Annotated in this window: 44 protein-coding genes, 1 pseudogene and 1 riboswitch (1 of these 46 cut by a window edge); of the genes and pseudogenes, 21 read left to right on the forward strand and 24 right to left on the reverse strand. The window is 64.5% G+C overall.

Translation table 11 applies throughout. The features are described from left to right. Positions 1 to 20: 20 nt before the first annotated feature. Positions 21 to 917 carry a LysR family transcriptional regulator gene (locus AC1VV3_RS16770; RefSeq protein ID WP_431567483.1) on the reverse strand — a complete coding sequence of 299 codons (897 nt, stop codon included), beginning with the start codon at positions 915 to 917 and terminating at the stop codon, positions 21 to 23. Positions 918 to 1,019: 102 nt separating this feature from the next. On the opposite strand from AC1VV3_RS16770, the gene AC1VV3_RS16775 reads away from it, so the two are divergent. Next, positions 1,020 to 1,880 (forward strand): aldo/keto reductase family oxidoreductase, encoded by an 861-nt coding sequence (locus AC1VV3_RS16775; RefSeq protein ID WP_482962965.1) that lies wholly within the window; start codon positions 1,020 to 1,022, stop codon positions 1,878 to 1,880. 77 nt (positions 1,881 to 1,957) lie between these two features. Here AC1VV3_RS16775 and AC1VV3_RS16780 read toward each other — a convergent pair whose 3' ends face one another. Further along, positions 1,958 to 3,529: a phospholipase D-like domain-containing protein gene (locus AC1VV3_RS16780; RefSeq protein WP_482962966.1), complete on the reverse strand. Its 1,572-nt coding sequence runs from the start codon at positions 3,527 to 3,529 to the stop codon at positions 1,958 to 1,960. 401 nt (positions 3,530 to 3,930) lie between these two features. Here AC1VV3_RS16780 and AC1VV3_RS16785 point away from each other — a divergent pair, with 401 nt between their 5' ends. The 3 genes and pseudogenes from AC1VV3_RS16785 (at position 3,931) to AC1VV3_RS16795 (ending at position 5,421) form a co-directional block, all read left to right on the forward strand. Beyond that, positions 3,931 to 4,344: a hypothetical protein gene (locus tag AC1VV3_RS16785; protein WP_482962967.1), complete on the forward strand. Its 414-nt coding sequence runs from the start codon at positions 3,931 to 3,933 to the stop codon at positions 4,342 to 4,344. Positions 4,345 to 4,528: 184 nt separating this feature from the next. Further along, positions 4,529 to 4,723 (forward strand): annotated as a pseudogene (locus tag AC1VV3_RS16790) (NAD(P)-binding protein); the annotation flags it as partial. Between the two features lie 62 nt (positions 4,724 to 4,785). Further along, positions 4,786 to 5,421 (forward strand): flavin monoamine oxidase family protein, encoded by a 636-nt coding sequence (locus AC1VV3_RS16795; protein WP_482962968.1) that lies wholly within the window; start codon positions 4,786 to 4,788, stop codon positions 5,419 to 5,421. Positions 5,422 to 5,675: 254 nt separating this feature from the next. Here the strand turns inward: AC1VV3_RS16795 and AC1VV3_RS16800 are convergent, their stop codons facing one another. Then, positions 5,676 to 8,564 carry a TonB-dependent receptor plug domain-containing protein gene (locus tag AC1VV3_RS16800; RefSeq protein WP_482962969.1) on the reverse strand — a complete coding sequence of 963 codons (2,889 nt, stop codon included), beginning with the start codon at positions 8,562 to 8,564 and terminating at the stop codon, positions 5,676 to 5,678. A 209-nt stretch (positions 8,565 to 8,773) separates the two neighbouring features. Here AC1VV3_RS16800 and AC1VV3_RS16805 point away from each other — a divergent pair, with 209 nt between their 5' ends. Continuing rightward, the gene (locus AC1VV3_RS16805) at positions 8,774 to 11,581 is read left to right on the forward strand and encodes a DUF5695 domain-containing protein (protein ID WP_482962970.1); all 2,808 of its coding nucleotides are present in this window, start codon (positions 8,774 to 8,776) and stop codon (positions 11,579 to 11,581) included. 156 nt (positions 11,582 to 11,737) lie between these two features. On the opposite strand, the gene AC1VV3_RS16810 is transcribed toward AC1VV3_RS16805, so the two are convergent. The 4 genes from AC1VV3_RS16810 to AC1VV3_RS16825 all read right to left on the reverse strand — a co-directional run bounded on the left by AC1VV3_RS16810 (position 11,738) and on the right by AC1VV3_RS16825 (position 16,207). Next, positions 11,738 to 12,484 (reverse strand): SDR family oxidoreductase, encoded by a 747-nt coding sequence (locus AC1VV3_RS16810; RefSeq protein ID WP_482962971.1) that lies wholly within the window; start codon positions 12,482 to 12,484, stop codon positions 11,738 to 11,740. 53 nt (positions 12,485 to 12,537) lie between these two features. Next, entirely contained in the window at positions 12,538 to 12,972 is a 435-nt protein-coding gene (locus tag AC1VV3_RS16815) for a MarR family winged helix-turn-helix transcriptional regulator (protein ID WP_482962972.1), read from the reverse strand. A 416-nt stretch (positions 12,973 to 13,388) separates the two neighbouring features. Beyond that, the gene (locus AC1VV3_RS16820; RefSeq protein ID WP_482962973.1) at positions 13,389 to 14,123 is read right to left on the reverse strand and encodes a DUF4198 domain-containing protein; all 735 of its coding nucleotides are present in this window, start codon (positions 14,121 to 14,123) and stop codon (positions 13,389 to 13,391) included. Between the two features lie 50 nt (positions 14,124 to 14,173). Next, the gene (locus tag AC1VV3_RS16825) at positions 14,174 to 16,207 is read right to left on the reverse strand and encodes a TonB-dependent siderophore receptor (protein ID WP_482962974.1); all 2,034 of its coding nucleotides are present in this window, start codon (positions 16,205 to 16,207) and stop codon (positions 14,174 to 14,176) included. Positions 16,208 to 16,450: 243 nt separating this feature from the next. Next, a riboswitch (cobalamin riboswitch) is annotated at positions 16,451 to 16,695 on the reverse strand. 413 nt (positions 16,696 to 17,108) lie between these two features. On the opposite strand from AC1VV3_RS16825, the gene AC1VV3_RS16830 reads away from it, so the two are divergent. The 4 genes from AC1VV3_RS16830 to AC1VV3_RS16845 all read left to right on the forward strand — a co-directional run bounded on the left by AC1VV3_RS16830 (position 17,109) and on the right by AC1VV3_RS16845 (position 19,474). Continuing rightward, the gene (locus AC1VV3_RS16830; RefSeq protein ID WP_482962975.1) at positions 17,109 to 17,492 is read left to right on the forward strand and encodes an alpha/beta hydrolase; all 384 of its coding nucleotides are present in this window, start codon (positions 17,109 to 17,111) and stop codon (positions 17,490 to 17,492) included. A gap of 160 nt (positions 17,493 to 17,652) precedes the next feature. Beyond that, positions 17,653 to 18,795, forward strand: coding sequence for an MFS transporter (locus tag AC1VV3_RS16835; protein WP_482962976.1), 1,143 nt, complete (start codon positions 17,653 to 17,655; stop codon positions 18,793 to 18,795). Positions 18,796 to 18,936: 141 nt separating this feature from the next. Next, positions 18,937 to 19,104 (forward strand): DUF1328 domain-containing protein, encoded by a 168-nt coding sequence (locus tag AC1VV3_RS16840; protein ID WP_132265397.1) that lies wholly within the window; start codon positions 18,937 to 18,939, stop codon positions 19,102 to 19,104. A 169-nt stretch (positions 19,105 to 19,273) separates the two neighbouring features. Beyond that, a complete protein-coding gene (locus AC1VV3_RS16845; RefSeq protein ID WP_482962977.1) occupies positions 19,274 to 19,474 on the forward strand; it encodes a hypothetical protein in 201 nt (66 codons plus the stop codon). Between the two features lie 26 nt (positions 19,475 to 19,500). Here the strand turns inward: AC1VV3_RS16845 and AC1VV3_RS16850 are convergent, their stop codons facing one another. Then, positions 19,501 to 20,397 (reverse strand): AraC family transcriptional regulator, encoded by an 897-nt coding sequence (locus tag AC1VV3_RS16850; RefSeq protein WP_482962978.1) that lies wholly within the window; start codon positions 20,395 to 20,397, stop codon positions 19,501 to 19,503. Between the two features lie 189 nt (positions 20,398 to 20,586). Here AC1VV3_RS16850 and AC1VV3_RS16855 point away from each other — a divergent pair, with 189 nt between their 5' ends. Next, the gene (locus tag AC1VV3_RS16855) at positions 20,587 to 21,318 is read left to right on the forward strand and encodes an SDR family oxidoreductase (protein WP_132265401.1); all 732 of its coding nucleotides are present in this window, start codon (positions 20,587 to 20,589) and stop codon (positions 21,316 to 21,318) included. 118 nt (positions 21,319 to 21,436) lie between these two features. Here AC1VV3_RS16855 and AC1VV3_RS16860 read toward each other — a convergent pair whose 3' ends face one another. Beyond that, positions 21,437 to 21,781: a DUF1905 domain-containing protein gene (locus AC1VV3_RS16860; RefSeq protein ID WP_482962979.1), complete on the reverse strand. Its 345-nt coding sequence runs from the start codon at positions 21,779 to 21,781 to the stop codon at positions 21,437 to 21,439. 155 nt (positions 21,782 to 21,936) lie between these two features. Here AC1VV3_RS16860 and AC1VV3_RS16865 point away from each other — a divergent pair, with 155 nt between their 5' ends. Both AC1VV3_RS16865 and AC1VV3_RS16870 read left to right on the forward strand, forming a co-directional pair. Beyond that, positions 21,937 to 22,647: a TetR/AcrR family transcriptional regulator gene (locus AC1VV3_RS16865; protein ID WP_482962980.1), complete on the forward strand. Its 711-nt coding sequence runs from the start codon at positions 21,937 to 21,939 to the stop codon at positions 22,645 to 22,647. Positions 22,648 to 22,819: 172 nt separating this feature from the next. Then, entirely contained in the window at positions 22,820 to 23,137 is a 318-nt protein-coding gene (locus AC1VV3_RS16870; RefSeq protein ID WP_482962981.1) for a hypothetical protein, read from the forward strand. A gap of 484 nt (positions 23,138 to 23,621) precedes the next feature. On the opposite strand, the gene AC1VV3_RS16875 is transcribed toward AC1VV3_RS16870, so the two are convergent. Continuing rightward, entirely contained in the window at positions 23,622 to 26,024 is a 2,403-nt protein-coding gene (locus AC1VV3_RS16875) for a glycoside hydrolase family 3 N-terminal domain-containing protein (protein ID WP_482962982.1), read from the reverse strand. Between the two features lie 31 nt (positions 26,025 to 26,055). Continuing rightward, complete coding sequence (locus AC1VV3_RS16880; RefSeq protein WP_132265412.1) at positions 26,056 to 28,485, reverse strand: TonB-dependent receptor; 2,430 nt, start codon at positions 28,483 to 28,485, stop codon at positions 26,056 to 26,058. Between the two features lie 417 nt (positions 28,486 to 28,902). Here AC1VV3_RS16880 and AC1VV3_RS16885 point away from each other — a divergent pair, with 417 nt between their 5' ends. The 4 genes from AC1VV3_RS16885 (at position 28,903) to AC1VV3_RS16900 (ending at position 34,137) form a co-directional block, all read left to right on the forward strand. Continuing rightward, entirely contained in the window at positions 28,903 to 29,190 is a 288-nt protein-coding gene (locus AC1VV3_RS16885) for a hypothetical protein (RefSeq protein WP_132265414.1), read from the forward strand. 251 nt (positions 29,191 to 29,441) lie between these two features. After that, entirely contained in the window at positions 29,442 to 31,679 is a 2,238-nt protein-coding gene (locus AC1VV3_RS16890) for a glycoside hydrolase family 2 TIM barrel-domain containing protein (RefSeq protein WP_482962983.1), read from the forward strand. 53 nt (positions 31,680 to 31,732) lie between these two features. Continuing rightward, a complete protein-coding gene (locus AC1VV3_RS16895) occupies positions 31,733 to 32,488 on the forward strand; it encodes a FadR/GntR family transcriptional regulator (RefSeq protein WP_482962984.1) in 756 nt (251 codons plus the stop codon). After that, the gene (locus AC1VV3_RS16900; protein ID WP_482962985.1) at positions 32,485 to 34,137 is read left to right on the forward strand and encodes a glycoside hydrolase family 43 protein; all 1,653 of its coding nucleotides are present in this window, start codon (positions 32,485 to 32,487) and stop codon (positions 34,135 to 34,137) included. The genes AC1VV3_RS16895 and AC1VV3_RS16900 overlap by 4 nt, the downstream gene beginning before the upstream one ends. A 110-nt stretch (positions 34,138 to 34,247) precedes the next feature. Here AC1VV3_RS16900 and AC1VV3_RS16905 read toward each other — a convergent pair whose 3' ends face one another. The 3 genes from AC1VV3_RS16905 to AC1VV3_RS16915 are packed head-to-tail and all read right to left on the reverse strand — an operon-like array spanning position 34,248 to position 37,624. Beyond that, positions 34,248 to 35,897, reverse strand: a complete 1,650-nt coding sequence (locus AC1VV3_RS16905) for an electron transfer flavoprotein-ubiquinone oxidoreductase (RefSeq protein ID WP_482962986.1) — start codon at positions 35,895 to 35,897, stop codon at positions 34,248 to 34,250. Between the two features lie 37 nt (positions 35,898 to 35,934). Next, positions 35,935 to 36,864 (reverse strand): electron transfer flavoprotein subunit alpha/FixB family protein, encoded by a 930-nt coding sequence (locus AC1VV3_RS16910; protein ID WP_482962987.1) that lies wholly within the window; start codon positions 36,862 to 36,864, stop codon positions 35,935 to 35,937. Position 36,865: 1 nt separating this feature from the next. Next, the gene (locus tag AC1VV3_RS16915; RefSeq protein WP_482962988.1) at positions 36,866 to 37,624 is read right to left on the reverse strand and encodes an electron transfer flavoprotein subunit beta/FixA family protein; all 759 of its coding nucleotides are present in this window, start codon (positions 37,622 to 37,624) and stop codon (positions 36,866 to 36,868) included. A gap of 127 nt (positions 37,625 to 37,751) precedes the next feature. Here AC1VV3_RS16915 and AC1VV3_RS16920 point away from each other — a divergent pair, with 127 nt between their 5' ends. Both AC1VV3_RS16920 and AC1VV3_RS16925 read left to right on the forward strand, forming a co-directional pair. After that, positions 37,752 to 38,504, forward strand: a complete 753-nt coding sequence (locus tag AC1VV3_RS16920) for a FadR/GntR family transcriptional regulator (RefSeq protein WP_482962989.1) — start codon at positions 37,752 to 37,754, stop codon at positions 38,502 to 38,504. Between the two features lie 81 nt (positions 38,505 to 38,585). Then, complete coding sequence (locus AC1VV3_RS16925; protein ID WP_482962990.1) at positions 38,586 to 39,776, forward strand: CaiB/BaiF CoA transferase family protein; 1,191 nt, start codon at positions 38,586 to 38,588, stop codon at positions 39,774 to 39,776. 55 nt (positions 39,777 to 39,831) lie between these two features. On the opposite strand, the gene AC1VV3_RS16930 is transcribed toward AC1VV3_RS16925, so the two are convergent. The 4 genes from AC1VV3_RS16930 to ptsP are packed head-to-tail and all read right to left on the reverse strand — an operon-like array spanning position 39,832 to position 46,439. Further along, positions 39,832 to 41,193 (reverse strand): carbohydrate porin, encoded by a 1,362-nt coding sequence (locus tag AC1VV3_RS16930; RefSeq protein ID WP_482962991.1) that lies wholly within the window; start codon positions 41,191 to 41,193, stop codon positions 39,832 to 39,834. Between the two features lie 52 nt (positions 41,194 to 41,245). Next, positions 41,246 to 42,937, reverse strand: coding sequence for a fructose-specific PTS transporter subunit EIIC (locus AC1VV3_RS16935; RefSeq protein ID WP_482962992.1), 1,692 nt, complete (start codon positions 42,935 to 42,937; stop codon positions 41,246 to 41,248). After that, positions 42,937 to 43,917, reverse strand: a complete 981-nt coding sequence (pfkB, locus tag AC1VV3_RS16940; protein ID WP_482962993.1) for a 1-phosphofructokinase — start codon at positions 43,915 to 43,917, stop codon at positions 42,937 to 42,939. Before pfkB ends, AC1VV3_RS16935 begins: the two co-directional genes overlap by 1 nt. Then, positions 43,917 to 46,439, reverse strand: coding sequence for a phosphoenolpyruvate--protein phosphotransferase (ptsP, locus tag AC1VV3_RS16945; RefSeq protein WP_482962994.1), 2,523 nt, complete (start codon positions 46,437 to 46,439; stop codon positions 43,917 to 43,919). Before ptsP ends, pfkB begins: the two co-directional genes overlap by 1 nt. A gap of 177 nt (positions 46,440 to 46,616) precedes the next feature. Here ptsP and AC1VV3_RS16950 point away from each other — a divergent pair, with 177 nt between their 5' ends. Together AC1VV3_RS16950 and AC1VV3_RS16955 are read left to right on the forward strand one after the other, a co-directional pair. Continuing rightward, positions 46,617 to 47,624, forward strand: a complete 1,008-nt coding sequence (locus AC1VV3_RS16950) for a LacI family DNA-binding transcriptional regulator (protein WP_482962995.1) — start codon at positions 46,617 to 46,619, stop codon at positions 47,622 to 47,624. 5 nt (positions 47,625 to 47,629) lie between these two features. Then, the gene (locus tag AC1VV3_RS16955) at positions 47,630 to 48,493 is read left to right on the forward strand and encodes a shikimate 5-dehydrogenase (protein ID WP_482962996.1); all 864 of its coding nucleotides are present in this window, start codon (positions 47,630 to 47,632) and stop codon (positions 48,491 to 48,493) included. 42 nt (positions 48,494 to 48,535) lie between these two features. Here AC1VV3_RS16955 and AC1VV3_RS16960 read toward each other — a convergent pair whose 3' ends face one another. Next, on the reverse strand, positions 48,536 to 49,675 hold the full coding sequence (locus AC1VV3_RS16960; RefSeq protein WP_482962997.1) for an acyl-CoA dehydrogenase family protein: 1,140 nt from the start codon (positions 49,673 to 49,675) through the stop codon (positions 48,536 to 48,538). Positions 49,676 to 49,820: 145 nt separating this feature from the next. On the opposite strand from AC1VV3_RS16960, the gene AC1VV3_RS16965 reads away from it, so the two are divergent. Beyond that, the gene (locus tag AC1VV3_RS16965) at positions 49,821 to 51,053 is read left to right on the forward strand and encodes a LysR family transcriptional regulator (RefSeq protein WP_132265442.1); all 1,233 of its coding nucleotides are present in this window, start codon (positions 49,821 to 49,823) and stop codon (positions 51,051 to 51,053) included. 6 nt (positions 51,054 to 51,059) lie between these two features. Here AC1VV3_RS16965 and AC1VV3_RS16970 read toward each other — a convergent pair whose 3' ends face one another. From AC1VV3_RS16970 to AC1VV3_RS16990, 5 genes are all read right to left on the reverse strand, one after another. Then, positions 51,060 to 52,544: an aldehyde dehydrogenase family protein gene (locus tag AC1VV3_RS16970; RefSeq protein WP_482962998.1), complete on the reverse strand. Its 1,485-nt coding sequence runs from the start codon at positions 52,542 to 52,544 to the stop codon at positions 51,060 to 51,062. A 27-nt stretch (positions 52,545 to 52,571) separates the two neighbouring features. Next, the gene (locus AC1VV3_RS16975) at positions 52,572 to 54,200 is read right to left on the reverse strand and encodes a GMC family oxidoreductase (protein ID WP_482962999.1); all 1,629 of its coding nucleotides are present in this window, start codon (positions 54,198 to 54,200) and stop codon (positions 52,572 to 52,574) included. After that, the gene (locus tag AC1VV3_RS16980; protein ID WP_482963000.1) at positions 54,197 to 55,552 is read right to left on the reverse strand and encodes an MFS transporter; all 1,356 of its coding nucleotides are present in this window, start codon (positions 55,550 to 55,552) and stop codon (positions 54,197 to 54,199) included. The genes AC1VV3_RS16975 and AC1VV3_RS16980 overlap by 4 nt, the downstream gene beginning before the upstream one ends. 110 nt (positions 55,553 to 55,662) lie before the next feature. Beyond that, positions 55,663 to 56,595, reverse strand: coding sequence for a PDR/VanB family oxidoreductase (locus AC1VV3_RS16985; protein ID WP_482963001.1), 933 nt, complete (start codon positions 56,593 to 56,595; stop codon positions 55,663 to 55,665). Between the two features lie 149 nt (positions 56,596 to 56,744). Then, positions 56,745 to 57,671: the 3' portion of a Rieske 2Fe-2S domain-containing protein gene (locus AC1VV3_RS16990; RefSeq protein WP_243654191.1), read on the reverse strand. It continues 387 nt past the right edge of the window; the window shows 927 of its 1,314 coding nt (coding positions 388-1,314); its start codon lies off the right edge, out of view; it ends in the stop codon at positions 56,745 to 56,747.

The raw sequence follows: 57,671 nt of genomic DNA on the forward strand, positions 1-57,671 counted from the left end.
CTGGGCGCCGTCAGAAAGGATCAGCCCGAGATGGACCTCGTAAAGTCGATGAACGCCCGCAAGGGCGGCGGGATTTGGCGGCGACCGGAATAATAGAGCATCGGTCCGGAAAAGGGAGGTGTCCAGTCCTCGAGCACGGTTTCGAGTGCGCCGCTCCGCAAGTGAGGCGCCAGCCAATCCTCGAACAGGCACACGATACCGAGCCCCGAAACGGCCGCTTCAACCAACAGGTCGCATGCCGATCCCGGCTGGATCAGCAGCGATCCCGGGGGATCGAAACGAAGCACTTCGCCGTCCTTCTCGAACTCCCAGGTCGCTATGGCGCCGCTGGCAAAGCGCAGGCGCATGCAATTGTGATGAACGAGGTCGCGCGGATGGGCAGGGCGCCCTCGCGCTGCGAAATAGGACGGCGCGGCGGCGGTGAGAAGGCGCTGTTCACGCGGCCCGATAGGGACCGCAATCATGTCCTGCTCCAGGCGCTCCTCATAGCGGATACCGGCGTCCGCTCCGGAGGCGAGGATGTCCACGAAACTGTCCTCCACGGTGACTTCCACCCGGATATGCGGATGAGCGCCAAGGAAGCCGGGGAGAATTCCCGGCAGCACCGTGCGTGCCACGTTGGCGGGCACGTTCAGTTTCAGCGCGCCTGCCGGCTCATCGGTAAGAGCCTGAACGCTGTCCAGTGCGGCGCCGATCTCGGCGAGAGACGGTCCGATCCTTTCGTAGAGCCGGGCGCCGGCTTCGGTCAGGGATATGCTGCGGGTGCTGCGATGAAGCAATCGGGTGTTCAACCGGGTTTCGAGGCGCCTCAGCGCTTCGCTGAGCCCGGATGCCGACACGCCGGAGATGCGGGCTGCCTCCCGAAAGCCCTTGGCGCTGGCCACGGCGACAAAGGCGGAAAGATCATCAAGTTCCATCGGCATTGTGCGATTTTCCGTACAACCTGTTCTCAATAGACCGTCTTATCGATCAGCGAGTTGGAGTCCATATTCGGGCAGCATTATGCCAGGAGACATGCAATGATCGATCTTGCCAAGGCGGGAACCTTCCAACTGGGCGACCGCCCCGTGAACCGCATGGGCTACGGCGCCATGCAACTGGCGGGACCGGGCGTCTTCGGTCCCCCGCGGGACCGCGCCGGAGCCGTGGCGGTGCTGCGCGCGGCTGTGGAGGCGGGCGTCAACCATATCGACACCAGTGATTTCTACGGCCCGCATGTGACGAACGAGATCATTCGCGAAGCCCTGCACCCCTACGGTGAGGATCTGGTCATCGTGACAAAGGTCGGCGCGGTGCGGGGAGCCGACGCATCCTGGCTGCCGGCCCAGAGCGCGGACGAACTGACCCGCGCCGTCCACGACAACTTGCGCAACCTTGGTCTGGAGCGGATCGAAGTGGTGAACCTGCGGCTGATGGGGGATGTCCATGCGCCGAGCGAAGGCTCTCTGGAGGAACAGTTCTCGGCTCTCGCGCGGCTGCGTCAGCAGGGTCTGATCCGGCACCTCGGCCTCAGCAACGTCACTATGGCACAAGTGGCCGAGGCCCAGGCCATCGCGCCGGTCGCGTGCGTGCAGAACCAGTACAATCTTGTCCATCGGGGCGACGATCTGCTCGTGGACGCTCTGGCAGCGCAGGGCATCGCTTATGTGCCGTTCTTCCCGCTGGGCGGGTTCAGCCCCATCCAGTCGGACGCCTTGGCCGGGCTTGCCGCCGAGATCGGGGCAACGCCCATGCAGACGGCCTTGGCCTGGCTGCTTGCGCGCTCGCCGAACCTTCTGCTGATCCCCGGGACGTCGAGCCTGGAACATCTGGCGGAAAATCTGGCTGCCGCGGCGCTGGAACTGCCCGCTGATGTCAAGGTACGGCTCGACGCCATTTAATGGTCCAGGTGCTGGTGATGGCGGATGGGTGCCCTCTTGCCGGCGGACGCGAACGGGGCGTGATTTGGGGGTCGGCGCTATTTATCCGAGCGCTTTGAAATGGCCGTAGCGAGCAGGCCTATCCCGGCTGCTGCCCCCGCGGCAAGGATACCGGCGCCGACCAGCGACAGACCGCCATCCTGGCGCTTGAAATGAGGGCGGTGCTTCAGACGCGCGAGCAGCGGCGTGCGTTTGGAGATCGCCTCGAACATCTCGCCCGGCCCTTCGGGATCTAGCACTTTGTGATCGGCGAGCCATTCGCGAACGGAATCGAGGTCCGGCACTTCGTAGGGCCGCAGCGAGCGGCCGTCGCCGCGCAGTTTTTCGATTGTCGAAATGATCGAGCCGGTCTGTTCCAGCAGGTCTTCGATCGTCTGACAGTCCGTATCGAGATGCTCGGCCAGAAGGGCGTTGCGGATGCCGGCAATCGTCCCGCGCTGGCCGGCATTGGCTTCCCGGCCGGCGTCGATGACGACGTCGCATTCGGTGTCCAGGCGGAGCGAACGATTGTTGAAATTCGAAGACCCTACGCGCAGCACTTCATCGTCGACGACCGTCACTTTGGCATGCACATAGATGGGGTGGCCCTTCGCGGTATAGGGGTGATAGAGCCGCAGGCGACCATGGACGTCCCGCTGCTGCAGCGCCTCTACCAACCTGGCGCGTGCGGAATCCATCGCGATCGGCTCAAGCCAGCCTTGCGCGGATGTGGGATGGACGATCACGAATTCGGGGCCGTCAGGCTCTGCCAGCCGCTGCGCGATGGCTTCTGCAACCTTTCTTGAGGCGAAATACTGGCTTTCGGCATAGAACCAGCGCTTCGCCCGCATGATGAGGTCGACATAGAGAGCCTCGATCTCGTGGCGAGGCTCCTGTTCGGCCATTTCCGGAACGGTGAGCGCGATGCCCACTTCCACATCGGTGAAGTCGCTTTCGACGTCCTCTGGCCAGCAATCCGCATCGCACGAAGCCAGAGCGAGCGCGCTTCCGCCCGAAACTTCCCAGCGTTTCCGGCACATGTCGCCCAGCGTGCGTGCGACCGGCCCCTGGAGCATCGTGGTGGCATCGTGCCAGGGACCGTAAGGCGTGCCATCGGGCTCCAGACGGCGGGGTTCGTCATCATCGTGTTGGCGCGTGTCCCAGCGATCGACAGTCATGTCGATCCCGCCGCAGAAGGCGACGTCGTCATCGATGACGACGACTTTCTGGTGATGCGATCCGGTAGGGGGATGATGACCGTCGAGACGCATGTGAATTTGCGGATCTTTGATCCACTGCGCTATTCTCAGTAACGTCTGACCGTGAAACAGCGTCTTGATGGCACCCGTATCCCAGCGCAGGATGTGGACCTGCAGGCCCGGAGTCCGCCGGACGAGCCAACTGAGAAACGCACCGACCTGGTCCGGCCCGCCGTCGTCCTTATCGCCGCCGAACCGGATGCGGGCATCGAAGTCCCAACCGACCAGCAGGATCTGCTTTTTCGCGCGTAGCATCGCGGCGCGTGCAGCTTTGAAATAATCATCTGCGTCAACGATGACGGCGGCACGGGTCGCGCGCTCGATCCGCCAGCAATTGCGTCCGGGTTCGAGCAGGGTATCAGGTGTGTCCATGACTTCGCCATCGCAGGCCTGGCGTGATCTGCCAAGGGCGCGGTGTCTCGCGGCGGGCTCTGGCGAGACTTGTGCAGCCTGAAAAGCGCGATCTTCAAAGCATGGTCGGGAACGCTGAAGGCGCGAGGAACAAGCGGGGGTGGCAGGTCGTGCCCGCGCAACGAACGCAAAATCCGCCGTAATTGGGTGTGAAGACAAGAGGCTTGAGGGTTTCGCCGGTCCTTAACGGCCAGTCCCTCATCCAGCATTCATGTCCTGTCGACCTACAAGGCGGGATACCGGCATGCCTGGTTGCCAAGCGATTGGAATGCTGAACAACTTCCCCAACCTTGCCGTTGGCACACATATTCCGGTTCTGTCCTCACGCCTCGATGGAGCAGCGTATGAAACCGTCCCCTGGAATGCCGCGCAAGACCGCGACGCTGTGGTTCGCAATCGCCTCTTGCCTGGCGTTTGCAGTGCCTTCTCTGGCAGCCGGAGAGGCGGACGGGGATGCCGGGCTTGTACGGCACGATGTACCCGTTTCCGCCGCCGATCCTGCGGCGACGCAGGCGCCGAACCCGGTGACAAGACTGCAGGACAGACATCTCGTGCTGCTTCCGTCCGCCGGCACGGCGCGCAAAGCAAAGCTGTTTCTGTTCGTCGACGGCACGCGCACTTCCACCTCGATGACTCAGGATATCGTGCGGACGGCGGCAAGACGCGGCTACCATGCAATTTCCATCGCCTATCCCAATGCGGAAGCGGTCGCAGCGCTTTGCAAAGGGTCCGCCGACGACGACTCGCGGGGTCGAAGACACCCCGGCCAAACGTGACCCGCATGAAAAGCGCGATCGGCCATTCGGTCTTTGGCTTTGGCATGTACGCGGCAGCCAGAGCGATCGCCGAAGTCTGGCCAGCCCCCTGATGTCGCCAAACAAAATTGAGGAATAGCTGTGAAGACGGACAAGGTTGCGATCATCGGTGGTGGATTGGCGGGACTGACGGTCGCCCGCCTGTTTGCAGGCCGCAGACGTGGACTTCGTCTTGCTCGACGCCCAGGACCGCTTGGGGGGACGCATCCTGTCGGCCGGCGCGGATGGCCTGCCGAGCGAGGATGGGTTCGACTTGGGGCCGTCCTGGTACTGGCCGCATATGCAGCCAGCCATCGACGAACTGGTGGAGGAGCTGGGCCTTGCCGCTTTCTGCCAGAATAGCGACGGCGATGTGATATTTGAGCGCATGTCACGCGAAGCCGCCCAGCGCTATCGGGCGTCGTGCAGGATCAGCAGAGCATGCGGCTGGTCGGGGGAACGTCATCCCTTGTCCGCGCGCTGGCCCGCGATCTGCGGGCCGAGCGGATCAGGCTCAAAGCCCGCAGGACGGCGATGGCTCTCTTGCCGAAGGGCGTAGAGCTGACCATCGGCGACGCAGAACCGCTTCTTGTTCGCCATGTGATCGCCGCTCTGCCTCCGCGCCTCCTCGAAGCGACGACGCGCTTTTCGCCGAGCGTCCCCCCGGAGACGGTACAGCGCTGGCGAGGCACGCCGACATGGATGGCGCCGCACGCCAAGTTCTTCGCGCTCTACGATCAGCCTTTCTGGCGTGAGGCCGGCCTGTCCGGCAGGGCGCAAAGCATGGTGGGTCCGATGATGGAGATCCACGATGCGACCACGTCGTCGGGCAGCGCCGCGCTCTTCGGTTTCCTCGGCGTCGGCGCCGAGCAGCGCGCGGCTCTGGGCGAGGCGGCGCTGACGCGGGCCTGCCTCGATCAGCTGATGCGCATCTTCGGCAGCGAGGCCCGGCAACCGACCGCTACGATCCTGAAGGATTGGGCAGCCCATCCCCTGACCGCGACAGCGGCGGACCGCAGCGCGGCAGCCATATCCTTCCCGACAGCGCGCCATGGGTAACGGGCGAATGGCAACAGCACCTGACGCTTGCAGGGAGCGAAACCAGTCCCACCGAAGCAGGCTATCTTTCCGGGGCCGTCACGGCGGCGCAGCTGGCGGTTGCGGCCACGATGGACCGCATCAATGAAGGCGGAAGTAAGGAGCGGTAGCGCAAGGGTCGGGGCAAAGCGAAATAGGGGGGCAGGATCATCGATCTGCTCCGGTATTGAAGGCAGGCCCGGATCCGGCGAGACGGAGCCGGGCCTGCCCGATGGTCAGCGGTGGAAGCGCAGGCTGAGGAAGAACGTACGCCCGATCACGTCGTAGACGCCCGACTGGTAGCTCAGTTCGAAGTTGGCGCCGCCGGCTTCGGCACCCGGTATGCGCGGGGGCTTGCGGTCGAAGGCATTGTTGAGACCGCCCGACAGCTCGATGTTATCGGTCAATGCCACGAAGGCCGAGAAGTCGTTGTAGAACACGTTCGGTGTCCAGACTTTGCTGTACTTGTCCGGCGTGATCGTGGTGGCCGCCTTCATCGGCGAGAAGTGGCGCAGGCTCCAGGTAAAGCCCATGCCCTCGCGCGAGTAGGTCGTGCGGACCACGCCTTTCCACTTGGGCGATCCGAAGATGCCCGCGTACTCGGTGATCGAGCCCGGATCGGTTGGGTCGAGCGTATAGCGGCGATTGAGGAGGCGGGTGTAGTTGGCGTCGATCGACAGCTTGCCCGTATCGTCGGCGAGGCCAAGCCGCGAGAGCGGCAGGCTGTAGCTCAGTCCGAAGTCGATCCCCCGGGTGAGGTACTGGGACAGGTTCAGCTTCTGGGTCATCACGGATTCGAGATTGCCGTTGGCGTCACGCTGGATGAGTGGGCAGAAGATGTTGTCCAGCGAGGACTGGTCCACGCACTTGTCGATTAGCATCTGGGCGCCGAAGGCGTCGATCGCGTTGCGCAGGTCGATGTTGTAGTAATCGACCGTGAGCGACAGCCCCGGCACGAAGCGCGGTTGCAACACGGCGCCGAGCGTCAGGGTCTTGGCGGTCTCCGGCTTCAGGTCGAGATTACCGCTCGAAATGATGTCGCGGTAGAGCCAGTAACTTACGGTATCGGCCGGGTTGATCGCCGCGCAGTTGGCTGCCGTGTACTGCGTGCGGGTCGCGCGGTTGGCGAGATTATAGGCATTGCACGGATCGGTGATCCAGAGGCCCGAAACGCTGTCCGCCGTGTAGAGTTCGCCGATGTTCGGCGCGCGTACCGCCTGGCCGTAAGTGGCGCGGAAGCGGATATCGGGGATGGGCGCCCATTCGCCGCCGAATTTCCACGTCGTGGTCGAGCCAGCGGTGCTGTAGTCCGACAGGCGCACGGCACCGTCGAGCGACAGGGTGTCGAAGAACGGTGTGTCCTTCAGGATCGGAACATGGACTTCGCCGTAGACTTCCTTGACCGAGTATTTGCCGACGAGAGTGCCCTGCATGGTGCCGATCGTCGGATCGTAGAGCGGACTGTCCGGATTGTACTCGGGGATGGCGCCGATATCGTTGCGCTCCTTGCGGTACTCGCCGCCGAGCACGACCTGTACCGCACCGCCCGGCAGGTTGAACAGGCCGCCCGAGACATAGCCTGAGAGCACCTGCTGCGTCAGTGTCGATTTCGACCAGTGCGAGGTATAGGTGATGTAGTCGATCATCTCCGGGGTCAGCGTGCGCAGCGGGTTGATCGCCACGCATCCGTTGCCAGGATCGTCGAGCGTACTGCGGCAGACGGCTTCGCCATTGGCAACTGTCGTGCTGTCGATGCCCATGTACCAGCGATCGTAGGCGGTCGAGTTGACATCGCGCACCCGCTGGGTGGTCTTGCCGTAACTGTAGTAAGTCGAATAGTTCCAGGGCTGGGCGAAAAGCGTGAAATCGCCTTCCGCGCCGGCCACGGCCTGGAACAGCTTGCGATCGTATTCCGTAACCGGAGCCGGCAGTTCCATGAAGCGCCGCGCGAACTGGACGCCGCCGGCGGGCACCGCGCCGCCGTTGGCTGCGCGCATCTCGTCAGTGATATAGGGGCTGTCGGCGGGAACCACATCGGTGCCGAATGCGGTCATCTGAAGGAACCCCGCCTTCGAGGTATTGTGCGCGAACGTGGCGTTGGCGAAGAGCTTCAGCGCGTCGCTCACCTCGAAGTTGGCCGAGGCGCGGGTGTTGAAGCGCTCGGACGGAACTGAGAGATACCAGCCGTCGTAGCGGCCGTTGTATTCGCCGCCATCGGTCAGCAAGGTGCCCAGCGGGTCGGTGGAAGTGCCGAGGTTGACCGGCACGACGTTGACCAGGCCGCCGGGTCCGAGGATGGGATCGCGCAAGGTGCCGCTGTCGCGGTTGACCGAATAGAGCTTGCCGCCCAGCACCACTTGCGCGGCATCGGCCGTGTTGATGTTGCGGACGTGATCCTGGATGAAATAGGGACTGGAGCTGCTGGTGCGGGCGTAGATCGGATAACCGTCGGCCGTCCAGGGGCGATCGGAGCCGCTCACGGTGCCGGGCGTATTCTCGTAGAAGCCGTAGATCGTCACATTGCCGCGATGGTCTGCAAAGTTCGTGCCCGCGAGCAGGTCGAACCCGTACGTGTCCATGTCGCCGCGTGTCGAGGCGTTGTAGCGGGTATTGGCCTCGATCCCCTGGAAGTCCTTCTTGAGGATGAAGTTGGCAACGCCCGCGACCGCATCGGCCCCGTAAAGCGCGGAGGCGCCGCCGGTAATCACTTCCACCCGCTGCACGAGGCTGGAAGGGATATTGCTCAGGTCCACCGCCGAAGTGCCGGGAATGGCAGCGACCTGGCGGCGCCCGTCGACCAGCACCAGCGTGCGCTGCGTGCCCATGCCGCGCAAGTCGAGCGCATTGACGCCCGCGTTACCGGCGAGATTGCTCGTCTGGTTCGTTTGGGTGACTGCAAGGGCCGGGAGTTGGTTGACGACGTCGGCAATGTTCTGCGTGCCGGTCGCCTTGATCTGGTCGGCGTCGACTACCGCCAGCGGCGAAGGACTGTCGGCAGCGGCGCGCCGGATGCGCGATCCCGTGACGACGATGTCCTGGGCAGGTCGGTCGGTCGCGGTTTGATCAGCAGAAACCGGGGCCGTCTGCGCATAGGCATTTGCCGAAGGCGCAAGACAGCTGAGCATGAGCAGCGTCCGTAGCCATGCTACGGAGATCCGACGATTTATCATTTGGTTATCGCTCCCTGATCCGCAACAATTTGTCACGAACGATTCGTATACGATATTTTTCATACAAATTTGTCAAGTTGCATCACGCTCGGCCAAGGCCATCATCGCCGTTGCCTGGCTCATAATATACGATATACGTACCCCCACTTTGATGGAGGTGAGCCTTGGACAGCGCTGACGATGATGCATTCAACCGATCGCCTGGCAGCCGTTCCATCCCTCGCCGCCAGCTTCGCTTCACGCCGTATGGCCCGCTTGACCGCCGGGGGCTGATCCGCACCGGACTGGCGGGCGTATTCCTGCCCGCGCTTCAGGCGCCGCTGCAGGCCGCATCCTCGTCGCCTCCGCTCGTGCCGCGAAAGGTGAGTGCCTTACTCGCGTCCCCCGGAAGGCCCTTCAGGCTGGGCTTCGACGGAGGGCGCATCACCAGTCTCTCTGCCGCTTCGAAGGCTATACCGGGAGATTTCATCCATGCGGGCGCCGCGATGGGAAATGCCGCCGGGACTTACCGCATCGCCGATGGCCAATGGCAACGCTTCGAAACGCGCACGCAAGAACCTGAGGATGTCAAACAGACCGCGAATGGGTTGGAGGCGCGATATCGCCTGGCTCCGGGCATTTTCGTCACGTGCAGTTTCGCGCTTGAAGCCGATGGGCTGCGCCTCAACCTGACGCTTTCCAACGAAACGGCCCTGCCGATGGAATTCGGCGATCTTGCCCTTCCGCTGCCGATCAACATGATCCACGCGGCAAAGGACGATCCTGACGCCGTTCTCAAGCACAGCTTCATTTCCGGACGCAGTTCGCACATTTTCTGGCAGCGCAAAGACAGTCTTACGCCTTGGCTTGCCATGCTTCCGGAAAAGGGCGCTGCGCTTGAATACTGGGATGCGCCCAAGGGGTCACCAGACCTCTATCGGGTCTTTTTCCACGCCGCCGCCGAAGTCGCCGCCGTTCAGGCGGCAGGCTCGCGCTGGCGTCTGCCTGCGACCAGCCTCACACTCGCACCGGGGGAGACAGCCCGGAGAGGCGTTCGTTTCCTGCTCGTGGACGGCTACGCCGCGATGCGCCGGACCATCGCCGAGCACGGGCTGATCGACGTCGAAGTCGTACCGGGCATGACCGTACCCATCGATCTGGACGTAACCCTTTCACTGGGTTCGAGTGTGTCGGTCGTCCGGCTGGAGCCCGAACATCCTGCGCAGACCGAATGGACGCCGCTTGGCGAACGGGCCGGACGGAAGCTCTTTCGCCTGCGCTTCGCCCGGCTCGGCGAAAACCACGTCACGCTGCATCAGGCGGACGGGGGGCGGACCACGCTGGAATTCTTCGTGACCGAACCGGTCGAGACGATGATCGCCAAGCGCGGGGCCTTCATTGCCGCGCACCGTCATCGCGATCCGGCGAAATGGTACGATGGCCTGCTGGCCGAATGGAACATGGAGAGCGAAACCCTGCTCGGGCCGGACAATTACGACCGGATCAAGGGCTGGCGCATCTACGAGGTGACCTGCGATGACCCGGGCCTCTCCAAGCCCGCCTTCCTTGCCGCCAAGAACGCGGAATATCCGGTGCAGGCCGAAATCGACGCCCTGGACGATTACGTCGAGCACTTCGTCTGGGGCGGCCTCCAGCGCACGACCGAGGAGCAATGGCCTTACGCGCTTTACGGCATCCCTGACTGGAAGCGGAACCGCGACAGTGCCGATCCGGGCGACAAGGGCCGCAAGCACTTCTGGCGGCCCTACGACTACCCCCACATCGCGCTCCTGTATTTCGCGCTCTATCGCATCTCCCGTGACCGGCATGGCTTCCACACGCGCCTTACCGCAACCGACTATCTCGAACGTGCCTTCGGCACTGCGCGGGCCATGTTCGTGATCCCCAAGGAGATCATCGGTTGGGAAGCGGATTCGACCGGTTTCTACAATGAACTGGTCATTCCCGAGGTGATCGAGGCCTTGCGCCTAGAAGGCCGTATGGCGCAGGCAGACGAACTGGCCGGGCACTGGGAGCGCAAAGTCACTCACTTCGTGAACGAAGTCGAAGATCTCTTTGCCTCGGAATATGCATTCGATTCCACCGGCTTTGAATCCACGCAGGCGATTGCCCGCTATGCGCTCGACCGACCGGAGCGCTTCCCGCCCGAACAGGCGCGCGCTTTCGCGAAACGCCAGATGGATGCCAACCTGTTCTGCCGGGGATGGCTGCAGCCCTCGTACTACACTCTCGGCAGCGATTATCGCGGACAGGCGGGCGATGCCTATACGCTCAGCTACATGGCGCAAATGGGCGGCTGGGCCATCCTCGATCATGCCTTGAACGACACCCCCGATTACTGTCCGCTGCTGCGGCTCGGCCATGCCTCGGCGTTGAGCAGTTGGGCGCTGCTGAACAGCGGGACGCCGGAAAGCGGCTATGGCTACTGGTATCCCGGAAAGGCCAACGACGGCGGCGCGGGAGGCGGTTTTGAGCCCGCCGCCCGCGGCGAAACGTGGCTGGACCAGCCCCATCGGCATGGCTCGTGGTATTATTCCTGCGAGATCGACCTCGGCTTCTGCGGCGCTCTGCGCGCCGCCGCCACCTCGCTGGTCGATGACGATCTGTTCGGCCGTATCGCTCTTTCCGGCGTGCTGGAAGAGCGCGATGACCAACTTCTGATCCATTCTCGCGACGGTGTGCGACGGCGCTTCCATGCACGTCTCGGAGAGCTTGGCCTTGATATCCAGTTGCTGGATGACGGCCGGTTCGCATCTGACACGCCGATCCGGGTGAGCACTCGGCTCGAACGATGCGCGTTCGAGATCGACCACTCCGCAGGTCCAGCCCGCACCCTCAGGATACACATCGCGGACAGGAACGGGCGGCGCTGGAAGCTGGCAGAATCGAACCGGCCTCCGGTTGCGGGCGTACACACCATCGTCGTGAAGGAAGGCACTCAGCGCACCAGTCTAAGGGCCCGAGCCGAGTGAGCTGAGGTTCTCGCAGCGTCGACAGCCCGTCAACCCTTGCCATGGTAGCGACCCCTGCAAGACGGTCCGTTGATCCGGCGCGGCGGCTGGTTTATCCGCTGCCGCCGGAACCGGTCACTGGGCATTGATCGCCCATGCCCTGGAGGCGGTCGATCATTACCATTGCTTTAAAAGCAGATCGCCGGAATCCGTGCACGCATAAAGGCCCGCTGTTGGACCATAAGCGTGCGTCGTTGCCAGGGCGACCGCGGGACGAGCGCCCTCGTCGGGCGAATGGCCGGGACCATTGCCCGTCATGTCCGTGGAGGTAAGGCCGGGATCGACCGCATTCACCTTGATCCCCTCACTCGCCAGTTCCTTGGCCAACTTGACGGTCAGCATGTTGAGCGCCGTTTTCGACGCGCAATATCCGGCAAAGCCCACCGGCCAGGTCTCACTGCGCATGTCCAGTGCCTCGCCAAGGGAACTCAACCCACTGCTCATCATCACAATCCGGGCAGAACCGGACTTGCGCAGCAAGGGCAGAAAGGCCTGCGTTACCCGCATGACGCCGAAAACATTTGTCTCGAACATCTGCGCCATCTCATCGATCGATTCCGTGGCTACGGATGGCGGCGGGGCGAACATGAGGCCCGCATTGTTCACCAGCGCATGCAGCCAGCCAGCCTCGCGCTCGACCGTCGCTGCTGCGCCGGCGACACTGATGGCATCGGTGACATCGAGCTGGACGGCATGGGCATCGATGCCTGCCTTTCGCAAGGTATCGGCGGCAGCTTCACCGCGCTTCAGGTCCCGGCATCCCAGCCAGACACTGTAACCGAGCGCGCCCAACTGGCGCGCAATGGCAAGGCCGATGCCCTTGTTGGCGCCCGTCACGAGGGCAATGCGGTTCGTGCTCGACATACTATCTCATCCTGACCATCAATCAGGCCAGGATAATACGATCTTCGTATTATTCAAGTTTCGTGTTGTGCGATCTTCAGGGTGAGGCGAACGAAATCGGCGCGCTCTGCCGGGTCGAGCGGCTCCAGCATGGCGTTACAGGCGTCCTGATAGCCCTCCATGTAGCCTGCCACGGTATCCTTGCCCCCTTGGGTCAGGTTCAGAGCCACCGATCTGCGGTTCGTCTCGGGCCGGTGGCGCTCGATCATGCCGCGACGCACGAGGCGGTCGATCGAGGACGACATCGTGGTGAGCGCAACCTGGAGGTGCCTCGCGACATCACCCAGTTTGCAGTCCGGATTGTCGTCGATGAAGAGCAGCGCCTGCACATCAAGGGCATTGAGCGAATTGGCGATCGCCGCAGTCGCTTCCGCCACCTTTAAACGACGGGTGAACCGCTCAAAGGCGAGGGTGAGTTGTCTCAGTTGTTCGGCAGGAGGAGCGATCATGCACCCTTGAAGCATCTTTGGGGCTGGCGGGTAAGCCCCGGTGCGTCAGGCTTATCACATTAAGCGGCAGCTTCCCGAAAGTGCCTGGGTCCTCTGACGCGGCTCGCCTCAAACTTCAATCAGGTCATGGCCATAAGGGTGAACGCGGGGACCGATGGTCACAAAAGTGTGCGCTGTCGCACCAGGTAATCGGGACCGCGGTGGCGCAGGGTGCGCTGGGTATGGGGCTGGATCTTCGGACGATGGCTTTGACGGAGGGGGGGTGCCCAGAGCGGCCGCGCTCCGTGGCGATTGCGAGCGGTAGCTGCACTCTGTCGGCGAAGTCCGCGCCGGGAGTGCACGCCAGCGCGCGCGTTTCGCTGCAATGCCTTGGCCGCGCCGCCGGACCAGCATGGCCCCGCGGCGCGACGGTCGGGTTACTCCGGCTTGTGTTCCAGCGTGAAGCTGAGCGTCGCGGTGTGCTCGATATTACGATACCTGGCGGGATTGTCGCTGGGGCCGTCGTAGACGGCATGGATGACGTTGAGCCCCTGATTGCGAACGGCAAAGGTGACGGTGCCGTCGGAGCCGGTGACGGTTTCCTTGGCGTCCGGATCGTTGACGAAGTCGTTGATGAGGCGCGCGCCCGCCACCGGCCGGCCTTTATACAGCACCTTGTACGTCAGCTTCTGGCCCAGCATCGCCGGGATCGCGCCGGCGGGGACGATCTGCAGGGTCTGGCCGGGAAGCGCAGGGACGGTGCCGGCGAACGGGCCCTGAATCCGGACGGCATACTTGATGTTCTTGGTGGAGATGTCGGCGCCGGGCATCTCGTCCAGGCCCTTCTTCTCGTACTCGCCGCCCTTCATCCGCGACCATACGCCGTTCTGCAGGATCGCAGTCACGAACCTGGGCCTGGTTTCGGTTTCGACGAGCATCGCGAGCCCCGAGATCCGGTGCTGCGCCTTGATCGGCTTGACCTCGGCATCGTAGGCGGCAACCGTATCGATCAACGGCTCCCGCTTCACCATGTCGAGATCGTCGGCGCCTTCGCCATAGATCAGCACGATCTGCTTCGAGCGTTCGGTAATGTAGATGCCGTGCGCCTGGGCGGGCAGTGCGGGTGCGAGCAGCAGAGCGGTGAGGATCGCGGCTTTCATGGCAGTCTTCATCATGCACATCCTTGCTCGAGTTCGGCGGACGAGACGGGTCTTGCCGGCCATCACAGGCCGACCGTGATGCTGGCGATCGCGCTGAGCGGCGCGCCGGGATAAAGATTGCTGCCGAAGCCGCGCTCGGCGTATTCCTTGTCGAACAGGTTGTTGACGTTGACCTGCAGCTTCACGTTCTCCGCCAGCGGATAGTAGGCCAGCAGGTTCACCGTTGCGTAAGAGCGGATGTAAGGCGCGGTCGCCGCAGTGCCGGCGATGCGCCCACCGACGTAAGTGACGCCAGCACCCGCGCCGAGCCCCTTGAGGGCGCCTTCCTGCACTTCGTAGACATTGAGCAGGCTGGCCGAATGGCGCGGCGTGTTGGGCAGGCGCTGACCCAGCCGCAGGCGATTGTCCCTGGTCACTTCGGCATCGGCGAAGACATAGCCGCCCACGATCCGCCATGCTCTGGTCAGGTTGCCCGTGATCGAGAAGTCGATGCCCCGGCTGCGCACTTCGCCGGCGGCGATACTGTAATCCAGATTGTCCGGGTCAGTGGTCGCGACGTTCTGCTTGGTGGTGTGGAACAGCGCCGCCGTTGCGCTCAGCCTGCCGTCCAGCAGTTCCAGCTTCACACCGGCCTCGTAGCTGGTGCCGCGTTCCGGCGCGATGACATTGCCGTTCACGTCTGCTGCGGTGTTCGGCTTGTTGGAGCGGGCATAGCTGCCGTAGACCGAAACTTGCGGGGCCAGCACGAAGACCGTCCCAAGGCGCGGCGTAAATACCGTCTGCTCGAACGCAGAAGTGACCCCGTTGCGCAAGTTCAGGTTGTCGCTCTCGTATCGCTCCAGTCGTCCGCCGACCAGCAGCTTCAGCCAGGGTAGCAATGACACCTGGTCCTGGGCGTAGCCCGCGAATGTGCGCGTCTGGGTGCGGATGCTGGTGAAGGTACCGTTCAGCGGCGGGATTGCGGAGCCATAGACCGGCGCCAAGATGTCCAGCGTGAAGGGCGACAGCGTCGGGCTCGAATTGCGGATGACCTCGGTATAGTGGAAGGCCTCGAACTCGGCGCCCAGCAGCACTTCGTGCTCGACGCTGCCGGTGGCGAACTGGCCTGTCAGGTTCACCTGTGCATCCAGATCGCGCCACCGTAAGGTACGCTCGCTATAAGTGCGCACCAAGGTGCGGCCATCTGCGCGCAGACTGGAGGCCTGGATGCCGGGGCCGCCCAACTCGCCATTGTAATACTGGGCGCCCGCCCGCAGCTTCCAGTCGGGCGCCAGCTTGTATTCCGCGACGAGGCTGCCAAGGCCATTGCGCACGCGCCACCGGCCGACGGACGGCTCGCCGAAGAACCGCGAAGCGGGAATGGCGATGTCGAGCTGGTTGCTGAAAGCGGGATTGCCGCGGTCCAGCGGGGTCTTCACCTGCACGAACTCGCTGCTGAGAATGAAGGTCAGGCCCGGCGAGGCATCCCAGGCGAAGACCGGCGCGACCACGATGCGGTCGGACTGGACATGATCGCGGAAGCTGTCGCCACCTTCCACGGCCGCGCCGAGGCGGTAGCGCACGGTCTTTGCCCTATCGATGGGACCGGTGGCATCGACCGTTCCGCGCCAACCGCCGAAGCTGTCGATCCGGCCGCTGACGGTCTGGGCCATCCTGTCGGCAGGTACGCGCGAAACGATGTTGAACGTGCCGCCCGGATCTCCGCGACCATACAGCAGGGCGGCGGGGCCACGCAGCACCTCCACGCGCTCGACGGCGATGGAGTCCGGTGCCGGCGGATAGCCGCGGTTCATCGGAAAACCGTTGCGGAAGTATTCCGAGGTTGTGAAGCCACGCAAGTTGTAGTCGGTGAGACCAGTGCCCCCGAAGTTGTTGCCGCGCGTGATGCCGCCGGCATAGGCTAGCACGTCCTCGACACGGTTCGCTTGCAGATCGTCGACCACCTGCCGCGTCAGCACGGTCACGGACTGCGGCACTTCGAGTAAGGGCGTGTCCGTGCGCGTAGCGCTGCTGGAGCGGGTGACGTTGTAGGCGCCGGTCTTGCCCGTGACGACGATCGTATTGTCGGCGGGCTCGGTCTCGGCAGCACTCGCCATCGCCGGAACCGCCGATAGTGCGAGGCTTCCTGAAAGCAGCGCGGTCTTGGTACTCTGTCTCAATGCAATCCCCCGAGGCGTCGAGCAACACCGGGCAGGAGGCGTCCGCGCGAACGGTCGGCACGCGCGGTGGCCGGACACCCCAAAGGCGGCTGACGCACGACACCGATGCGGCCTCCGCCGCATTCTCGTCGCTCAGACGGAGAAAACTGACCGTGCCAAGACCATCCCCTGGGTCAGGCAAGAGCGACCGGTGCGACGGCAGGTCTCCTGGCTTGCGGGTCACAGCTTGATGCACGGCCTTCCCAGGCCTCGCAGGATTTAGCGTCCGGCCCAGTGGCTGGCGGCTCGGGCATTTCCCGTCCGCACATGTGCATCGCGCTCGCCGCTCACAGTTGCAGGGACAGCCTCGGATTCAAAGGCGCGGAGCCCTCTCACCGTGTTCCCTTTTAAGCCTTTTTCAAGGCACCGACGCGATCAGCCCGGGAGCTGAAGCTCTCAGGCCCGGTCGGCGATATCTGTGATGATCTCAATTCGCAATAGCATAAACGCTGCCTGGAATATCGGTATCTGCCGGCAGTGATGCTTTCGGGAATGATCGTCTGGGCGAACGACGGGTTTCCAACTCACTGCTCGCGATAGCGCAGCGCTTCAGCCATGGTCTCGCGTTGCATTATTGAATTTCACTCAGTGCTGCATGTTCATCTTTCAGGCTAATGCATGATGGCGCCCGCGCCTAGATGGTGGCCATGACGTTTTCGTTGCCATGCCCACCGGCCTTACGCCGCCTCGATGCGCAAATTGGCGCGCTGCCTGCCAGACGCATGGCGCCTGAAGCCAATAGCCTTCTCAAAGACAAAGCTCGCGGTCGAAGGGCCTCGCTTCCCAATGGAGACATCCCATGCCCAGACATGAGCCGTTCGGACATCAGGCCTGGCACCAGGCCTGGGCGTCTTCAGGAACCACCCGGCGTTCCATTCTGCAACTCTCTGCCGGCGCAGCTGCACTTGGCTTCCTTCCCTTCACCATCCCATTCGCGGAGGCACAAGACATCTCCAACGGCGCAGACAATCTCTACGTGAGTGACCGCGTCACGATCGAGAAAGTCACTTTCAGAAACCAATACGGCATGACCGTCGTAGGCAATCTCTTCATGGCCGACGATCTGGACCGAGGCCGCCGCCACGGCACGCTTGTCGTCGGCCATCCAATGGGCGCGGTGAAGGAGCAGAGCGCGAACTTCTATGCCACCAGGATGGCGGAGCAGGGCTTCGTCACCAATTGATCAGGCGCCCCAGCGAGCGGTGCCTCTGCCGTGCTGCCGAGCATCGACATGGCACGCAGCAGCAGATCCGCGCATTCAAGGTAAAAGCATGCATGTTTCGATAACCACGACCGCGGATGACGCGGGGCCCGGCGCTGCACCATGGAGTGCAGTTCTGGCAATGACACTGTGTGCTTTCGTGCTGGTGTCGTCGGAGTTTCTTCCGGTGAGCCTCCTTACTCCGATGGCGCGCGACATGATCATCAGCGAAGGGCAGGCCGGACAGGCCATTGCCGCGTCCGGTCTGTTCGCTGTTCTGACCAGCCTTTCGATATCGTCGCTCACGCACAAGCTCGATCGCAAACTTGTGATCCTGTGGTTGACGGGGCTTATGATCGTATCCGGCGCCATCGTCGCCTTCGCCCCGAGCTATCCGGTGCTGCTGGCTGGGCGGGCCGTTCTCGGAATCGCAATCGGCGGTTGCTGGTCTATGTCGACGGCAGTGCTCATGCGCATCTCGAATGGAGCGTTTTTTCCACGGGCCATCGCGACGCTTCAGGGCGGCAGTGCATTGGCGACGGCCGTGGCGGCGCCGATGGGCAGTTTGCTCGGCTCTGTCGTGGGCTGGCGCGGCGCATTTTTCTGTCTTGTTCCGCTCGCGGCGCTGGCGCTGATATGGCAGGCAGTCGGCCTTCCCAGGCTTCCTGCGCAGCACGGATCGCGGCAAGCGAGCGTCATCACCCTTTTGAGCAAGCCCGGCATTTTCATCGGACTGATCGCCGTAGCTGTCCTGTTCATGGGGCAGTTCGCCCTCTTCACCTACCTGCGCCCGTTTCTCGAAACCGTCACCCATGTCGACATATCCTGGCTATCGATCATCCTGCTGTTGATCGGCCTGTCGGGCCTTGCCGGAACGGCCGCTATAGGGCCGCTCGTCGCAATGAACCTGCGCAGGGTGCTCGTGGTCATACCGGGCTTGATGGCTGGCGTGGCCCTTGCATTGGCAAGCTTCGGTGGCTCGTTCTGGCCGACCGTCCTGCTGCTTGCGGCATGGGGCCTGATTGCCACACCGGCGCCGGTAGGATGGTTTACCTGGCTCTCTCAGGTGCTTCCCGATGATGCCGAGGCCGGCGGCGGATTGATGGTCGCTGTCATTCAACTGGCCATCACGCTCGGCGCGACCATGGGCGGCGCCATCTTCGATGCCACCGGCGTGCGCGCCACTTTCGAAGTCAGCGCGGCTCTGCTGGTCCTTGCCGCATTCCTTGCCGCAATGGCTGCGCGTCGAGCCGGGCAACGATGCGAACTCTCGCCAGTCTCCTGACCGATCAACAAGGACATTCACATGCGCGATATCACTGCCGAGGTTTCGTGGAACATCGGGACAGCTTGAAAGTTCTAAAGAACGAGCTGCTCCGAACATGTCGGCGCAGCGTTGGTGTAGTTAGTCTAAGGGAGAGCACTCATGTTTCGCTGGGCAATAATTTTTGCTGTCGTCGCATTGATCGCTGCGCTTCTGGGTTTTGGCGGCGTTGCGGGCCTCTCGGCCAGTCTCGCAAAGGTCTTCCTGCTGGTGGCGGCCGTGATCCTGGTTCTCGGCTTCTTCTTTGGTCGCGGCACAAGGGTACCCTGAAGCTTTTCGGCTCGATGAAACGCTCTGTGTCGAGACGTTTGGTCGGGTCCTGGTAAAGACCGTGCGGCAGAAGCGCTTATACTAGCGCTTCTGCCGCACGGCTATCCGGTATCACTTTTAGGCAAGCTGTTTTGCTGGAATCCAGCATTCAGAGGAACAAGAGTTGACTATGCTTGCAATCACGGCTGCAGACCGGGAAGCGGCGAAAACGCTGCGGGAGGCGCTGGCCGACGTATCCGACTTCTGGCAGTGCCCTGGTGACAAGGGAATACTCTGCCAGGTTCTTGCCGCGCATCGTATCAGGCTGAGCGCCGGCTTTTCGAACAGCTCGCCGGTTCCCTGGTTGTTCCGACGTCAGAACCGAACTTGAAACTGAGCAATCCCGCCCCGGCCCTTTCAGATCACCATCGCCATCTGCGGCTTCGCCCTTAGCCGTCCCATGTCGCGGACGGGCGGGGCGCCGAAGAGGCGACGATATTCGCGGCTGAACTGAGAAGGACTGTCATAGCCGACGCGGAAGCCCGCCTCTGCCGCGTCGAGCCGGTCGGCCAGCATCAGCGCCCGCGCTTCCTGCAACCGCAGCTGCTTTTGATATTGCAGCGGGGTCATGGCGGTGGCGCGGCGGAAATGGTCATGAAAGCTCGACAGGCTCATGCCGGCAAGGGCGGCAAGGTGCGCACCGCTGAAAGGCTCGCGGAAATGGGTCTTGAGCCATGCGATCGCCTGCGCAATCTGGCCGGTGCGGCTCTCGCCGCTGGCGATGGCTCGCAGCACGCTTCCGCCCGGTCCGGTCATCAGCCGCACTAGCAATTCCCGCTCGATCAGCGGTGCGAGCAGCGGCGCATTCGCCGAATCACTGAGCAGTGCCGTCAGCCGCGTCGCCGCGTCGATCAGTTCAGGCGTCATCGGGTGTAACGTCATCCCGCTGCTCTCATCCGCGCCCGCCGGCAGGGGCGGCAGGGTCAGCGCGATCTCCGACAGCAGGGCGGGGTCGAGATAGAGGCAAAAGCAGAGATAAGGCGCGTCCGCGCTCGCCTGCGTCACCGCGCCTGTAATCGGCAGGTCGAGCGAGGCGACGAGATAGTTGGCGGGGCCATAGTCGATCACCGCATCGCCCAGCAGCACGCGCTTGCCCCCCTGCGCGATGATGCACAGCGCCGGGCGCTGCACCATATGCACCGGCTCGCCGCGCTGGGCCGAGCGGACCAGCGCCAGTCGGGCGATGGGCGTATCCATGATGCCGTCGCGCTCGGCGTATCGGGCAATCTGCTCAGCCAGTTCCTGATGCGCCATCAACGCTACTTCCTCAGAGGTCGGTAAGATCAGCCTACACGGCTGGCCACGGCCGATCCACCCCGATGAGGGCAATCTGGAATATCGTGCAATCATCCCGGATGACCGTTCTACCGCCTCCCGACCAGATAGCGCCATGTAGAGGGCATCGGATCGATGGTTCGGTCCGCCCCAACAGGAGTGACTATCATGGCTATCGAGGACAAGGTCATCGCGATTACCGGCGCCAGCAGTGGCATCGGCGAAGGCACGGCGCGGCTGCTGGCGGCGCGCGGGGCGAAGCTGATGCTGGGAGCGCGCCGCACCGACCGGCTCGCCGCGCTGGCGGAGGAACTGAACGCAGCGGGAGGCGCGGTTGCCTTCCGGTCGCTCGACGTCACCGACCGCGCCGATTTCGAGGCGTTCATCGCCGCGACGGAGGCCGAATATGGCCGCGTCGACGTGCTGGTCAACAATGCGGGCCTGATGCCGCTGTCGCGCTTCGACAGCCTGAAGGTAGACGAATGGGACCGGATGATCGACGTCAACATCCGCGGCGTCCTGCACGGCATAGCCGCCGCCCTCCCTCGCTTCAAAGGCCAGGGCAGCGGTCAGTTCGTCAACATTTCCTCGATTGGCGGCTATGCCGTGTGGCCGACCTGCGGCGTCTACAGCGCAACCAAATATGCGGTGCGCGCAATCTCCGAAGCGCTGCGCATGGAGCATGACGACATTCGGGTCACCACCATCGCGCCGGGCGTGGTGGAATCGGAACTGGCCCACACGATCACCGATCCGGTCGCGGCGCAGGCGATGGTCGATTTCCGCTCCATCGCGCTCACCCCGGACGCGATCGCGCGCGCCATCGCCTATGCGGTGGAGCAGCCTGCGGATGTGGACGTCAATACGTTGATCGTGCGGCCGGTTCGCTCAACGATCTGACCGGGATGGGGGCATTCGCATATTGCCCCCCGTAACTCGCTGCAGCCAAAGTCCTGCCCAGGCGGCCAGTTCGGCAGCTTGCGGGATCCGCCGGGGCCGCAGCGAGCCATCTCTCGCCTTAGATCGTTGGACGCCGCTCATCGAAGCCGCGTTTTGCGGTGATTTGGATTTCAACCGTCACTCTGTCGGCGAGATTGATCGAGCCGGCCTTCCTCACCGCCGCCTTGACTGGCAAAAGATAGCTGTCTCCCTTTGGAAAAAGAGAGGTCGTGAACGGGATTTCATTTACGACTGCATGCACGGGCACCACGCCCCAGCCATAGCTGGCTATCCGGGCGGCATAGCGCACCTCATCCACGCAATCGGTGGGCACGGCAACGAAGAAGAAGGGCGCGGGCCCGCGCCATTCGAAGACTTCGCCCACGAAGGTGAAGCGCGCGAGAGGGGAAGTGTCGAACGGCATGGCGAACCAGTCTATGGCAACTACGGTACGCGCGATAGCCTCGCCGGCACGAACGATAGTCGGCACCGCAGCGTCGTTTATCGGAAAGGGTGGCTTCCACGGGAACGGCGAGGCATCGACGTGCCGGTTGTGCGTCGTCCCAAATCGGTTACCACATGGGCAATCGATATTCCAAAGCGCGGATCACGGCAAAAGTGCAGGACAAGGTGCGGCAATCAGTGGCGGCGAAGGCAGATCAGAAACCGGTCAGAAGAAGAGGGCGTCCGGTAGCCGCCGATTCCGCCAAGATCACACAGGACATCCTGACCGAAGCCACGCGAATGTTCCTGGAGCTGGGGTATGAAGGCACCTCAATGGATGCCGTTGCCACCAACCTGCGCATTCCGCGCACTACCCTCTACAAGCGCTTTTCGGACAAGGCGGACCTTCTCCAATCCGTGATCGATGCAAAGATTGCATCGTGGTCCGAACTCAACACCAAACGCGATCCGGCGCTGTCGCACGATCTTGTCGAGCAGCTGATCAGCTATGTCGAAGCGATGCTGCTTTGGGGGACGAAACCCGAAGTTCGCGCCATTACCAGGCTCGCGGGCAATCTGACGGGAACGGCCGGATCGGGGTTCAGCGGCCACAACCAGAAGGGCTACCGGAGCCTCCATACGCTCATAGCGACCTCCATTCGCGAGTATGGCCCTGCCAGAGGGTTCAAAATGCGCGATCCGGAGGGCGCGGCAGACCTGGTGATGGCCGTGACGGGGGGAACGATCGCTGTACGTCCCGAAGCGGAACCTTTCAAAGACGATGAGGCGAAAGTTGTCGCGAGATCCCTCGTCGAGCGCATTGTGGGCGGGGCGGGGTCCTGGTGATCTGTGATCGAATTCATGATCGCCATGACGAAATAATACAATGTGTAGCTATATTGACTTGATCGTGGCTCCATCCAATAGTGTGTCTGAACAGCGGATAGATGCATCGAGATGACGGCGCTGGAGCCGCCACGCGCATCGATCCCAGCCCCTGTTCGGGAAAGGATTATCAATGCGCGCACTTCTCTCGGTGGTATTTTTGGCTCTGGCCATGACGGGATCCGTGACGGCCTATGCCGAAACCCCGCCTGCAGCTGCCAAAACCAAAGCTGCCTACAAGGTCCAGGAAACCGACCTCGGCACGATGCTGGATGATCCGGCGTCCAAGGCCATTCTGCTCAAGCATATTCCCGAGATCGTCAATAGCCCGCAGATCGAGATGGGCCGCGGGATGACGCTTGCCCAGCTCCAGCAGTTTGCAGGCGATCAGCTCACCGATGAGAAGCTGGCGACCATCCAGACCGAACTCGACGCGGTAAAGCCCCACTGAGGCCGCCGGTTTCAGATCAGTAGCGGCCAGCCAGCCGGCCCCTCAAACAAGGGAGGGCCTCGTGCAATTTGGTGGTCGCCCCGCTTGATCCGTGCCCGATCGAGCGGGGTAGGGGACCTCTTTCTCGCCAGTGGGCAGAAAGAGGTCCTTGTGCTACTTGCCCGGTTCCCCGGCGCTCTCGGTCAGAATACGCACTGGCCCCAGAAGCCCAAAAGCCCAGAAGCCCAGAAGCCCGGAAGGGCGAACCTTCGACGTCTTGCTGTAGGCCGGAAACGCAGTCCAGGCGACTTATGTGGTGCCAGGCTGCCAGTCACCGATGCGGCGGTTCACCTACTCCGGGATCCGCGTTTTCGCTCAGCGATGAAAGGGTGTCACCGGGGCTGGCGGCGTCTGCGATCACTACTGAGGCAAACCAGATCGCTCCAAGCGCGCCAGCGGCGAGGAGCGCGCATCGTGGAAAACTGCGGTGCATGTCCAAGGCCGCTTATCCTTCACCCACCTCGAACGATCCACCGAGCGATGCCGTGGAATCGCCGCCAACCCAGACCTTGAAGTCCGAGCTGTCCTCGATCCAGCTCCGCGTCGCGTCGCTCCAGTAGCGCAGGTCTTCCGGACTGAGCGTAAAGGTGAGCGTCCGCTTCTCGCCCGGCTTCAGGGTCACGCGCTCGAAGCCCTTGAGTTGGCGGACCGGCCGGGATGAGGTGCCGTGCTTTTGATGGATGTAGAGCTGCGCCACTTCATCGCCGCTTCGCGGGCCGCTATTGGCGACATCGACAGTGATGTTCACCGGACTGCCGGGCGCGACCTTGGGCGTAATCACCTTCAGATTGGAGTAGGCGAAGCTGGTGTAGCTGAGCCCGAAGCCGAAGGGCCAGGCAGGTTCGTTGCTCCCTTCCTGATAGCGCTTGGCGGCATCGGTCGGATCGTGGGAGGGCAGGCGCGCGTAAGTCATAGGGGCCTGGGCGGCGCTGCGGACCCAGCTGATCGGCAATTTGCCGCCGGGCACGGCATCGCCGAACAGCAGGTTCGCGGCGGCAGCTGCTCCCTGGCTGCCGGGATACCAGATGTCTAGGATCGCCGCGGCCTTGCTGTCCTGCACTGTGAGCGGACGGGCGCTCATCAGGACGACGATCACCGGCTTGCCGGTGGCCACCACCGCGTCGAGCAGTTCCTTCTGGCGTCCGGGCAAGTCGAATCTCGCCCGCGAGGCCTTCTCGCCGCTCATGTTCTGGGCCTCGCCGAGCACCAGAATGGCGGCGTCCGACTGGCGAGCCAAGGCGACCGACTTTGCAATCTCGGCGTCTTCGTCGATGGGTTCGGGCTTGGTCCGCTTGCCGTCCATCATGTCGAAGGGTGAGGGGTTCACGCGTGCGGGAAAGCGGACACCTTCGGAATAAGACACGGTGACGCCTTGCCCGACTTTCGCGCGGATACCGGCCAGCAGGCTTTCGGCGCTGGGGTTGTTCATCGAGAAAATCCACGGGCCGAGCATGTCACGCTGGGAATCCGCAAGCGGCCCGATCACGGCGAGCGACCGGACTTTCCTGCGGTCGAGCGGCAGCGTGCCGCCTTCGTTGCGCAGCAGTACGGCCGACCGCTCGGCAGCCGCGCGGGCGGCGACGGCATGGGCCGGATCGGCGAGGACTTTGGCAGCGCGTGCTTCATCGACATAGGGGTTTTCGAACAAGCCCATGCGGAACTTCGCGGCCAGGACCGGTCGTACCATGGCATCGAGTTCAGCGGTGGTCAGCTTGCCCTCGGTGATGGCGGCCGCGAGCGAAGGCATGTGCGCCTTCTGTCCCGGCGGCACCATTTCCATGTTCGTGCCGACCGAGATCGCCTTGACGGCCGCCTCGGTTCCATCCTTTGCAATGCCATGTGTCCTGAGGGCATCGACCCCGCCGGCATCGCTGACCACCCAGCCCCTGAAGCCCCACTCGGTGCGCAGTGTGTCGGTCAGCAGCCGGTGGTTCCCGGCTGCGGGCACGCCGTTGAGCGCCATGTAGGCGGCCATGATGTTGCCCGCGCCCGCGTCGATCGCGGCCTTGAATGGAGGCAGGTAGAGGTTGTGAAGCTGGTTTTCCGAGATTTCCGACTGATCGTAGTCACGCCCACCCATGGCAGCACCATAGCCTGCAAAATGCTTCGGCCCGGCAATGATGTGACGGGGCGCTCCGATGTACGATCCCTGGAATCCCCGGACTTGCGCGGCGGCCATGGCCGATCCCAGATACGGATCCTCGCCCGCGCCCTCGACGATGCGGCCCCAGCGGGCATCGAGTGCAACATCGACATTGGGCGCGAAAGTCCAATGAATGCCTACCGCCCGCGCCTCCTGCGCCGCTACCGCCTGCGATCGTTCGACCAGCTTCGGATCCCACGATGCCGCCATTGCGAGGGGCACGGGAAAGATCGTGTGAAGGCCATGAATGACATCGAAACCCACCAGCAGGGGGATCTTCAGGCGGGTCTGCTCGACGGCCATCTTCTGCGCGCGATTGAGCAGTTTGGGATCGGTCGTGAAAAGGATCGAGCCAGCCTTGCCGGCGGCAATCTGATCGTCCACGCCTTTGGCCATTGCCGGAATCTGGGCAAAATAGAAGAACTGACTGAGCTGGCCGGCCTTCTCCTCGGCGGTCATCTTTGCCAGGAGCGCCTCGACGCGGGTGTCGATGGCGGCGTCGTTTGCCGGAAGCTGGGAGGATGAGGGCTTGGGCGCCGCTTGCGCGTCAGCCGGGTGAATAAGCGCGCTGCCCAGCAGCAGGCTGGCCGCGAACTTTGCTGCAATACGGCGCATTTCGAGATCCTCCTGATAGGGCGTTGAAGCGCGCCCGTGATTTTTTGCGTCTGGCTGTGAACGACAAGAGGGCGGGTGATCTTGGATCACCCGCCCAGGTCGGAGGTTCGGTTCGCGCCAATCAGCGCGAACCGAACGAGAACCTTACATTGAGGCCGAACTCGCGCGGCGGCGTCATGGTGATGCCGGTGTAAGTGCTGGTCGTCGTCGCGGCGGTTGGCCCGGTGAGGATCGGGCCGTTCGGTCCGAACCCGCCGAAGCCGAGCTGCTGGTAGCTGGTCGAAAGCGGGCTGGTGCGGGAAAGCGCCTTTTCCACTTCGAACAGGTTCTTGGCGTAGAGCGAAACCTCCCACATTCCCTTGGGATCGCGAATGCCCGCGTAGAGATTGACCAGGGCATAGTCGCCGACGTTGTCGTAGATGTTGGTGGGATCGCTCTGGGATTTGCCGTTGTAGGTCACCAAACCGCGAAGGTAGCCATCAAACCTGTTGGAAATCGGAAGGCTGTATTCGCTCTGGAGCGTGGCCGAGAAGGGGGGCTGGAAAGCGGAACGCTGCGTCACCTGGCAGGTGGCCAGGTTCTCGGAACCGACTGCGGCCTGAAGCTGCGCAAGTGATGGTGCCGACAGGACGTTGTCGGGCACACCGTCGCCATTGAGGTCGTTGCAGGGAACCGTGCCGTTCTTGATCTTGCCGAGCGAATAGCTGGCGAGCAGGCCCATTGTCCAACGATCGGAGATGTCGAAGGAGAGATCGCCTTCCACGCCGTTCACTTCGACAGGGACAGCGCCCACAAAGTTGAACTGGCCGACTTCCTGATGGATGCCGGTAACCTGTCCGGCGCTGTTCCTGTCCGCCACGGTATTGACGTAGTAGACGCCGTTGGACACGCGGTAGGGGTAGTTCTTGAACTTCTGATGGTAACCGGTGACGTTGAAACGCATCCGGCCGCCCATGAGCGTGCTCTTGAAACCGACTTCATAGGACTTCGAGGTTTCGGCAGGAAGGTTGGTGAAGCTCTTTTCGGTAGCCGAGGGCAGGATGTTGAAATCGCCGACCACGTTGATGCCCGGCCGCCAGGAACTGCCGGTGCTGGCGTAGACCATGAGATTGGGCGTGATGTTTTGCTTGATGGAGCCAGTATAGATCCACTTCTTGGCATCCTGCCCATCGGTGGAGACGGTATTGCCGCCCACAACCAGCGTATTTTCCGAGTTGTAGTCGATATGCCTGAGGCCGCCGGATACTTCGGTGGAATCGGTTACGTGAAGCGTCAGGTTACCGAAAATCGATTGCTCGTGATTGCCGCCGAAGCGGCCGATCGGTGTCGTTACCGCAGTCGCAAGGCCGCCGCCGAACAGGAGCGGCAGGCGAACCGCCGTGCTGCGCAGGAGATCCGTCGGCGCGTCGTTCTTCTGGTCGAAGAAGCCGACAACGTAGTCGACCATGCCGAACAGGCGTTCCTGGTTCTGCAGGCGGACTTCATGGGACGTCGACTTGGTGCGGGTGTGGGTCGCCTGAAATATCGTATCGCCGGGGAACACCACTGCGGAGTCGAGCGAAGTGCTGGCATGGACGTTCTGGGTATAGTGCTGGCCCTGATAGATCAGGGTCTGGCCGGCCAGGTTCGCTTCGGCACGCCAGTTGTAGATGTTGTAGACCTGCTTGATCCGGCGCGGCTCGACCTGATCGGTGCGCCGGTCGCTCGTATCGATGTAGACCGGGCTTGGTGCGGCATCGGGATTGACCTCGCTGAAGGAGGCGACCTGATCGTATCCCACCGCATTGCGCTGCATATGCTGGTAGACGCCTTCGAACCTCAGCCAGTCGGTGGGCTGGATCAGGCCGCTGACGCGTCCGGCGCGGGTACGGGCGAAGGGATCGCGGCCGCCATAGCTGGTGTCGAGCGGCTTGACGCGGTTGTCCTCGTTCTCGTCCCAGACGCCGGCGACACGAATGGCGGCGATGCCCTCGATGACGGGCAGGTTGAGCGCGGCCTTGATATTCTGCGTGCCGATGTCGTTGGCCGTCATGTCGACCGTGCCGCCAACGGTATAGAGATCGGGCTTGCGACTGGCGACCGTGATTGATCCTGAAGGCGAGGCGCGTCCGCGCAGCGTGCCCTGGGGACCGCGCTGGACTTCGATCTGGCCGATATCGAACATCTGCTGGAGAACGATGCCCGCCACGATCGGCGCGTCGTTCATGTAGAATTCGACGGTGGAGTTGAAGCCGCTTGCATTCACGTCGAAATTGACGCCGCGCATCTTGGCGCTGCCGCCGACGCCGTTGGATTCCGTTGTCAGTTCCAGGCCGGGAACGAGTGTCTGAACTTCCTTGAAGTCGCGGATATTGAGCTTCGCGATCTCTTCGGACGTCACGGTATCGATGACTGCGGGGACATCCTGAACGTCTTCGTCGCGGCGGCGCGCCTGGACGATGATGACGTCCGCGGCGTTTTCGGCGGCCGGCGCCGATTGCGCCCATGCAGGCGTCGCCACGGCGAACAAGCTGGTGGACGCCAGCAGCAGGTTGCATCCTGTCTTGATCATATTCCCTCCCGTTTTTTGTTTTCTTGCTCGCAGCAAGCGCTCACGCAGGACCGCGGTCAAAGGCGAAGGTCCTCGCTCCGGATGCCCGCCTCGGCTTCGGACCGGGCGCGATCGATCTTCGCAATGGCTGCGGCAAATCCGATGGTTCCATCGTCCTCTTCCCGTCCCGGAGCTGGCTTGACATGCCGTCCTTGCCACTTAAAACAACACACCGTTGCTATTTAGACAAGGCACAAAATAAGCCCGAGCCCATCGGGGGGGCGATGATCGCGGCGACCGAGAAAGCAGGAGAGCACCAATGGATCAGCGCACATGGCGCGCAGGCCTGGTTGAGCAGCGCCATGCGCTGCGGCCACCGCTCGTCGAACCGGCGCTCGCACTGCCGTCTCAAGCCAATTCCATGAGAGGATGACCAATTTGGACGCGCCACTTTATCCGCCTGCGAAGGCCTACGATCCGCCGCGCAGGCTTCCCCGGATACTCAGTTCGCGAGAGACGCCGATCGCTATCCTGCAGTCGAACCCGGCCGCCTGGGCGATCGTCAACAAGCAGATTCCGGGAATGGATCGGCGCATCGGCAATGAGATGATCAAGCCGCACCTTGGCAACTTCTCGCTCGAATCGCTGCTCGTCTTCGGGGTTGTGCAGCGGGAGCCTCTGGCACGGATCGATGCCGAACTGGCCAGGCTGGGAGAGGTCATGTGAGCTTCGAATTTGACACCAATCGGCGCCAGGCGCTCATGGTCGCAGGAGCCGGTGCAATCTTTCCCATGGTCGGCGCGGCTGCGGCAAAACCACCAGTCTTGCCGCAGCGAGCAAGCTGGCCGCTGCGGGATATACCGTTCGACGATGGCTGGAAATTCCTTCGCGGTGGCGGGGATGGTTTCGAACAGGCCGGCCTCGATGACAGTACATGGCGCGTCGTCGACCTCCCGCATGACTGGAGTGTCGAGGATGTGCCGGGCGGCGCCGAGCCGGCCCAGATCGGCCCGTTCGACAAGACCGCCGTTGGCAAGGGCGCGACCGGCTTCACCGTTGGCGGTGAGGGTTGGTATCGCAAGCGTTTCAGCGTTGCCGGCTATGCTCCCGATGCGCGCATCGAACTGACGTTCGATGGGATATATCTCGAAAGCGATGTGTTCCTGAACGGCCATCCGGTCTCCAGCAACGTGAATGGCTATATCCCGTTCGCCATCGATCTCACGCCCTATCTCGACCGCAAGGGCGACAATGTCGTGGCGGTTCGGGTTCGCAACGAAGGGCGCAATACCCGCTGGTACGCGGGGTCGGGCATCTATCGGCAGGTGACGCTTGATGTATTGCCTAACCTGTGCCGGATCGCGCGATGGGGCGTTGCGGCCTGGACTCGCCGGTTCGCAGACGGACGGGCCGAGGTCGATCTGACGACATCGCTCGAAGGGGATGCGACGGGGTACGAAATCGTCACCCGCCTCATCGATGCCGAAGGTCGTACTGCTGCGCAAGGTCGTGTGGCTGCGGGAAGCGAAGTACGCCAGACTTTCACGGTGCAGGGCCCCCGGCTTTGGTCGCCCGATCATCCGAACCTCTATCGGCTCGAAACCGAGCTGCGCCGCGGTGACAAGGTCGTCGACAGGCTGGAGCAGCCCTTCGGTGTCCGTATCGTGACCTTCGATCCCGCACGCGGGATGGCGATCAACGGCGAGGTCATCAAGCTGCGGGGCGGCTGCGTCCATCATGACAACGGGCTGCTGGGCGCCTGCGCGTTTCGCGATGCCGACGAGCGGCGGATCCGCCTGCTGAAGCAGCGGGGTTTCAACGCCATCCGCAGTTCGCACAATCCTGCCTCGCGCAGCCTCCGGGAAACCTGCGATCGTCTGGGCATGCTGATGATCGAGGAGGCCTTCGACGCCTGGCACGAGCACAAGGAGCCCCAGGATTTCTCGGTTCATTTCCGGAAGCACTGGGAAGAGGTGATCCGGGGCATGGTTCTGCCCGCCCGGAACAGCGCCTCGGTCATCATGTGGAGCATCGGTAACGAAATCCCTTTCCGTGCCAGCGACGAAGGCGTCGAATGGGAATGGAAGCTTGCCAATGCGGTGAAAAAACTTGATCCGACCCGGCCGGTGACTGCAGGACTCAATGGCGTCCTGGGGCAGGAGATGATTGCCGGAGCCGATACAGCGCGTCCGGGATTTGCCGGAAAGGTCGATAACGCCTCCACGATGTTCCTCGACGTGCCGGGGTACAACTACCGGCTCGATGACATTGAACGCGAGCATTCCAGCCACCCCGAGCGGGCCGTCTACGGATCCGAGACCTTCGCGCGTGAGGTCTTCGACTACGCTGCGCTGATGGACCGCGCCCCGTATTTCCTCGGCGAGTTCCTGTGGACGGCGATGGACTACATCGGCGAGGCGGGGATCGGCGCGACCGCATTCCTGAAGAATGGCAGCCTGCCTTATTACTTTGCGGCGTGGCCCTGGGTGAACGCCTGGTGCGGCGATCTCGATCTGATCGGATGCCAGAAAGCCTCTTCGCTGGCGCGCGACGTTGCATGGGGCCTGGCTCCTGTCACCATGACGGTGCAGCGGCCTGCGCCTGATGGAACCTTCCCCTGGACCGCCAACTGGGGCTGGCCGGACGAGCTGGCGAGCTGGAACTGGGACGACCACAAAGGCAAACCCCTCAAGGTGCGCGTCTATACGGACGGTGACAAAGTCCAGGTGATCCTCAACGGTCAGGTGGTCGGTGAGAAAGCGCTGGCAGCCGGCGACAAGATGACGGCGGAACTGCCCGTGCCCTACGCGGCCGGCACACTCGAGGCCGTCGCCTGGAAAAACGGCAAGGTCATTGGCCGCACGCACCTGGAAACCGTAGGCGAGGCAGTATCCTTGCGGGTTTTGGCCGAGCCGCTGTCCCAGCGCCGCGGCCGCGATGCGCTCGCCTATCTCAAGATCGAGGTGGTGGATACCAAGGGACGGGTTCTGCCTGACGACATGCGGCCGGTGACCCTTGCGCTGGAAGGCTCCGGCGAACTGGCCGCCTTTGGCAGCGCCAATCCGCAGGCCGTGGGCTCGCTGAAAGCCAGCCACACCAAGACCTTCAGGGGGAGGGCTATCGCGATCCTGCGAGGCCGAGGAAAGGGAACGCTCCGGATCACAGCCCATTCGCCGGGGCTTCGCGCGGCCAATGCAAGGGTCGCCTTCGAATAGGCCCGGCAAACGCCGGACACGTCGGAACGCCGTGAGGGAGAGGGAACCACGCCATGAATGCCATCGCAGGAAGTGCTGACGCGGCAATGTCCGGCGGCGCGAACATCAGAAGTTCCGGGCGCCGGCTCAATGGATCGGTCGTACAGAAGATCGGCCGGGACATCGTGTCCGGCCACTATCCACCCGGCTCCATACTCTACGGGGAGGTCGTTTTCGCGCAGGAACTCGACGTGTCGCGCAGCGCCTATCGCGAGTCCTTGCGGGTATTGTCGGCCAAGGGTCTCATCGAAAGCAGGCCCAAGGCGGGTACGCGCGTTCTTCCGCGAGAATGCTGGAATGTTCTCGATCCCGATGTTCTGGAATGGGCCTTTACCGGCAAGCCCGATTTCGGGTTCATCCGCGACATCTTCGAACTCCGCGGGCTGATCGAACCCGCGGCCGCCGGTCTTGCCGCCCAGCGGCGTTCGCGCGAAGATGTACAGGCTCTGCGTCGATCGATCGACGCGATGCGCGGCCATACTCTGGCGAGCGAACCAGGCCGCCACGCGGACCGCGATTTTCACCAGACGATCCTGAAGGCCACTGGTAACGGCGCGCTGATGGTCCTGACCGCCAGCGTTGGAGCAGCCGTCAGGTGGACGACCCAGTTCAAGCAGCAGGCGCGAACATTGCCGCGAAATGCCATCCCCGAGCACGTCGAAGTGTGCGAGGCCATCGCTGCCCGGGACTCCAGGCGCGCCTCGGAAAGCATGGACCGTTTGATCGAGCAGGCCCTCGAAGACACCAGAAACGCGGTGGAAGCATTGTGACTAAGCGCTCCTTTCTCCGCGTTTCGGTCCGTGCTTTCCTGCCGGCCGTGGCTGCCGGCTTGCTGATGGGCTTCGGAACGGCCGGAGCGAAGGTTGGCGCCGAAAATTTACCCGTCACTTACCAGAACCCGGTCCTTTACGCCGACTACTCCGACCCCGCCGTGATCCGCAGCGGGGACGCCTATTATCTGGTGGCGTCCAGCTTCCACATGTCGCCAGGTCTGCCGGTGCTTCGCTCCCACGATCTCGTGCACTGGACCCTCGTCTCGCACGTTCTTGCTCGGCTTCCTGACACGCCGGCCTACAATCTGGTGGGGGCGTTCAAGATCACGGACGCCAATCCGCGGGACACGGCCGGCACGAAGTACGGTGGCGGCCCCTGGGCACCGTCGATCCGGGAGCACGGCGGCCGCTTCTTCGTCTATTGGGCTACCCCGGATGACGGCATCTTCATGGCCACCGCACGCCGGCCGGAAGGTCCCTGGAGCACCCCGACCACGGTAATTTCCGGTCCCGGCTTTGAGGATCCATGCCCGTTCTGGGATGAGGACGGGACCGCTTGGCTCATTCACAGCAAGGTCGGTGCAGGGCCGCTCATTCTTCACCGCATGCGTGCCGACGGCACCGGCGTTCTCGATGAGGGCCAGCTCATTGCCGAGGACAAGAAGAGACTTCCGGTCCTTGAAGGCCCCAAGCTCTACAAGCGCAATGGCTGGTATTACATCTTCGCTCCCATCGGCGGGGTCGGGACCGGGCCGCAGGCTGTCGGTCGGTCCCGCCGCCTCGAGGGGCCTTATGAATGGCGCGACGTGCTGCTTCCCGGCGGCGACCTGAAGCTCAAGGGACCGCATCAGGGTGGCTGGGTGGAGACACCGGACGGGAACGGCTGGTTCCTCCACTTCAACCTTACGGGAGCCTTCGGCCGCATCGTGCATTTGCAGCCGCTCACCTGGCAGCAGGATTGGCCGATCGTGGGAGCGCCGATTTCCGGACAGGATGCCGGTCTGCCCGTCGCGCGTTGGCCCATGCCGAATACCCGGAAATCGGGAGGTTCGGATCGTCTGCAAGGTTCCGATCAATTCGGGGCGCGGCGGCTCTCCATCCAGTGGCAGTGGAATCACAACCCCGACGATAGCGCATGGAGCCTGCGTGCCCGGCCCGGTTTCCTTAGCCTCACGGCGCTTCCGGCGTCCCAGATCGTCACCTCGCGAAACACCCTTACGCAGGTCATGCAAGGACCGGCGCCAGGCTATGTGACCCGGCTGGAGATCGGGCGAATGGCCAATGGCCAAAGGGCTGGCCTGACGCTGTTCAACGCGCAGCCGTCCTGGCTTGGCGTGGTGCGCGATGAAGGTGCCAATAGGATCGTGCTTTCCCTAGCAGGCCAGGAAACGGCGATCGCCGACGTCCCTGGCTCGGTTCGCAGCGTGGTGCTCGCGGCGAATGTGACCGAAAACGGCATAGCCACTTATCGTTACAGTTTCGACGATGGACGAAGCTTTGCCGTCGCTGGCGAACCTCTTAAACTCGCGTGGTATGGCTGGTGGAAGGGCACTCGCCCGGGACTGTTCTCGTTCAACACTCTGGCGCAAGGCGGTGTCGCCGATTTCGACTGGTTCCGAGCGGGGCAAGACATGCACGGACAGTGATGTCGCTTGCTTCGTCGCGGTCAAGCTGCTGCTTTCACGACTGCCAGCACCGATTTGGGTGCCTCGGAGGAATCTCCGACGCTTCGTCCTTTCCGCGAGAGACCTCTCGATCACATATTCGGATAGTTCGGACCGCCGCCGCCTTCCGGCGTCACCCATTCGATGTTCTGGGTGGGGTCCTTGATGTCGCAGGTCTTGCAGTGGACGCAGTTCTGCGCGTTGATCTGGAGCTTGGCGCCCGCACCGTCCGGATCGACGAACTCGTAGACGCCGGCCGGGCAATAGCGCGCTTCCGGCCCCGCATAGAGCGGTAGGTTGATCGCGGTCGGGATGCTTGCATCCTTGAGCTTCAGGTGGACCGGCTGGTCTTCCTCGTGATTTGTGAACGAGTAGGACACGCTGGTCAGGCGGTCGAAGCTGATGACGCCGTCGGGCTTGGGATAGGCGATCGGCTGGTAGAGATCGGCGCGCTGGAGCGTGGAAGCATCGGTGTGATGCTTCATCGGCTTGGCAAGGCCGAAGCCGAACAGCGTGCGCAGCCACATGTCCGCGCCGGCCAGCACCGTGCCGATCTCCCCGCCCCACTTGGCGACCATCGGCTCGGCATTCTGGACGAGCTTCAGTTCCTTGGCGATCCAGCTTTCGCGCACCGCCGTGTCATATTCGCCCAGCGTGTCCTGCGCGCGGCCCGCGTTGATCGCCGCGGCCATCGCCTCGGCCGCCAGCATGCCGCTCTTCATCGCGGTGTGCGTGCCCTTGATGCGCGGCACGTTGACGAAACCGGCCGAGCAACCTGCCAGCACGCCGCCCGGGAAGGCCAGCATCGGCACCGACTGCCAGCCGCCCTCGTTGATCGCGCGCGCACCGTAGGCGACGCGCTTGCCGCCTTCCAGGATCGCGCGGATATCCGGGTGCTGCTTCCAGCGCTGGAATTCCTCGAACGGGTAGACGTAGGGATTCTTGTAATCGAGCGCGGTCACGAAGCCGAGCGCCACCTGGTTGTTCGCCTGGTGGTAGAGGAAGCCGCCGCCCCAGCTGTCGGTCTCGCTCATCGGCCAGCCCTGGGTGTGGATCACCCGGCCGGGGAGGTGCTTGTCGGCCGGAATGTCCCAGAGTTCCTTGATGCCGATGCCGTAGATCTGCGGCTGGCAATCCGCTTCGAGGTCGTACCTGGCCTTGAGCCGTTTGGTCAGGTGGCCGCGCGCGCCTTCGCAGAACACGGTATATTTGCCCAGCAGGTTCATGCCCGGCTGGAAGTCGGCTTTGGGATTGCCCTCGCGGTCGACGCCCATGTCGCCGGTCTGCACGCCGATCACGGCACCGCTCTCGTCATAGAGGATCTCGGCCGCCGGGAAGCCCGGGAAGATCTCGATCTCCAGCGCCTCGGCCTGTTCGGCCAGCCAGCGGCAGAGATTGCCCAGCGAGCCGGTGTAATTGCCCTCGTTCGACATGAACGGCGGCATGATCAGGTGCGGCAGACCGAACTTCTTCTTCTTCGTGAGATGCCAGTGCCAGTTGTCGGTCACCGGCGTTTCCGCCAGCGGGCAGCCGTCCTCGCGCCAGGTGGGCAGCAGTTCGTCGAGCGCCCGGGGATCGATCGTCGCGCCCGACAGAATGTGCGCGCCGATCTCCGAGCCCTTCTCCAGCACGCAGACGGACAGCGCCGGATCGACCTGCTTCAGCCGGATCGCCGTGGCAAGGCCGGTAGGCCCACCGCCGACGATGACGACGTCATACGGCATCTCTTCGCGTTCAATCATGGTCTTTGCATCTCGAAGAAGGGTCGGAAAAGAGGGCTCAGAGCTTGCCGGTGAGTTCCGGCACGGCGGTGAACAGGTCCGCGACGAGGCCGACGTCGGCGACCTGGAAGATCGGGGCGTCTTCGTCCTTGTTGATGGCGATGATGGTCTTGGAGTCCTTCATGCCCGCAAGGTGCTGGATCGCGCCCGAGATGCCGACCGCGATGTAGACTTCGGGCGCCACGATCTTGCCGGTTTGGCCGACCTGGTAGTCGTTGGGCACATAGCCCGCGTCGACCGCAGCGCGCGATGCGCCAACGGCGGCGCCGAGCTTGTCGGCCAGCGGCATGATCACCTGCTCGAAGGTTTCCGAATCCTTCAGCGCGCGGCCGCCCGAGACGATCACCTTGGCGCTAGTCAGTTCCGGACGCTCGGACTTGGCGAGTTCGGCACCCACGAAGCTGGAGAGGCCCGCGTCACCGGCTCCGGCGACGTCTTCGATGGCAGCCGAACCACCCTCGGCAGCGGCCTTCTCGAAGGCGGTGCCGCGTACGGTGATGACCAGCTTGGCATCGCTCGATTCGACGGTGGCGATGGCGTTGCCGGCGTAGATCGGACGCGTGAAGGTCTTCTCGCCTTCGACCGAGAGGATGTCCGACAGCTGCATCACGTCGAGCAGCGCGGCGACGCGCGGGGCGACGTTCTTGCCGGTGGTGGTGGCGGGCGCCAGGAACGCGTCGTGGTGGCCCATGAGGTCCACGATCAGCGGCGCGACGTTTTCGGCCAGCGCATGTTCGTAGGCGGCGTTGTCGGCCACGTGCACCTTGTCGACGCCGGCGATCTTGGCAGCGGCCTCCGCAGCGGCGCGGCAGTTCGCACCGGCAACCAGCAGGTGCACTTCACCCAGCTTGGCAGCAGCGGTGACGGTGTGGAGCGTCGCGTCCTTGACCGACGCGTTGTCGTGTTCGACCCAAACGAGCGTCTTCATCTTAGGCGACTCCCAGTTCCTTGAGCTTCGTGACCAGCGCGTCGACATCGGCAACCTTGACGCCGGCAACACGCACCGGCGGCTCCGAGACCTTCAGGGTCTTGAGGCGCGGGGCGATGTCGACGCCGTAGTCGGCGGCGGTCTTCACATCGAGCTGCTTCTTCTTCGCCTTCATGATGTTGGGCAGCGAAGCGTAGCGCGGCTCGTTGAGGCGCAAGTCGGTGGTGACGATCGCGGGCAGCGACAGCTTCACGGTCTCCAGACCGCCATCGACTTCGCGGGTCACGGCAACGTGGTCGCCCCCCAAATCACCGCCAATCTCGACCTTGCTGGCGAACGTGCCCTGCGGGCGGCCCAGCAGCGCGGCGAGCATCTGGCCGGTCTGGTTCGAATCATCGTCGATCGCCTGCTTGCCCAGGATCACGAGGCCCGGATTCTCTTCGGCGACGATCGCCTTGAGGATCTTGGCGACGGCCAGCGGTTCCACTTCCGTATCGGTCTCGATCAGGATCGCGCGGTCGGCGCCCATCGCAAGCGCGGTGCGCAGCGTGTCCTGCGCCTTGGCCGGGCCGACCGAGACGGCGACGATCTCTTCCGCGTTGCCCGCTTCCTTGATGCGGATGGCTTCTTCCACCGCGATCTCGTCGAACGGATTCATGCTCATCTTCACGTTGGCCAGGTCAACACCCGTGCCATCCGCCTTCACGCGGGGCTTCACGTTATAGTCGATCACCCGCTTTACGGGCACGAGGATCTTCATCTCTCCACTCCATCTTGAATGGTCCGACCATTATAGTTTTGTATCTGTCTGTCAACTCAGTGGTCGGGGCATTGCTCAAGCGGGTGGGATCGGGATACCTTGGGGCATCGTCGAAGAGAGAACAGCCGTGGCCACAGCAAATACCGAAAAACCCGCGTTCGCGCCGATCAAGACGCAGCGCGCGTTCGAAGTCATCTGCGAGCAGATCCGCGCCCAGCTTGCGGCCGGTACGCTGAAGGCAGGCGACAAGCTCCCCGCCGAGCGCGAACTCGCCGCGCAGTTCCAGGTCAGCCGCAGCGCTCTGCGTGAGGCGCTGCGCAGTCTGGAAGTGGCGGGAATCATCCGCAACCTGAAGGGGGTGAAGGGCGGGGCGGTGATCCAGTCGGCGGAACCGGACCGCATCGTCCAGGCCATGCAGGACTATGTCCACCTCGGCGACGTCACTCTCGACGAACTGACCGAAGCGCGCATCGCGATCCAGGACATCGTCGTGCGCCTCGCCTGCGAGCGGGGGACCGAGGCGCATTTCGCCGAACTCGAACAGATCGCCGAACGTACGCGCGCGGAGACTTCGGTGGAAGCGCGCTACGAATGCGCGGCCGCCTATTACGACGTGCTTGCGCGCGCGACCGGGAACCGCATGTTCGGGATCTTCGTCGATTCCCTGTCCGGCGTCCTGCACGAATTCGTGCAGGGGCCGGGTTACGAGACCTTGCAGGAAACGCTGATCGACTCCCGCTTCAAGCTGATCCGCTTCCTGCGTGCCCGCGATGCCGAGGCTGCCGCGGAGGAAATGCGCAAGCATCTGGAGCGTGTCTATCGCCACGTCCGCAAGAACATCAAGGCGCAGGCCGGATCGAGAGGCGCGCGCAAGGCCTGATCCCGGGCGGTCATTGACCGCAACTCCCATTGGTGCAATAGGTAGGACCATTATATATATGGACCTATGGGAGCGGTGAGGGTGGACGAACAGGCGGAACGCGGGCCCGGAGACGCTCTGGCAGGCGTGCGAGTGCTGGACTTCACATCGGTCATGGCCGGGCCCTTCGCCACGCGAATGCTGGCGGACCTTGGCGCGGACGTGCTCAAGATCGAGTCGCTGGAAGGCGATCAGGTCCGCGCGCGTCCGCCGGTTCGTGAGGGGCGTTCGGCCTATTTCGGCCATCTCAACGCCGGCAAGCGAAGCCTTGCCTGCAACCTCAAGTCACCCGAGATGCGCGATCTCATCCAGCAGCTGGCGGAAAGCTATGACGTGGTGGTCGAGAATTTCCGCCCCGGCGTGATGAAGCGCTTCGGTCTCGATTACGAGACGCTTGCCGCCATCAATCCGCGCCTGATCTATTGCTCAATCTCCGGTTATGGCCAGCAAGGCCCCAAGGCGCACTTCCCCGCCTATGCCCCGGTGATCCATGCCGCCAGCGGCTTCGACATGGTCAACCTGCATTACCAGGACGATGCCAGCCGGCCCGCAACTTCGGGCATTTTCGTGGCCGATGTGCTGGGCGGGACCCACGCCTTTGGCGCCATCCAGACCGCCCTTTACCAGCGCGAGCGCACCGGCAAGGGACAGTACATCGATCTGTCCATGCTGGAAGCGATGGTGGGGATGCTGGTGTTCGAAACGCAGGAGGCGCAGTTCCCCGGCGGCCCGCGGCGGCCGCTCTATACGCCGCTCAGGACGCAGGACGGCTTCGTCATGGTCGCGCCCACCAGCCCGAAGAACTTCGAGCAGCTTACCGAAGCGGTGGGCCATCCGGAATGGCGGGAAGACCCCCGTTTCCTCACCAATGCCGACCGCAATGCGAACTGGGCGACCATGCTCTGCCTGGTGGAGGAGTGGACCAGCCAGCGTTCGTCCGCGGAGGCGGAGGAGATCCTGTCCCGGCACGGCGTGCCTTGCGGACGCTACCGCGAGATGGACGAGGTGCTGGCCGATCCGCAACTTGCCGTGCGCGGGGCGATGTCGCACGTCAATGACGCGGCCGGGAGCTATCTGGTGCCTAACCCTCCGTTCACCATGAGCGGAAGCCGGGTGCAGGTGCGCCCGTTCGTATCCGAACTTGGAGAACACGGCGCGGCCGTCTTGCAGGAGGAACTCGGCCTGAGCGAGGAAACGGTGGCCGCCCTGCGCGGATCGAACCAGTTGCTCTGAGCGGGCTGGAAGGGCGCTGGGTATTTCTCTCGTTCTGAAGCCCCAGGGTGAGGAGCTAGTGCGACAGCAGCGTCGGGGCGTCGATCGTGAACTTGAAGCCGAGGATCAGCGCGTCCTTGATGTCGCGGGTGCGGAACGGGGCGCCGGTCTGGTCGGGATGGAGGATGTACTGAATGTTCGGCGAAATCCGGATCGCCGGGCCAAGCTGGGCGCCGTAAGCCAGTTCCATCATGTATTGGTGCCGGTGGATGTTCCCGTTCCCGCCGGCTGAGAGCCGTGCTGCGCGCATGCGCTCCATGGCGAGGTCGCTGAATCGCTGGTCGCTGATCATGAAGCCGATGGTATCGGCATCGCGGCCGGCGAAAGTGCCGGTCTGCACTGCGCCCATATCGAAGAAGCGGCTTTCTTCCACCCGGCCCGACAGGTTTGTCATCGCCACGCCGAACACGCTGAGGCCGCGCTCGGAATGGGGATCGGGGCGCGTCAGGCGTTGGTCGAAGCGGAAGTAAAGGCCCGACCGGCCCTTGTGTACCGCTGGATCGCGCCCGGAGAGAATGGCGATGCCGCCCTGATCGTCGCGCAGGGGATCGGCATAGTCGCCGCGGTCGAACCAACCGCCGACAATGTAGTGGCCGGGAAGACGCACGCCACCGCCCCCGCGTTCGCCCTCGCGGGCATAGCCCAGTTCCCACGGCACGATCACGCCGGTGGCGTTCTTCGTGCTGAAGTTGAAGCCATGGTCATCGGCTCGCTTGCGGTCGGGATTGACCTCATAGGCGCCGACGTGGACGGTCACATGCGGCGCGACTTCGGCCTTGGCGCGGATCATCCAGCTCGATGCCGGAAAATAGGTGAAATTGCTGTTCTTGAAGACGAACGTCGGATTTCCGCAGCCTGAATTACCCTGGAAATTGCAGTAGATCGGTGAGTTCAGGAAGTGGATGTTCGCCTGGCTGCGGCCGGCCTCGATCATGAGGCGGTCGTTCAGCAGCTTCTGCTCCCAGGTCAGGATAGCGAGGTGCGTGTTCTGGGTGCCCCAGATCTCCTGAACCGAGGTGTTGTTGCCCAGCGCCAGGGCGGAAAGACTCTCTCCGTGGCGGTTGGTGATCGCGGCGTGGAGCGTGCCGCCGCCGATGCCGGCGATACGATCCATGTCGAGATCCGCGCCGACATAGACCTGCCCCGCGAAAGCGGCATCGCGGCGCAGGCCGCCGCGGGCGTTCGTGGCCGCCTCTCCGGTATAGCTGAGCGCGAGGGTGATCCCGTCATCCGCGAGCGGCTGCCAGGGCTTCGCGGTTTCGGCGGGCCGGTCTTCGGCGGGCGGGTCTTCGGAGGTGACCTCCTGCGCCGTGGCAGCGGACAAGGAAAGGGCGGCGACGCCTGCGCAGCAGGCGCCCTTGAGCAGTGCGAACCGCATCGAATGAAATCCTCTCTTGAGGCGGCCCGATCTTGTGCCGGGCCGCTGTCGTTCAGGCGGCAGCGTCTGCCGGTACGGGGCGCGGCTTGAGCAGGCCGACGAGGACGCCGCTCACCAGTACCCCCGCCACGATGGCCAGGCCGTAGACTGCCAGATGCGTGACCGCGCCGGGGATCGGCAGGACGAACACGCCGCCATGCGGCACCTTGAGTTCGACGCCCGCCGCCATCGAGATCGCTCCGGTGATCGCGGAACCCGCCATCAGCGCCGGGATCACCCGGAACGGATCGCGCGCCGCGAAGGGGATCGCGCCTTCGGTGATGAAGGCGAGGCCCAGGACAGCGGCGGCGCCTCCGGCTTCCCGCTCTTCGGTGGTGAAGCGGTCGCGGAACAGGCGGGTGGCAAGGGCCACGGCCAGCGGCGGCACCATGCCCGCCGCCATCGTCGCGGCCATCGGCGTATAGACCTGGCTGGCGATCAGGCCGACCGAGAAGGCATAGCCCGCCTTGTTGACCGGCCCGCCCATGTCGAAGGCCGACATCGCGCCCAGGATCACCCCCAGCAGGATCGCGCTCGATCCCTGCATGGAGCGCAGCCACTCGGTGAGGAAGGCGAGGGCGGCGGCAACCGGCGTGCCCACCGCGTAGATCATCAGCAAGCCGGTCAGCAGCGTGCCCAGCAGCGGCAGGAACAGCACCGGCTTCAGGCCCGCGAGGTTCTTCGGGAGCTTGATCAGCCGATTGAGCCACTCGACGCCGTAACCGGCGATGAAACCGGCGACGATTCCGCCCAGGAAGCCCGCGCCGAGATTGGCGGCCAGCATGCCGCCGATCATGCCCGGCGCGATACCCGGACGGTCGGCGATGGAATAGGCGATATAGCCCGCGAGCGCCGGCACGATCAGCGCGAAGCCGCCTTGCGCGCCGATGCGGAACAGCGCATTCGCCAGCGTGCCCTCGGCCGCCGCGCTGTTGGCATCGATGCCACCCAGGGCGAAAGCCATGGCAATCAACAGGCCCCCCGCGACCACGAAGGGCAGCATGAAGGAAACGCCGGTCATCAGGTGCTTGTAGGGACCGGCGCGTTCGGTGCTGGCCGCGCCTGCCTCGGCCGAGAGGCTGCCGCCTTGCGTTTTCGCCTCGGTCAGCGCCCGTTCGATCAGCGCCCTGCCGCCGGAGATGGCAGGCTTGGTGCTGGAGGCAAAGACCCGCTTGCCGGCGAAGCGCGCGCGGTCCACCTCACGGTCCGCGGCGATGATCACCACGTCGGCTGCCGCGATTTCTTCGGGCGTCAGCGGCGAACCGGCACCGACCGAACCCTGCGTCTCCACGCGGATCGGGTAGCCGAGCTGTTTCGCGCCTTCCTGAAGTCCCTCGGCGGCCATGAACGTATGGGCGATGCCGGTGGGGCATGAGGTGATCGCCACCACGCGCGGCGTATCCGCTGCCGCTTGCGGGGCCTGCCCAAGTGCGGCTTCCGGATCGGCCAGCACGGCTTCCAGCGTCACCCGGCGATGTGGGGGGAGGGGAAGCGAGGCCGCCGCATCGTCATTGGCGGCGACCAGCAGCAGCGTGTCGCCCGGCTGCAAATCCTCGGGCAAGGGATTGAGCACGCCTTGCCCGGTGCGGACTTCGATCTCGATATCGCGGCCGCCGGCGCGCGCGGCCTTGCGCAGCGCTTCACCGGCAAGCACGCCCTGGACGGCGGAATCGGCCGCTTCGATAACTGCGTAGAGCTTGCCCATCATTCCTCTCCGGCCTCGATCTTGTTTTCTATCGCCCCGCTTCGCGAGATCACGGGCGTAATGCTGACATCTTCGGCCAGCGCGTGGACTGTCGGCAGGTCCGGAAGGTTCGGCCCCGCCATGCCCAGCTTGGCGACCGCGAAAGCGGTGGCGAGGCGGGCGGTGCGTTCGAGGTCGGCGTTCTCGCCCAGGGCGGCGACGATGCCGGCAACCATGGCGTCTCCGGCGCCGACGGTGCTGGCGATCTGCCCGACGGCGAGGCGGGCGGTTACCGCGCCCGTTTCGGACAGGAACAGCGCGCCATCCTCTCCCATCGAGACGGCGACCAGCGAGACCCCGCGCGCGTGAAGCGCGGCGGCGGCTTCGGCAAGCGTAGCCAGATCGGGCAGGGGACGGTCCAGGAGTTGCGCCAGTTCTTCACGGTTGGGCTTGACGACATCGGGAAGCACGTCGGCTGCAAGCGCGCACTTGAGCGGCAGGCCGCTGGTGTCCAGCACGACGCGGCATCCGGCGGCGCGCAGGCGGGCGATCAACGCGGCGTAAGTGTCGGGCGCGCATCCCGGCGGCAGGCTCCCGGCCAGGACGACCAGATCGCCTTCGCGCACGGCCTGGCAGAGGTTTGCCACGGCCATCTCGGCCTGGCCCGCGTCCACCGCGATCCCGTCGAGATTGATGTCGGTGGTGCCCGCGACGTCGACCAGCTTGAGGTTGACCCGGGTGGCGCCGGCGATGCGGGTGAAGCAGTCCTCGATCGGCTTGGCGGCGAACAGCGCGTCGAATGGAGCGGCGTTGTCGCGGCCCAGCAAGCCAAAGGCGGCGACCGGCATGCCCCAGTCGGCCAGGCAACTGGCGACGTTCACGCCTTTGCCGCCCGCGTTCTGGCGCACGCTACGGGCGCGATGGACGTCGCCCGGGACCAGACGATCAAGCGTGACGGTCTGGTCTATGGCCGGGTTGAAGGTGACCGTGAACGTGCGCATCAGTCTTCCCTTCCGCTGAAATCGCACCCGTCCAGAGCGCGGATCTCGGCGGCGCTTTCCATGTCCAGCGCCTTGGCGGCCAGCGCGCGCAGGCCATCGAAGCTCGCGCTGCGAATACGGGCTTTCACCCCTGGAATGTCGCGCGGGGTCATCGACAATTCGCTGACGCCCAGGCCCACAAGCAGAGCCGCGCCGAACGGATCGCCGGCAATGCCGCCGCAAACACCGACCCAGCGACCGTGCGCCTGCGCGCCTTCCACAGTTGCCGCTATCATGCGCAGAACGGCCGGGTGCAGGCTCTCCGCATCGCCCGCCAGTTCAGGGTTCTGCCTGTCGATGGCGAGGACATACTGCGTGAGATCGTTCGTGCCGATCGAGAAGAAGTCGGCATGGGCGGCCAAAGAGCGAGCCTGGATCGCGGCGGCGGGCACCTCGATCATGATGCCGACGGGAACCGTCGGTGCATCGAGTTCCAGCCGGATGTCCTCGCACCGTGCGCGCAAGGCGATCAGTTCGTGGACCGAGGTTATCATCGGGAACATGATGGAAAGATCCGCGCCTGCCTTCGCGGCGCGGTAGAGCGCGCGAAGCTGCGGTTCGAGCAAGTCGGGGCGGCGCAGCAGCAGCCGCGCGCCGCGCACGCCGAGGAACGGGTTTTCCTCAAGCGGCAGGTCCAGATGCGGCACTTGCTTATCCCCGCCGATATCGAGTGCGCGCACGATCAGCGGACGATTATCCAGTGCCTCGGCCATGGCGCGGTAGATGGCGGCCTGCTCTTCCTCGCCCGGGCTGTCCCTGCGTTCGAGGAACAGGAACTCGGTGCGCATCAGGCCCACGCCTTCGCCGCCCTGCGAGAGCGCGTAAGCGACCTGATCGGGACGGTTGACGTTGGCGGCGATTTCCACTCGGTGACCGTCGCGCGTTTGGGCGGGCTTGCTGCGTTCCGCCTCTTCGGCGGCGCGTTTTTCGGCCAGCGCCGCGATCCAGTCTCGCGCGGAGGCCAGGTCGGCCGCGGACGGGTTGAGCCAGACACGGCCGCTGTCGCCATCGACGATGGCCGTCGCTCCGGCGGCGAGGCTCAGCAGATCCGCGCCGCCCGCGACCACGGAGGGCAGGCCCAGCGTGCGGGCCAGGATGGCGCTATGCGACGTCGGACCGCCCAGCGCGGTCGCGATCCCGGCCACGCGCGCGGTATCGAGCGTGGCCGTGTCGGAAGGAGAAAGGTCCGCCGCGACCAGGACGCAGGGCTCCTCGGGCAGATCGGTCAGCGATCCGGCCGCCAGCGCCGGGTCGATCTCGGCCAATACGCGGCGGCCGATGTCGTGGAGGTCGGCGGCGCGGGCGGCGAGCACCGGATTGCCCAGCGCGGAAAGTTGCCCGGCGATACGGTCGACCGCCTGATGCCAGGCCCATGCTACGCCGTGCCCCTCCACCATCAGCTGGCAGGTGAGCGTGATGAGGTCGGTATCGTCGAGCAGTTCGGCTTGCGCCTTGAAGATTGCCGCATCCCCCGCGCCCAGCCGGCGGGTGGTATCGTCGATCAGCACCTTCATTTGCGCGCGGGTACGGGTGAGCGCATCGTTGAGCAGGGTGCCGCCGCCGGCAAGGTCGGTCGGCCGGTCGGGCACCTCCAGCGCCTGCGCGGCGAGGACATGGACCCTGCCGATGGCGAGGCCCGGACTGGCGGCCACGCCCGCGATCATCTGGGCTTCGCCTTCCGGCTTCCAGCCCCGGATCGGCGCGGCGGCCTTTTCCGCGGCGCGCGCGGCGTCTTCCTTCTCGCGCGCGGTCAGGCGGCGGACGGCAGCGGCGAAACTGTCCAGCGCCGCACGCGCGCCTGCCCCTTCGGCGGAGAGAGTCACCCGATCACCAGCACGCAGCCCCATTTGGAGGAGGGAAACGAGGCTGCGAGGATCGGCGCTCTCCCCTCCGTGGCGCACGCGCAAGCGCACGCCAGAGGCACGCGCCGCTTCGACCCAGGCCGAGGCGGGGCGGGCATGGAGGCCGGTTGGGTAATCGACCGTCCATTCGGTGGTTTCGGCATAGTCGGCGACCGGCTCGGTGGAGGCGGCAGCCTCGCCGTCTTCCCAGAGAGCGCGGGAAAACGCAGCCGGATCGTCGGTGGTGACAAGCGCGGCAAGGCGCGGCTCGTCCTGAATGAGGCGGGTCAGCCGGCGCAGGATGGCGATGTGGCTGTCCGAATTGGCGGCGATGCCGACCACCAGATGAGCGCGCTGGCCGGGGTTCCATTCCACCGCGTCGCGCAGCTGGAGGATCGCCACGCCGTCCTTGCGCACGAGGCCCTTGTCCTCGCCGAGGCCGTGCGGGATCGCAACACCGGCGCCCAGGAACGTGTTCGCCAGGCCCTCACGGCGGACCATGCTGTCCTCGTATCCCGGAGCGACGCAGCCGGCAGCGACCAGAAGCTGGCCGACCTGGCGAATCGCATCGACCTTGTCGGCCGCGCTGGCATCGATTCGAACGAGATCCTCGATCCTCGAGGCGGGCGCATTTGCGAGCATTTCAGGCCTCTCCTGACCGTTTTGACGACGGGTCTGTACCTCCTATAGAAAACGTTTTCTCAGGTCGTTTGTCAAGAGAAGGCTTGCGAGACTTGGATCGAGTGATGCATAGTCCGTCACCGGAGAGGGCAAGACGCCCTGAAATGTGAGAACGATTTCTCAAATGGCGATGCGCTGATGACTATCGGAATCAAGGACGTGGCCAGGGTTGCCGAAGTCTCGCCCGCAACCGTCTCGCGGGTGCTGTCGGGCCGCAGCGTCGATCCCGCCATGCACGAACGGGTGCTGGCGGCGGTCAAATCCACCGGATACCGGCCCAACCTTGCCGCACGGCGCCTGCGCTCGCAGCATACGAACACGATCGGCCTGATCGTGGCCGATATCCGCAATCCGTTCTTCACGGCCGTTTCCCGCGCGGTGGAAGGCCTTGCCACGGCCCGCGGCATGCGCGTGATCCTGTGCAACACGGACGAGGACCCGGCCAGGGAAGCCGCCTACCTCGAACTCATGCACGAAGAACGCGTCACCGGCGTGATATTCGCCCCGTGCCGCCAGTGGATCGAAAAAGGCGAGCGGCTGGAGCCCGGCTATCCGGTCGTCCTGATCGACCGCAACCTGCCCAGCGCCGGGCTCGACAGCGTCCTGCTCGACAATGGCAGCATGGCCGCCGAACTTGTCGCGCACCTCCACGCGCAGGGCCATCGCCGGGTCGCCGGGCTGTTCGGCGCCAGCAGCACCGGAACCGAGCGGCGTGCCGGTTTCGAACAGGCGGCGCGCGCACTCGGGATGGACGCCTCCACCCTCGAGATGCCGCACGACGCCGGTGCCGCGGAGCGCGCCGTGAAGGAGCTGCTCGCGGGTCCCATCCGCCCCGATGCGCTCGTTGCCAGCAACGGCGTCATGCTGCTCAGCGTGCTGCGTGCCTTGCGCGGCCTGCAACTCGACGTTCCGGGTGACATTGCCCTTGCCGGTTTCGACAACAACGACTGGATGGAGTTCGTCGGCGGCGGCCTCAGCGTCATCGAGCAGCCGGTCGAGGAAATCGGCCGCACGGCGATGACGATGTTGCTCGACCGGCTGGAACATCCCGACACCCCGGCACGCAGGGTCGTGCTGGCCGGACGCCTGATAACGCGCGGATCGAGCGGCCCTCGCGCTTCCGCCGACCAGACCATCGGAGCCTGATCCCAATGACTGCCTTCCGCGAAAAACAATCGATCGGCCGCGACACGCAGCTGTGCATGTCGCTGTCCGGTCGCCCCGGCAACGCCGGCTCGCGCCTGCACAATACGCTCTACGGGCTGCTGGGGCTGGACTATATCTACAAGTCTTTCACCACGACCGACCTTCCCGCCGCGATCGGCGGTATCCGGGCTTTGGGTATTCGCGGCTGCGCGATCTCGATGCCGTTCAAGGAAGCTGTCATTCCCTTGCTTGACGGCCTTGAGGGGTCCGCTCGCGCCATCGACAGCGTGAACACCATCGTCAACGACGGCGGGGTGCTGACCGGCTACAACACCGACTATACCGCAGTGCGCGACCTCGTGTCCCGGCGCGGCATCGATCCGGCGACGCCGTTCCTGCTGCGCGGCAGCGGCGGCATGGCGAAGGCAGTGGCCGCGGCGCTGCGCGATCTCGGCTTCCGGGACGGCACGATCGTCGCGCGCAATGGCGAGGCAGGACAGGCGCTTGCCCGGCAATACGGGTTTGGCTGGCTTCCCGAACTGCCTGAACAGGGCGCGGCGATGTTGATCAACGTGACCCCGCTCGGCATGGAAGGCGCTCAGGAAAGCGAACTGGCCTTCACCGCCGGGCAGATCGCGGCTTGCGAGGTGGCATTCGATGTCGTGGCGCAGCCGGCGGAGACACCGTTTATCAAGGCGGCGCTCGCGGCAGGGAAAATCGTCATCTCGGGGGCCGAAGTGATCGTGCTTCAGGCCGTCGAGCAATTCGTGCTCTACACCGGCATCCGTCCGTACGCCGATGCGGTGATCGAAGCAGCCACTTTCTCTCACGGCTCAAACGTCGCCGCGCGGCTGCGCGACGCCGTTTGATGCGGCGACCAGGTCACCGGTTCCGAAGTTCCATCCCGATCGTCAGCGAAGCAGTTCCTTCGCGATCGTGTTGCGCTGGATTTCCGAGGAGCCCTCGTAGATCCGGGTGATGCGGATGTCGCGATAGAGGCGCTCCACCGCGAAGCCGCGGCAGTAGCCGGTGCCGCCGAAGATCTGGACGGCGGTATCGACCGTGCGGCTGCCCGCCTCCGTCGCGAAGAGCTTCGCCATCGAGGCAAGTTCGCGGCGCTTGTCGCCCTGGTCATAGCGCCAGGCAGCGTCGAGCAGGATCAGCCGCGCCGCGCGCATGTCGGTCGCCATGGTGGCGATGTAGTGGCGGATCGCCTGGAAGTCCGAGATCACGCCGCCGAAAGCGGGGCGCTGCTTCGATTCCTCGATGGCAAGCTGGAGCGCGAATTCGCCCATGCCCACCGCCGTCGCGCCGACGTTCATGCGGCCCTCGTTAAGCCCTTCCAGCGCGTAGCGGAAACCCTGTCCCTCTTCGCCGAGCAGGGCGTCGGCGGAGACCTGGCAATTGTCGAAGTTCAGTTCGAACACGCCCGGCGTGGCCGTGCCCATCAGCTCGATGGTGCCGGTCACCGAGAAGCCGGGGGTGTCCGCCGGCATGAGGAAGGCGGAGATACCGCCGCGCGTGCCGGCCGACTTGTCGGTATAGGCATAAACGATCACGTACTTGGCCTTCTTCCCGTTGGAAATGAAGGTCTTGCTGCCGTTGATGGCCCAGCCGTCGGCATTGCGAACGGCGGTCGTGCGCATGGAACCGGGATCGGAACCGGAGTTGGGTTCGGTCAGCGCGAAGGCGATGCCGATTTCGCCGCTGGCCATGCCGGGCAGGAGCTGTTCGCGCTGGGCCTGGCTGGCGTGGTAGATGATGTTCTTGGCGCCCGGGCCCATCAGCGGACGCAGCTCGGTCCAGAACTGGGGCGGCAGGTGGGCCAGTTCGATCTGCACCGCCGCCTGCGCCAGCGCGCCGAGGCCGAGGCCGCCGTATTCTTCCGGCAGGGCCATGCCGAAGTAGCCGTTCTCCACCAGCGTCTGGCGCACGATCGGCGGAACTTCGCCGGTCTCCACGAACTGCTGTTCCAGCGGCAGCAGGTCGCGGACAATATCGCGGGTGACGTCACAGATGTTCCGGACGTCTTCGGGAAGTTCGAAATCCACGGAAAGCCTCTCCTTTTCGCCTGGACGGGCCATCGCCCGTCACGAGTCATTGACGTAATGGTCGTACCATTCAATATATAGGCCGTCCACGCGATTTTTTACGGGCTTGGTGGGCAAGTCCCCATGGCGTAGAGCATTGGAGTCCATGACGACCGATCCGTTCGACCTGAACCTGCGGCATTTGCGCGCGCTTCTCGCGATCCGCGAGCATGGCAGCATCACGGCCGCGGCCGATGTGGTCAGCCTTTCGCAACCGGCGCTGACGCAGGGCCTTGCCAAGCTGGAGCAGCAGTTCGGTTACACGCTGTTCGAACGGCGTTCGGGCGGGATGGTGATGACCCCGATGGGGGAGATCGTCATCGAACGCGCGACCCTGGCGCTCGAACATCTCTCCACGGCGGCGAAGGGGCTTTCGGCGGTCTTCGCCCATCCCGAACGGCTGATGACGATGACGCAGCTTCGCGCTTTCATGGCGCTGGCCGAGGCGGGAAGTTTCTCTGCCGCCGCCCAGTCCACCGGCCTGTCGCAGACGGCCGTGCACCGCGCGGTCGGCGATCTGGAGCACATGATCGGCGGCAAGCTGCTCGAACGGCGGGGCCGGGTGGTCTGGCTCAATCCGGCGGGCAAGAAACTGGCGCGCGGGGCGCGCCTCGCCAGTGCCGAGATCGCCGCCGCCATTGCCGATCTGGGCCTCGACAGCCGCAGCGGCAGCGAGTTGATCGCGTTCGGCGCGCTGCCTCTGGCGCGGCCCTATCTTGCGCCTGCTGCCATGGCGGGGCTTGCGCGAGAAGAACCGCGTGCCGCGTTCAAGGTGCTGGAAGGCAGTTGGCGCGAATTGGTGGAGCCGCTGCGCGACGGCGTGATCGACATGGTGGTTGGCGCGCTGCGGCCTTACGAGATCGCTGACCTTTACCAGATGCCGCTGGTGGAGGACCGTCTCGTGATCGCGGCCGGAAGCCAGCATCCGCTTTCGGGCGTGGAGCGGCCGACGATGGAGCAGCTTTCGGCATTTCCCTGGATCGTCGCGCCGGCCAACTCACCCTTGCGCGAGCAGTGGCAGGAGTTGTTCGAAGGCCGCGCTCTGCCGCCCACTCCCATCGAATGCGGGTCGGTGATGATCATCGGCCGCCTGCTGACTGACGGCGATTTCCTGACGCTGCTCTCGCCCGACCAGGTTGCGTTGCAGATACGCAGCGGGCTTCTCACCCAGATCGGCGCCCCGCTCGAACACAGTCGCCGTGTCGTCGGCATCACCACGCGGCGGAGTTGGCGGCCCACCGCGATCCAGCGCCGTTTCCTCGACCTGCTGAAGGAAAGCGCGGGGCAGATCCGTTCGGACTTCACCCAGCCCGACTTGCGCGCGTCGGGCTGGGTCTGACCGAAGTCAGTCGAGGTTGATCCACACGGCCTTGGTTTCGAGATATTCCTCGATGTGATGCGGGCCGGACTCGCGGCCGAAACCGCTGACGCCGAAGCCGCCGAAGGGCACGCCGGGATCGAGCATCTGGTAGCAGTTCACCCAGACCGAACCGGCGCGGATGCCCCGCGCCATGCGGTGGGCGGTCGAAAGATCGCGGGTCCACACCCCGCTGCCAAGGCCGAACGGCGTGGCATTGGCGCGTTCCAGAACTTCCTCGGCGGTGTCGAAGGAGAATGCCGAGAGTACCGGGCCGAAGATCTCCTCCTGTGCGATGGTCATGCCGTCCTGCACGTCGGTGAAGATCGTCGGTGCGACGAAGAAGCCATCGTCGTAGCCGGGCCCTGCAAGACGAGCGCCGCCGACCAAGGCTTGCGCGCCTTCGCCGCGGGCACCTTCGATATAACCCAGGATCTTGTCCATCTGCGGGGCCGAGACGACCGGGCCGATCTGCGTCTGGGGATCGAGCGGATCGCCGACCCGGATCGTGCGGGTGAAGGCGGCAAGGCGCTCCATGAATTCCTCGCGGATCGAGGACTGGACGAAAAGGCGCGTGCCGGCGCTGCAGATCTGGCCGGAATTTGCAAAGACGGCCATGGCGGCGGCCGGTACCGCCTTGTCGAGATCGGCATCGGCGAAGACGATGTTGGGCGACTTGCCGCCCAGTTCGACCGTCACGCGCTTCATCGTCGGCGCGGCGGCCTTGATGATCTTCTCGCCCACGCCGGTCGATCCGGTGAAGGCGATCTTGTCGACGCCGGGATGGGCCGAGAGCGCCGCTCCGGCATCGCCGAGGCCGGTGACGACGTTGATGACGCCTTCCGGTACGCCCGCTTCCAGGCAGAGTTCGGCAAAGCGCAGCGCCGAAAGCGGGGTCTGCTCGGCGGGCTTCATCACCAGCGTGCAGCCGCTCGCCAGGACCGGGCCGGTCTTCCACACGGCCATGCCGACCGGGCCGTTCCACGGGTTGATCGCGGCGACAACGCCAACCGGCTCCTTCAGGGTGTGCGACAGCACGTCGCCGGGCGCGGAATTGTTCAGCGTGTCGCCTGCGATCAGCGTCGCCTGCCCGGCATAGTAGCGCAGCAGCGCGGCGGCTCGCGTCTTGCCGAGCACGGTACGGGACAGCGGCGCGCCGAGGTCGAGCGTGTCGAGCATCGCCAGTTCGTCGTAATGCGCCTCGACGAGATCGGCGAGGCGCAGCATGATCCGCTGGCGCTCGGCAGGCTTCATGCGGCGCCATGGCCCCTCCAGCGCCGCGCGCGCGGCTTTGACCGCGCGGTCGACATCCTCGGCATCGCCCTGCGCGACCATCGCGAGCAGTTCGCCGGTCGCAGGGTTGCGGGTCTCGAACCGCTTGCCCGAGGCGGCGGCCACGCGGCGGCCGCCGATCAGCATGTCCTGCTCCATCGTTTCGAGCAGGGCAGGGCGGGCGATAGAGGTCAGTTCCATGTCGGATTCCTTGGAATGGGGCGCCGGTCAGGCGGCGATGTTGGAGCGGGCGGCGTCTTCGAGAATGAAGCGCGCGGCGCGTTCGGCGATCATCATGGTGGGGGCGCTGGTGTTGCCGCTGATGATCTCGGGCATGACCGAGGCATCGACCACACGCAGGCCCGAGACGCCGCGTACCCGCAGGCGCCCGTCGACTACGGCCAACGGATCGGAATCCGGTCCCATCTTGCAGGTGCCGGTGGGGTGGTAGGCGGTGTTGACGATCTTGCGGAGCGCCGCGTCGATCTCGGCGTCGCTCCGGTGCTGCGCGCCGGGCTCTATCTCCGCGCCGGTGAGGGACGCCAGTGCGGGTTGGGCAAAGATGCGCCGCGCTTCGCGGAAGCCGGCGATCAGCGTCTTCATGTCGTAGGGATCGGCGAAGAAGTTGGGATCGATCACCGGCTTGTCCTCGGGCCGGTTGCTGGCAAGGCGCACCGATCCGGCGCTGCGCGGGCGCAGCAACTGGACCAGCCCCATGTAGCCGTGACGGCGCGGAATGGCGCGCGCGTCCAGCTTCAGGCCGACGAGGAAGGTGATCTGGATATCCGGCCTTCCGCTGCCGTCGGTGCAGAGGAAGCCCCCGCATTCCGCGACGTTCGAGGCGAGCATGCCGGTGCGGTTCACAAGGTATTGCAGCGGGCTGGCGAGAATGCGCGGCAGCGACTTGGCTGAGACGGCGTAGGATTCCCCGCTCGGGTTTTCCATCGCGACATGGACGGTGGGGTGGTCCTGGAGATGTGCGCCGACGCCGGGAAGGTCGTGGAGCGTCTCGATGCCCACGTCCCGCAGATGGTCTGCCGGGCCGATGCCGGAAAGCATCAGCAATTGCGGGGAGTTGGTCGCGCCCGCGCAGAGCACGACCTCTCGGCGGGCTCCCACGATGCTGCGTGCGCCTTGCCTTTCGATCTCGATCCCGATCGCGCGGCCACGATCGAAGACGATCCGGCACACCAGAGTCTCGTCGAGCACGGTCAGGTTGGGGCGCTTCAGCACAGGATGCAGGAACGCGCGGGCGCTCGACAGGCGGGTGCCCTTGCGCTGGTTGAGGTCGTAGCGGCCGAACCCGTCCTTGCGCTCTGCGGCGAAGTCATCGTTGCGGTGATGCCCGGCCTGCTCGGCGGCATCGAGAATAGCGCCGGTCACCGGGTTGAAGGAGCGAGGCTTCTGCACATCGAGTTCACCGCCCTTGCCGTGCCACGGCTTGTCCGGCCCGGCATAGTTTTCGACCGCCTTGAACGCGGGCAGCACGTCATCGTAGGACCAGCCTGCGTTGCCGGCGGCTTCCCAGGCCTCGTAGTCCTCCTTCTGGCCGCGAATGTAGACGCCGCCGTTGATCGCGCTGCATCCGCCCAGCAGCTTGCCGCGCGGGAAGTTGATCGTGCGGTTTCCGACGGCGGCGTTGCCTTTCAGCGCCTGCTTCCAGTTGGTCTGGTCGCTCGGGAGCAGGAAGATGTTGCCCACCGGCATGACGGTCTTGAGATTTACCGGCCACTTCCGGTCGGACGGTCCCGCTTCGATCAGCGCAACGCGGTTGGCGGGATCGGCGGAGAGGCGGTTGGCCATCAGGCTGCCCGCGGAGCCGGAGCCGATCACGATATAGTCGAAGCTGTCGTTCACGCGGTCATTTCCTTGCGAGCGAATGAGGAGCGGCCGAGCGGGGGTATATGTCCGCGCACGGCGATGAAACCCAGGGCATTGACGAGCATGAGCGCGGCCAGGACCCCGAAGAACAGGAAATTGCCGCCACCGATCAGGCCCGCGCCCGCCACCGAGCTGACGATGGCCCCGGCGCGTCCGGCGGCACCCATCAGGCCCAGACCGCGTGCGCGCACCGCTGTCGGGAAGGCATGGGCGCCCACGGCGAACATCGCCGACTGGGCGGCGCTGGCGAAGAGACCCAGCGCGCCCAGGCCTGCCAGCACGGCCATCTCGTTGCTGCCTCCGCCCGTCTTCAGGAAGGCGAGGAACAGGCATGCCGCAGCGCCGACCAGCGCCATCAGGATGAGCGTGGGGCGTGAGCCGAAGCGCATGATCGACAGCGAAGCGCCGATGGCGCCCAGCGTGCCGCCGATGTTGAAGCTGGTAAGCCCGAGGCTCGCCGAGGCGAGGCTGAAGCCGGAGGAGAACAGCAGCGTCGGCGACCAGTTGAACATGAGGTAGATCATGAACATGCCGGAGAACATCGCCAGCGAAAGCGCGAGGCTGTCCCGCAGCAGCTTTCCTTGCAGAAGCGCGCCGAACCCCGCGGCTTCGCCCGCTTCCGCGGTGCCGGGGCCGCTGCGCAGAGGTGCATGGCCGATCCGGCGCATCAGCCGTTCGTACTGCGCGCGGCGCTCGGGACGGCTTTCGAGGAAGCGCGGGGATTCCGGCAGTATGAAGTGGAGCAGCACGGTGAAGGCGATAGTCGCGGCGCCCGCCAGATAGAACAGCCAGCGCCAGCCGAGTACCGGCAGCACCGCCGCTGCCGCGATCCCGCCGAGGATGCCGCCGATCGAGACGCAGACGACCCCGAACGTCACCGCCACGCTGCGCCAGCGGGTCGGCGTGAATTCCGCGATCATGGCGCTGGCCGTTCCCGGCACGCCGCCGAGGCCGACCCCGGCCAGGGTCTTGAGCGCGGCAATGTGCCAGAGGCTGGTGCTCGCGCCGGTCAGCAGTGTCGCTAGCCCGAAGAGAGCAACCCCAGCCAGCAGTGCGCCGCGCCGTCCGAAACGGTCGCCGATATAGCCCGCTGCCAGCGTGCCCACCGCCATGCCCACGAAGCCGAGCGCAAAGACGCCGCCGAGCGCCTCGCGCCCGATCGCCCACTCTTTCAGCAGCGACGGGGCGGCGAGGCCCAGCATCTGGTTGTCGAGACCGTCAAGGACGACGGTCGCCGCTATCATCAGAACCGTCCATACCTGGAAGGACGACATCGGTGCGTCGTCCAGCAAGCCCTTCGCGTCCCGGTCTGTCGCGATGATCGCCACAGCTTCTCCTCTTCATGGGGTCTCTGCCCCTTTTTGTTATCGCCGGGATGGCCGATCCCGCTGTTGGTGGCCGGCGTATCAGATGTCGAGCATGTCAGATGTCGAGTACGTCAGATGTCGAGTACTAGGCTGGCTGTCTTCGCGCCCGAACAGCAGACCATGATGGAGCGATTGCCCGCCTTTTCGTCTTCGCTCAGAAAGTGATCGCGGTGGTCGGGAATGCCGCCCAGAACCTTGACCTCGCAAGTGCCGCAGACGCCTTCGGAGCAGGCGAAGCCGACATCGACCCCGGCGCCGAGCAGGGCATCCAGCATCGTCTCGCCCTCGCTGACCGTCAGCGTCTTGCCGCTGCGCGCGAGTTCGAGGGTATAGCCGCCCTCGGTCGCCAGTTCTGTCTCGGCCGAGAAGTATTCGATATGGGCATGGCCCTTGGGCCGCGCGGCATTGGTCGCGACAAATGCGTCGAGCATGCCGTTCGGGCCGCAGCAGTAGAGATGCGCATCGGCGGGGGCAGCGGCACAGATCGCGGCAAGGTCGAGCCGCTGCGCGCCGGGCATTCCGTCGTAGACGACGTTGACGCGGTCATGGTCCTCGATCCGGTCGACGTAGGCGGCGCGCTCGGGCGTGGCGGCGACATAGTGCAGTTCCCAGGAGCGACCCAGCTTTTCGAGGCGGGCGATCATGGGCAGCATCGGCGTGATGCCGATACCGCCGGCGACCAGCACGGTATGCGCCGCATCCTCCACCATCGGGAAGTTGTTCTTGGGCTCGGAAATCTCCACGCGCTCGCCCACCCGCCATTCCTGGTGGATGTGCTTCGAGCCGCCGCGACTGTCGATCGCGTGGTGAACGGCAATCTCGTAATAGCCGCGAATGGCGGGATCGTTGACCAGCGAATAGCTGCGAGCAAGGCCGGGCTTGAGCTGGACGTCGATATGCGCGCCGGGTTCGAAGGCGGGCAAGAGGCCGCCGCCGACGGGTTCGAGCACGTAGGAATTGATGCCTTCCGCTTCCCAGCGAATGGTCCGAATGAATGCCTGCATCACACTCTCCTTGAGGCACGATGCGTCCGGTGGCCACCCCGGTGCGCGATGGATCGGCGCCCGATGGAGACCCTCATGCGTCTCGTCACCCTCTGTCCTTTTCTATCGGGCGGGACGGTGCATGGATCGCACCTTCCCGCCGGTTTTCATTACTCTGCCGCTTCTGCCGTTTCAGGCCAGCGGACGGCCTTGGCAAGCGCGGACTCGTAGGCGTTCTGCAGGCTGTCCTGCGGATCGTGCAGGAACGATCCGGCGCGGGCGCGGTAGAAGATCGAGGGATCCTCGACGCCCGGCGGCACCACGCCCTTGTTGGCGAAGGCGCGCGCGGCGATCAGCGCGCGCCGACGGACGCGGGCGATCATCTGGTCGGTAGGGGCCAGGTTCTCGAAGCTGTGGTCGGTGATCGGACCCATGCTCTCCGTCACCGCTTGGTCCTGCATCGTGATATTGGCGATGCCGGTGAACTGGGTGCCGTTGCGCTGGGATTCGCGGTCGATAGCCCAGTCGTTGGCCTCGCTGTCGGGCGAGCGCCAGCGGCCGAACCAGTCGGTGGTCTGGGGCGCATATTCCAGCGGGCCGAACAACGGCGTGCCGTCCTTGAGCGTGGACGTATAGGCCGGGTTGCCGGCATCGACGCCGCAAGTGATGTCGAAGAGCATCGAATGCTCGTCGTCCATCGGCACCCAGGCGCGGGCGATGGCGCGGGTGGCGAAACGGTTGTTGGGGGTCTGCGTCCAGAACGGGAACATGTAGTGCGCCACGCGCCACGACATCTGCCCATCGTCGTTAGGGCGGTAGCCACCGTACATTACGCCCCAGTCCGACTGGAGCACTTCGTATTCGGGTGCGCGGTTGAGCACGGTCGGGCGCATCGGGTGATCTTCGTCGAGATCCTCGGCTTCGATCGAGCCGACGTGGAGGAAGCCGACGTGGCTGGTGTCGATGTCGCCTTCCAGCGCCTGGAGCCAGTTGCAGTCGCGCTGGAGGCACCAGATCTCGGCATCGGCGTGCATGGTCGCCTCGATCTCGGGAAGCGGCGGCGGGCTCGCCTGGTTCTCGCCCATGTAGACCCAGAT

This window comes from Novosphingobium sp. BL-S-34 (assembly GCF_056857015.1).

Coding starts and splice junctions, on each gene's coding strand:
- AC1VV3_RS16770 (WP_431567483.1), bottom strand. CDS start 917: ATGGAACTTGATGATCTTTCCGCCTTTGTCGCCGTGGCCAGCGCCAAG.
- AC1VV3_RS16775 (WP_482962965.1), top strand. CDS start 1,020: ATGATCGATCTTGCCAAGGCGGGAACCTTCCAACTGGGCGACCGCCCC.
- AC1VV3_RS16780 (WP_482962966.1), bottom strand. CDS start 3,529: ATGGACACACCTGATACCCTGCTCGAACCCGGACGCAATTGCTGGCGG.
- AC1VV3_RS16785 (WP_482962967.1), top strand. CDS start 3,931: ATGCCGCGCAAGACCGCGACGCTGTGGTTCGCAATCGCCTCTTGCCTG.
- AC1VV3_RS16800 (WP_482962969.1), bottom strand. CDS start 8,564: ATGCTCAGCTGTCTTGCGCCTTCGGCAAATGCCTATGCGCAGACGGCC.
- AC1VV3_RS16810 (WP_482962971.1), bottom strand. CDS start 12,484: ATGTCGAGCACGAACCGCATTGCCCTCGTGACGGGCGCCAACAAGGGC.
- AC1VV3_RS16815 (WP_482962972.1), bottom strand. CDS start 12,972: ATGATCGCTCCTCCTGCCGAACAACTGAGACAACTCACCCTCGCCTTT.
- AC1VV3_RS16820 (WP_482962973.1), bottom strand. CDS start 14,123: ATGAAGACTGCCATGAAAGCCGCGATCCTCACCGCTCTGCTGCTCGCA.
- AC1VV3_RS16825 (WP_482962974.1), bottom strand. CDS start 16,207: ATGGCGAGTGCTGCCGAGACCGAGCCCGCCGACAATACGATCGTCGTC.
- AC1VV3_RS16830 (WP_482962975.1), top strand. CDS start 17,109: ATGCCCAGACATGAGCCGTTCGGACATCAGGCCTGGCACCAGGCCTGG.
- AC1VV3_RS16835 (WP_482962976.1), top strand. CDS start 17,653: ATGACACTGTGTGCTTTCGTGCTGGTGTCGTCGGAGTTTCTTCCGGTG.
- AC1VV3_RS16840 (WP_132265397.1), top strand. CDS start 18,937: ATGTTTCGCTGGGCAATAATTTTTGCTGTCGTCGCATTGATCGCTGCG.
- AC1VV3_RS16845 (WP_482962977.1), top strand. CDS start 19,274: ATGCTTGCAATCACGGCTGCAGACCGGGAAGCGGCGAAAACGCTGCGG.
- AC1VV3_RS16850 (WP_482962978.1), bottom strand. CDS start 20,397: ATGGCGCATCAGGAACTGGCTGAGCAGATTGCCCGATACGCCGAGCGC.
- AC1VV3_RS16855 (WP_132265401.1), top strand. CDS start 20,587: ATGGCTATCGAGGACAAGGTCATCGCGATTACCGGCGCCAGCAGTGGC.
- AC1VV3_RS16860 (WP_482962979.1), bottom strand. CDS start 21,781: ATGCCGTTCGACACTTCCCCTCTCGCGCGCTTCACCTTCGTGGGCGAA.
- AC1VV3_RS16865 (WP_482962980.1), top strand. CDS start 21,937: ATGGGCAATCGATATTCCAAAGCGCGGATCACGGCAAAAGTGCAGGAC.
- AC1VV3_RS16870 (WP_482962981.1), top strand. CDS start 22,820: ATGCGCGCACTTCTCTCGGTGGTATTTTTGGCTCTGGCCATGACGGGA.
- AC1VV3_RS16880 (WP_132265412.1), bottom strand. CDS start 28,485: ATGATCAAGACAGGATGCAACCTGCTGCTGGCGTCCACCAGCTTGTTC.
- AC1VV3_RS16895 (WP_482962984.1), top strand. CDS start 31,733: ATGAATGCCATCGCAGGAAGTGCTGACGCGGCAATGTCCGGCGGCGCG.
- AC1VV3_RS16905 (WP_482962986.1), bottom strand. CDS start 35,897: ATGATTGAACGCGAAGAGATGCCGTATGACGTCGTCATCGTCGGCGGT.
- AC1VV3_RS16910 (WP_482962987.1), bottom strand. CDS start 36,864: ATGAAGACGCTCGTTTGGGTCGAACACGACAACGCGTCGGTCAAGGAC.
- AC1VV3_RS16915 (WP_482962988.1), bottom strand. CDS start 37,624: ATGAAGATCCTCGTGCCCGTAAAGCGGGTGATCGACTATAACGTGAAG.
- AC1VV3_RS16930 (WP_482962991.1), bottom strand. CDS start 41,193: ATGCGGTTCGCACTGCTCAAGGGCGCCTGCTGCGCAGGCGTCGCCGCC.
- AC1VV3_RS16935 (WP_482962992.1), bottom strand. CDS start 42,937: ATGGGCAAGCTCTACGCAGTTATCGAAGCGGCCGATTCCGCCGTCCAG.
- pfkB (WP_482962993.1), bottom strand. CDS start 43,917: ATGCGCACGTTCACGGTCACCTTCAACCCGGCCATAGACCAGACCGTC.
- ptsP (WP_482962994.1), bottom strand. CDS start 46,439: ATGCTCGCAAATGCGCCCGCCTCGAGGATCGAGGATCTCGTTCGAATC.
- AC1VV3_RS16950 (WP_482962995.1), top strand. CDS start 46,617: ATGACTATCGGAATCAAGGACGTGGCCAGGGTTGCCGAAGTCTCGCCC.
- AC1VV3_RS16955 (WP_482962996.1), top strand. CDS start 47,630: ATGACTGCCTTCCGCGAAAAACAATCGATCGGCCGCGACACGCAGCTG.
- AC1VV3_RS16965 (WP_132265442.1), top strand. CDS start 49,821: ATGACGACCGATCCGTTCGACCTGAACCTGCGGCATTTGCGCGCGCTT.
- AC1VV3_RS16970 (WP_482962998.1), bottom strand. CDS start 52,544: ATGGAACTGACCTCTATCGCCCGCCCTGCCCTGCTCGAAACGATGGAG.
- AC1VV3_RS16985 (WP_482963001.1), bottom strand. CDS start 56,595: ATGCAGGCATTCATTCGGACCATTCGCTGGGAAGCGGAAGGCATCAAT.